Here is a 56,878-nt window from a genome sequence, read left to right as displayed (position 1 = left end):
GACCGCCCCCGACGGCACAATCGAGGCAGTGGAGCAGCCGGGAGAACATTTTGTTCTGGGCGTTCAATGGCATCCCGAACGTACATTTGGTCAAAGTTCGGGTTCACAGGATATTTTTCGCCAGTTTATTGCGGCAGCCCGCAGCTGGAAGCCCCGGCCGATACAGGAATCCGTTGTTTTATGACGGCTGTACTGATCGAAAAGGCTGTTCTTGATGCCGGCCTTCAACCTCTTCCGGAAGAGGCCCTTGAGCGCTTTCAAGAGTATCTGGCGCTTCTCCTGAAGTGGAATGAACGCCTCAACCTGACTTCGGTGCGCCAACCCGAAGAAATTCTGACCCGGCATTTCATCGAGTGCATTTTTGCGGCCCAAAAGCTCCCAGCCGATATCCCTACTCTACTTGACTTTGGTTCAGGCGGGGGATTTCCGGGCCTTCCCATTGCGCTTTGCCGTCCCGAAATTTTTGTGACCCTCGGAGAATCGCAATCGAAAAAGGCGTCATTCCTACGGGAAGTCGTTCGAACACTAAAATTAGGGAATGCCGACGTCTACCAGGGCAGGCTTGAGCAGCTTGACTGGCAATTCCAGGCAGTCACCCTCCGGGCGGTCGACAAAATGCAAAATGCCTGCCGCGCCGCGGTCAAGGCTGTATCTTTAGGTGGCTATCTGGTTCTTCTTACAACAGCCACTTCCAGCCCTGCCTTGATCGCTGACATGAGTCAGCTCGACTGGCAGCCTTCTCTCTCAATTCCAAATTCCGACCAACGCTGCCTCCTGATTGGTCAAAAACCCTGATCATGTTCCACGTGGAACACCGCATTCATATCCCCAAAAAGCACATAATGTTCCACGTGGAACATCAGAGTTTTCCACGGATGTCCTCAATTAACTTCGCGCAATGGATTCCGTTTGCTGCCGTGTATCTCGCAGCTATCCGACAACTTAGAGGTGCCCTCCGGATCCCTCCAAAAAGTCTTCCACAATTTATGTCCAGTTCTGCACAGGCCTTTCCATTTGAATTCCGCAGCCATGATCTTTAGTCTCTTCCTATCCTCATGAGTAAGATTCTGGCCGTCGTAAATCAAAAGGGTGGAGTGGGAAAAACTACTACCACCATCAATCTCACCGCTGCACTTGCCCTCGAAGGGTTAAAGACTCTTCTGATCGATTGCGATCCGCAGGCCAACTCGACCGGGGGCTATGGATTTCCTCGCGACGACGAGCGGAAATCTACCTATGACATTCTCCTCGGCGAAGCCACCGTGGCCGAAACCATCCTGTCTACGGAAATCGAGACCCTGAAGCTGATTCCCTCGAGCAAAAACCTTATCGGCGCCAATGTAGAGCTCATCCAAAATGAAAATCGCGCACAACGGCTCAAGGAAGCTCTCGCCTCCGAACGCGAAAATTATGACTTCATTGTTCTCGACTGTCCGCCCGCGCTCGATCTTCTCACTCTCAACGCTCTCGTAGCTTCCGACACGCTGCTCGTACCCATGCAGGCCGAATATTTCGCCCTGGAGGGCATCAGTGAGCTGATGCATACCCTCGACAGGGTTCGGGAATCCTTCAATCCGAAGCTTGAGATTGAAGGCGTACTGCTGACCATGTATGACGACCGCACGAATCTTGCCCAGCAGGTGACGGAAAACCTGCGTGAGTATTTCAAAGACAAGCTGCTGAAAACGGCCATTCCCAGAAATGTTCGCCTTGCCGAGGCACCCAGCTATGGCAAGCCGGTCATTCTCTACGACCCACGCTCCCGCGGAGCCGAGGCTTACACAGAGCTTGCGGAAGAACTGCTGCAGCGCAACAAGATAGAGAGCCCTAAAGCCAGGGAACGAAAAGCCGCAGCCTCCAAGCGCAGCAAAAAAGAAATCAAATTCTGGCCCTACGCCTAAAACTGGAAAGGATACGTTATGACGACAGCCACTGAAGCTCCAAAACGTCGGGCCCTGGGTAAAGGTCTGGAATCGCTGCTGCCGCGGGTGCAGGCGACTGCCGCTCCTGTGGCTGAGCCTGCACCAAAACAGGCAGAAAAAGAAGTGACCGGAAGGCCGCATGAGATCCCGGTCGGGGAAATTGACCGCAATCCCTACCAGACACGCAGCCGTGTCGATGAACAACAACTGGCTGAATTGGCCAACTCCATTGCCGCGACTGGAGTCGTGCAGCCGATCATCGTACGGCCGCTGGCGAGTGGCCGCTTCCAGTTGATCGCCGGCGAGCGCCGCTGGCTTGCCTCGCAAAAGGCCGGCAAAGATACGGTTCCGGCGATCATTCGCCAGGTTTCCGACGTCCAGGCGATGGAAATGACCATCGTCGAAAATCTGCAGCGCGCCGACCTGAACCCGATGGAGCAGGCGCGCGCTTTTGACCGCCTGGGGAAGGAATTCAAGCTTACGCAGGAACAGATGGCACAACGCACTGGCAAAGACCGCGCTTCAGTTTCGAATTTTCTGCGCTTGTTGCGGCTGCCCAGGGAAGTGCAGGAGAAGGTCGAAGGCGGAGCATTGAGCTTCGGTCACGCACGCGCCCTTCTGCCGCTCGAAAACCCGGAAACTATTCTTAAGGCAGCGCAAAAAGTGGGCGCACTCTCCATGTCCGTCCGACAGACTGAGAGCTACGTGCAGGGATTGATGAACCCGGAGAAAAAGCTCGGCAGCGAAGATAAGGCGAAGGAAAAGCCGGTCGATCCAAACGTTCGTGAAGCGCAGGATCGGCTGCAGCGCTCCCTTGGTCTTAAAGTCCGCATTGAGGATAAGAAGGGCCGAGGCCGGGTCATCATTGAGTATTCGCGGCTCGAGGACTTCGATACGCTGCTCGAAATGCTTGGTAGCTAACATCCGGCCAGTAATTTATTCCGGATCGATCTCAACGTAGTCCAGGCCTGCCTTATCACCATGATCGGGCAGGCCTTCGATTTGGATCGTATCGCCGGCCTGTAGCGCAACGTCCGACGTCGTATGCCGCGTGCTGGTATGGCCATTCATCTTTGGCGAAGGTAGCGAGTCGTCGGCTGTCCACGCATCCATTTGTTTGCCATTAATGAGCAGGCGAAAGCCTGCTGCGCCGTTGTTGGTGTCGAAGTACTGCGCGGATATCTGATAGCGTCCGGGCTTCCCGCTGAATGCGAAGCTTGCTGAGCACGGCTCTGCTAGCTCACAAATTACGGCTTTGCCACCGGAAGCAGTCTCCCATGGCGTAACATCGACAGGCGCGTAGCCTTTGAGCTGCATCGACTCGGCTTCCACGCGGTTGGGATGATGCCCCGCGCGGCCTTTGTCGTCAGGGATACCGGAAGTCTTGAGAAACCATTCACTGATGGCATCGCGCCATACAATCGCGTGTCCTGCCTGGTAGGTAAGGCGATTCAGCACGTCTTCGTATCGCTCATCATCCATCCGGCCTTTGAGCGTCTGCCATTGTGGTATGAGATTCGCCGCAGCCTCCGCGCCCTCGTAGTGCGAATCGTAGATATGCTGAATGACGGTTTTGCCTGAGTGCAGCCGGTAGGTATAGGGAACGTGATGCATGAAGAGCAGCAGGGCATCCGGGCAGGTTGCCAGCGATTCGTACATGGCGGCAACCGGTTCGTGATATTGGCCGATGTAGCCGGTTCCGGTGGCTACAGTGCGATCCATGCCGATACCATCGTGATCCGCGCGATGCCACTGGCCCCAGCCGTTGCGCTCTGATGATTCGATGCCGGGACCGTAGTGCACGCCGATAATGTCGGTCATGGTGCCTGCGCCAAGCGGCCCGGTGTAGCTCTCATAAATGTGCCACGACGCCAACTGCATCGCGGTGATAGTTTTCACAACTTCGGGATCATTGCCGAAGGTCAGGCGCGTCCATTCTTCGGCGATGATTTTCGGTGTGAGATCAGGATTCCAAGCGAGGCGGGCGAAGCCGTAGAGATTCGCCATGGCCAGCGGATGCGCGAGCCAGTTCGCATCGAGCCCGACATTGGCCACACCGACCATGCCTCCGAGCGGACGATGAAAGCTCTTGCCTGCGATGAGTTCTTTGACGGGCGTACCTTCTGGTTTCGCGTGCAGGTCGGAGCCTTCAGCGTACATGTGAAAGTCGAGAACCTCCTTCCACATGGGAACGAGGAAGCAAAGATGCCGTTGCTGTCCGGTGTATTCCTGCGTGACCTGCACCTCCATCGCTTCGTTCGTACGTCCGAGACCACCGATCAGCGGGGATACCGGCTCGCGCGCCTGGAAGTCGATAGGTCCATGCTTAATCTGCAGCACCACATTGTCTTCAAACTCGCCATCGAGCGGATGGAAGATATCGTAGGCGGCGCGAGCGCGGTCGGCCTTTGGATCACGCCAATCGAGATGATGGTTGTATACGAAAGCGCGATAGAGAACGACTCCTCCATGCGGCTTCAGTGCGCGAGCAAGCGTGTTGGCGGCATCGGCAGGAGTGCGACCATAGTTCGAGGGACCAAGCTGGCCTTCAGAATCCGCTTTGACGGTGAATCCGGCGAAGTCAGGAATGAGCCGATAGACTTCATCCGTCTTGCTCTTCCACCAGGCTTCGACGCGCGGATCGAGTGGATCAAATGTGTCGAGATGTCCAATGGTCTGCGGGCTGGCGATGTTTACCGAAAGCGCCATGCGCACGCCCCATGGACGGAAAGCATCGGCAATGCGGGCAAGCTCTTCAAGCGATGCTGTGCTCAGCGTATCGGCAGCGGCGTTGACGTTGTTCACATTGCAGCCGTTGATGCCGACTGAGGCGAGAAGACGTGCGTATTCACTCACGCGCGTGAGATCGCTGCGGACATGGCCGTTGTCGAAAAAAATCGAACGCCCAGCATAGCCGCGCTCAATGCTGCCGTCCGGGTTGTCCCACTGATCGACCCAGCGAATAGGAGCCGCAGGCGTTTCTTTGTCATCGAGATTGGCGAGACTTTGTTGCTGCGCGATGCGACGCAGGAGAGCGAAAGCGCCGTAAAGAATGCCGCGCTCATTGGCTCCGGCAATGACGATATACGTGTGGCCGCGATGGTGCAGCGTTTTCAGATAGAAAGCGTCATCCGCGATTTCCGTCGCCGGAAGATCTGGAAAGCGTCGGTGTACTTCTGTAACTGTACCAATTACAAATGCGCTGGCGTCGATCTCTTTTTGCGTCCGGACGCGCAGCTCACGTCTCAGCATGCCGGAGACGCCTTGCAAAAGCTCCCTGGCTGCGCTCTTCGCGAGAACGCTGTCGTTGAGAGAGATGACAGTTCCGGGCAAAGCTGCGTACAGCCGGGAATCTTGAACAGGGGCGTAGTGAAGCCACGCGGCTTCACCGGTTTCGGCATGCGCGCCATACGTGCATACAAAAACAAGCAGGATCAAACAGAAAAGATATCGCAGCCGCAAGCCATGCACTCCGATGAAGTAAAACGATTTTCCAGAAGCATACTCGCTAATGTCCTCAGTTGTCTCTCTGGACGCTTTGTATGCCGGTATATTCGGTGGGCGCGTAGCCGGTGATCGACTTGAAATCGCGAATAAGGTGCGCCTGATCAAAGTATCCGAGTTCTACGGCAAGCTGCGCCCAGTCGATCTGCATGCCCGAATGGATTTGCTCCAGCAACTCATGCAATCGATAGCGGCGTATCACCCATTTGGGGCTGACTCCGACGTATTGGCTGAAGAGCCGCTGCAGGGAACGGAGGCTCATGTCGCAGCGCGCAGAGAGATCATCGACCGTAAGCAGATCGCGCTCGCGAAGAATGCGTTCCACCATCTGCCGGGCGAGGGTGGCCTTGTCATCCGGAGCTGGCAGGCGTTGCAGCAGAAAAGCATTCGCTTCGGCGGTCATCGAGTCTTCGTCTTCGGTGGAGAAGATGAATTTTTCCAGAACGGTTGCGGCTGCACCGAAGACTTCGCTGACCGGAATAGAGATCTTCGCAAGCGAAGCTACAGGACGCTGGAAGAATGGGAAGAATCCGCCGGGTGTGAACTTGATGCCGAAGGCGTGAGCGTGGCCCTCAAGCATGCGCGAAAACTTGCTGGTGGAAACACCCCAGACCTTCGATTCCGGCTTCTCGAAAACGATGTGCACATTCGGATGAGGCAGCGTTTCTACCAGTCGAGGCGGGAGGCCACGTAGGTCCCAATAAACCATCCAGTAATGATCGACCCAGGGTGCAAGTTCGGCTGGTGCGCTGCGACGCGCGTGGCGAAAGGTTCCCGCCGCAGCGGGCGGATGCCGAAGTACGCCGCGCGGCTGACCGAGTGCCGGATCGAATGACTCTTCCACTTTCGCAGCAGATTCTTGTCGCGTTTTTACAATCATCGATAAGCCACTTTGCGTACAGTGGTGGACGAGGCTAAAAACCGCATGACCGAACGTTTTATTGAAAAAACTATCGACATTGATGCACCCGCAGAGGCTCTCTGGAAGATTCTCACGGACAACGAATTCATTCCGCAATATATGTTCGGCTGCAAGGCGGAGACCGACTGGAAACCGGAGTCACCGTTGCTCTGGCGCGGCGCCGCGGACGGCAAAGTCTACGTAAAGGGCAAAATTGTCACCTTTAACGCGCCTTATCTGCTCGAATACACCGTAATTGACCCCAATAATCCCGCTCTTTCGGATGTTCCGGAGAACTACCTGACGATGACGTTTCAGGTGAAAGATCGCGGAACCGATGCATCCACGCTGGAGGTGCGCCAAGGGGATTTCACTGCGGTCGCGAATGGAGAGCAGCGCTACAAAGACACGGTCGGCGGTGATGATTATCTGCTGGTAGCCATGAAGAAAATCGCCGAGGCTCAGGTTTAAAGGCGAGTCGAAGGCAAATTCTGGATAAATAGCTATCCTTCAGACGGGCAGTAATACAGCTAAATTCATTAACGAGAGGAATTTAGCTGAAATCCATGTGGCCCCCAATCGCTATGACTGGCTACTCAACCGGCGACCTTATCCTGTGAAGGCTGCTTCATAAAATCCAAGGCGCGGCTCAGGTAACTCTTCATCTCTTTGCGGTTCACGACGGCATCGAGAAAGCCGTGTTCCAGTAGAAATTCTGAGCGCTGGAAACCCTCGGGCAGTTTCTGGCGGATCGTCTGCTCGATGACTCGAGGGCCGGCGAAGCCGATAAGCGCATTTGGCTCGGCGATGTTCAGGTCGCCCAGCATGGCGAAGCTTGCGGTTACGCCGCCGGTGGTCGGATCGGTGAGGATGGAGATAAATGGAATTTTTTCATCGTCGAGACGCCCGAGAGCGGCGGAAATTTTTGCCAGCTGCATGAGACTTACAATGCCCTCCATCATGCGCGCTCCGCCTGAGGCGGCGACGATAATCAACGGCTTGCGAGATTCATAGGCGCGGTCAACGGCGCGTGCGATGGTCTCTCCCACTACGGCGCCCATGCTTCCGCCGATGAAGGCGTATTCCATGACCGAGAGCACGATTTCATGGTCACCGAGTTTTCCGACGGCGTTCAGAATGGCATCGTTCAGTCCGGTGTCTTTCTGGGCCTTCTTGAGACGGGATTTATAAGACTTGAGATCGCTAAATTTGAGCGGATCGGTGGATTTCAGCTCGGTATCGACGATTTCATAGCCCGGCTCCAGCAGCAGATCGATACGCGTCCGCGCGCTGATACGGAAGTGATGACCACACTTAGGGCAGACGTGGAGATTCGCTTCGAGATCGGCCTTGAAGATCACCTGATCGCAGCTGTCGCACTTGATCCAGAGACCTTCAGTGCGGACCGTCTTCTCTCCCTCGTTCTCGATTTTGTATTCCTGCCGCTTAAACCAGGACATGCCTTTCCTTTCTAATACTCAATGCCGCGCTGCGCCAGAATTCCCTTCTGGTAGGCGTGCTTTACTTCGCGCATCTCGGTCACAGTGTCGGCAATTTCAACCAGCGAAGGGTGCGCGTTGCGTCCAGTAAGGATGACATGCACCATCTCCGGGCGCTCATGGAGTGCTGCTACCACCTTTGCCGGGTCAAGCATGCCATAACTGATTGCGTAGTTGATTTCATCGAGCACCACCATATCCCATTCGCCGGAGAGGATAGCCTGACGCGCCTCTTCCCATGCCTCTTCGACCATGCGGATATCTTCGGGATCGGTCTCAGCGCCGCCGATCTTCACGAAGCCTTTGCCCATCTGTTTCATGACAAAGTTGCCGTTGAAAGCCTCAACTGCGTCCAATTCGCCATAATGCCACGAACCCTTGAGGAACTGCAGCATCAGCACCTTCATGCCATTGCCGACGGCACGCAGGGCGGTGCCCATGGCGGCCGTGGTTTTACCCTTTCCGGGGCCGGTGTTGATAAGGATCAATCCTCGACGCGATTCGGGGCGTGATTCGGTCATAAACCTCAGTGGCCCGTGTGATACGGATGCCCAGATAGGATTGTAAATGCCCGATAGACCTGCTCGCTGAGCACGACACGCGCGAGTTCATGCGGCAGCGTCATCGGCCCGAGCGAGAGCAGCAGGTTGGCGCGTTTTCTGGAGTTTTCCGACCAGCCATCCGCCGGTCCGATAGCGAAAATAATGATCTGTTGGCCCTGATCCCGCTGCTTGCCCAGCCACTGTGCAAATTGCTCCGAGGTGAATTGCTTTCCCCGACTGTCGAGCAGGACGAGGATGGGTTGGGTCCGTCCGCGCTGACGATCCAATGCCTCAAAGAGCGCGTTCTCCGTGCGATACACATCCTGCCGCACCGGAGCATAGCCGCCAATGCGTTCAAGATAAAGCCTTAGAGCAGGATCGTGTGTTTCGCTGCGAGTACGGGTGGCAATCGAGAGGAGGGAAATATCCATAGATGACAGATTGCAGTCACCCACTATACAGGAAGCCGGATTTTCGTATGGTTTTTCATACAAACGCCACGGCAAAATAGATCGTGTGAGCGTTGAAATGAACAAAAACTTTGAAAAATTCGTAAACTTTAGACGAATGAATTCCGCAATTAGTTTACTAATTTGTCATTACTATTCGGATTGATGTCTATTTGGTTAACGAATTGCACTCGTCGGGTTCATGTTTAAAGTTTCGTGGCAGTCCAGATTGCTCTGCAGTTTCTTGGTTTTGCTCGGTGCTTTGATTTTCTCGGCCGGCGCCTACGCACAAACAGGTTCCATCATCGGGACGGTCCTTGATCCGAGCGGCGCTACCGTGCCGAAAGCGAACGTCACCGCTACCTCGAATTCCACCGGTATCGTGCAGACCACAGTGACCAGCTCGGCTGGCGTTTTCACGTTTGCAGCTCTTTCTCCAGCACATTACTCTGTGGTGGTGAGCGCGCCTGGCTTTCAGGATACGACTCTTGATGACGTGGTTGTTACCGTCGCTCAGACCGTGCCTCTCCGCGTGAGCCTTGCCGTGGGTGGAGCAAGCACGACAGTGAATGTGGGAGCCGAGAGCTTAACGCCGGTCGAAACTGACAGCTTCCAGCTTTCCACCATTATTGATTCGAAGAAGATCAATGATCTGCCGCTGATTCTTCGCGACCCGTACCAGCTTGTGCTTTTATCGCCCGGGGCGGTTACCGCTTCGAATAATATGGGCGGGTTTTCAGTCAATGGCCAGCGTGACCGCAACAATAACTTCATGCTCGACGGCGCGGACAACAACGACACTTCGGTTCCGGGGGGCCAGGGAGGCGTATCATCCGCCAATCCGGATTCGGCACAGGAATTCCGTATCATTTCCAATAATTTTGACGCTGAGTTCGGCCGCAACACGGGGGCGATCATCGATGTGGTCACACGCGGGGGAAGCAATCAGTTCCACGGAGATGTTTACGAGTTTGGCAGGTACAACGCGCTCGGCGCACGTGACTTCTTCAACACCAAGGACAATGGTCCGCAGGATCCTTATGTGCGTAACGATTTCGGCGCATCGGTCGGCGGTCCAATTTGGAAAGATCACACCTTCTTCTTTCTGAACGGTGAGGCGCAGCGCTTCCGTACAACGCTCACCAATAACCAGATCGTGCCAACCGCTGCTTATAAGAGCGGCGTTTACACCTATATCGATCCCACCGATGGCAGCCAGACCCCGGTGAACCTGACCACGCCGGGTAACCCCAACAATTTTTCACAACTTGGCCAGGACCCGCTCATCTCGCACGTTCTGAGCGTCCTTCCGCTCGGACAGGTAGACAACGGCGACGGCATCAGCTCGACCTACTTTTACCCTTCGCCGGATAGCCTGAACAGCTACACTTTCATAGGCCGTTTCGATCACGCGCTTACCAGCCGCCACCAGTTGACCGTCCGCTATCAATACGGTCACTCGAACGAATCCAATCCCTTCCATGACGAAGTCATTCCGGGCTACGGCGCGGTCGCCGTCATTGCCACTACGCATAACGGAGTCATTTCGCTAGCATCGACCCTCTCGCCCAGCAGCACCAATCTTTTCCGCGCTGGCTACAACCAGAACAACGCCGGCTTTTTCTGCGGGCATGCCGGCTTCGATGCAGTGACGGGGACAGATTCCTTTGGCAATGGCCGCGATCTTTTCCTTCCTTACTTCCTCTCCAGCACGGGCAATTCATTTGGCTGCGCGGAACTGGGCGACAGCAATGGGCAGGCGCGTCTCAGCTCTACGCTCATGTTCGCCGATACCTACTCCATCGTTAAGGGCGCACACAGCCTCAAATTCGGTGGCGAATACCGCAGCATCAAGGATTCTGACTACGACAATTTCAGCTCACGCGACCAACTCTCTTTCAATGTCTTCAGTGACTTTGATGCTCCGGCATACGCCTGGAACGGGGATCCCAATTCTCCCAGCCTGAACGGCTTTGAAGATTCAGTATGGGGTGCGCAGGGAGCCATTGCCAACGAGACCCAGAACCAATTCTTTACCCGCGAGGGGGTGCGCAGTCCCAATGACCTGACACGCTTCCGTCAACACGAGTGGGCCGTCTTCGGGCAGGATACCTGGAAGGTTACGCCGAACTTCACAGCTATTCTTGGGATGCGCTATGAGTTCAACGGCGTTCCCTATGAAAACGATGGCAACTTCTCAAACTTCTACGGGGATGCTTCGGCGCCGTTGCCTGCCTCCGGATACTTCACCTTTACGTCGGTGGGGCCCGGCACCGGCCGCATGCTTTATGCCAACAATTGGGGAATGGTCGAGCCGCGCATCGGCTTCGCTTACGATCCAGTCGGCAACGGTAAGACTGTTATCCGCGGCGGGTACGGCATCTTTCACGACCGCATCTTCGACAACCTCTTTGGAAATGCCAAGTCGAATCCACCCTTCCAAGTCGACTATAACGCCTTTCCCTTCACCTCCACGCCGCCTGCAACTCCAGTTGCGTCGACGCAGCCTTACCCCGGCACCCTCACCCCATCGGTCAACATCACAAACGGAGACTTCAACGAACCGGTCGTAATTGACCCACACCTGAAGATGCCCGGCAACCAGGCATGGAACCTTGGTGTGCAGCACCAGTTCGGCGATGGGCTTGGCCTGGAGGTCAATTACGTCGCGAGCCACAGCACCCACGTGCTGCGAGAGGTTGATGGCGCGCCGCCCCAACCTGCTCTCGTTGCCAGCGTGATCTCAGCCTGCGAAGCCAACGGCAACAGCGCAAATGATTGCGAGAACGCAGCCCAGCGTACGGCTCTTTACGAGGGAAGCGCCATCACCGATCCTGCGGTCAACAATACGGCGTTCTTTCACGAGTTCTACCAGACGGCTATATCTAGCGCTAACTACAATGCATTGCAATCCAAGGTGACCTATCAGTCCGGCGGTCTGTCCCTGTTAGGCAGCTATACTTACGCGCATTCGCTCGACAATGGAAGCGATCCGCTGGCTCCCGGAGCGGGGAACAGCGGATTCCCACGCAATTCCTTTGATCTGCTGCCGGAATACGGAAATTCAGACTTCGATGTGCGTCATCGCGGAACTGCTGCAATCACCTATGCCCTTCCGATTGGCCAGGGCGCGAAGTACCTCTCTAACGGCATCCTCGGAAGCATCTTTGAAGGCATCCAGCTTTCCGGAATCCAGCAGGTGCAAACCGGGTTGCCCTTCGACCTCCGCGGCACCGTCGATAACCTCCACACCAGCGTGAACAACCGCCCTGAGCTGATCGGCAGCCCCTATCCATCGCAGCGCGGAACCATTACTGCTAATGGCAAAATCACCGGCCCATCCATGGCTGCATTTTCGAACGCTCCGTTTGATGAAAATGTCTCCATTCACCGGAACAAATTCATCGGGCCGGGCTTCGTGAATACGGATGTGGTCTTCCAAAAAACCCAAACCATCTTCGAGCAGGTGAAGCTAGTCTTCCGGGCAGAGAGCTACAACGTGCTCAATCACCCCAATCTGTCTTCGCCTACTGCATCCTCTCTGACGCTCGGTTCGCCGACCTTCGGTATTTCGCAGAGCCAGATTCAACAGAATGATGCTACGACTGGTGCTCGCCAGATTCAGGGCGCATTGAAGGTGGTCTTCTAACAGACGCTAAGAGGACAAATAAGATGAGGCGCCCGTGCGGCGCCTCATCTTATTTTTTGGGAGTAGTTTTTTTCGACGGCGCTTTTGCCGGGGATTTTTTCGCGGCAGCTTTTTTAGCTTTCGCGGGGACTGACTTCGCTGCTTTCTTCGGCGTCGCCTTCGCTGCAGATTTCTTCGCCACGCTCTTCTTACGGCTGGCGACGACCTTTTCAGTCAGCGCGGCCTTGAGTGCCTCCAGATCGACGGCCTGCGCAGACTTCCAGAGTCGCTCCAAATCGTAGAAAGCGCGCTTCTCATCGAGGAAGATGTGGACTACGAAGTCAACGTAGTCGATCAGGATCCATTCACCCTGTTTTCGGCCTTCAACCGAGTTTGGATAAGTACCGAACTCGCGCTTCAGGCGAAGCTCAATCTCATCACCAATAGCGACTGCCTGGCGGTCATTTGCGGCGCTGGTGATAAGGAAAAAGTCGGTGAAGCCTGAATCAGCGGGATCCAGTTCCAGGACGCGGGTGTTTTCGCCCTTTTTGTCTTCGCAGGCTGCTGCGGCAGCCAGCACCATTTTGCGGGTTTCGGTGGATGCCATTCTTTTTGGGATGCTCTCTTTCGGTGCAACGCTTCATCGTAGCGTGGACGGCACTCTGAGCGCCAGAGGCATCGAGTTTCTATCCACGATAAAGATGGTGCTGCTGAATATACTCCGCTACCGATGGCGGCAGCTCCTGCGCCGGTGTACCTGGCTTCGCGAGTGCCTCTCGCAGCTCGGTAGCGGAGATATCTTCATGCAGATCCGGCAGAAAATAAAGGGTGGCATGCTTTCCCGCGTCGTTTGTGAGCTTCACGGTATCGAGGCCGGGAGTGTGCATCGGGTCGCCGACAATGCGCGCTGATGGCGACAGAGATTGTTCTGCATCGGCCAGATCGAAGCCGGGGCGCCCGGCAACAATAAATTCGCAAGCGAACAAAAGCTCAAATGCGCGGTACCAGTGGCGCAGGGATAGAAACGAATCGGCTCCGATAAGACAGAAGATCCGGTCTTCGACGTTCAACGTGTCCTTCAACCGAAGAATGGTATCGATAGTGTAGTTTGGCTGACCATCTGCGCGCGGCGCGTCGATATCGGAAGCGGCATAACGTGGATCGCCAGCAACGGCCAGTTTTACCATCGCCATACGGTCGGCGAAGGCGGCGATAGAGGAATCCTGCTTCAGCGGCTGGCTGCCGACGGGCGCGAAGAGAACGCGATCGAGAGACAGGCGATCAGCCGCCGCACGGGCGATCGTCAGGTGTCCGAGATGAGGCGGATCAAAGGTTCCGCCGAAGAAAGCAATTCGCATATCAAAAATGCTCTTCCGATGATCGTAAACTGTTCCTGCGCAGACCTCACGATGACATTGACTGACATGCACATGGCTTATATTGGCCTGGGATCGAACCTTCCCTCTTTAGCGGGCTCGCCCGCGGAGACGATTGAGGCCGCATTCCACGCTCTCAGCAAGGTTGGCGAAGTCGTCGCGCGCTCCTCGCTCTACGAAACAGTCCCGGTTGGATTGGTCGATCAGCCTTCGTTCGCAAATGCCGTGGCTGCGCTTCGCACGGCTGCTGCGCCGGAGTTAATTCTGGAACAGCTTCTTGTGATTGAACGCAGCTTTGGACGCGACCGCAATCGCAGTACTCCGAAAGGGCCGCGCACACTCGATCTCGACCTGCTGCTGGTAGATGACCTGATTGTGAACACTTCTTCGCTTACGCTGCCGCATCCCGCTCTCACGGAGAGGAGATTTGTTCTTGCGCCTCTGACTGAAATCGCGCCAGAGCACGTGCATCCGATCCTTCGCCGAACCATGAAGGAATTGCTCGGCTCCCTCCCTGATATCGGTGCGAACAGCATCAACGCGGTTCATATTTTGACGCGTCCGTAGAATGAATGAAGATGAAGAGACAAGTAACCAGCTTTGGCTTGCTGATGGTCGCATCCTTGTTGTATGGCTTCATTCTTTTGCCTGTCTGCCGGGCCCAGCAGTTGCAACCATTCTCCGGCATTGTGCTCAATGACGATGGTAGCCCCATTGCGCATGCTGAGATTGATGGCACGGATGGCTCTGTACTCGCCGTAAGTGGGGACGATGGAAGGTTCCACTTTTCGAATTCATCTCAGGCTGCTATTACGGTGCGGGCGAACGCTCCGGGATATGGAACCATTACGGTTACACTTTTGCCTCTCGCTGACGCACACATCACTTTACTGCAGCACCATGAAGAAGTGGTCGTCACGGCGTATCGCTCCCCGTTGGACACACTAGACAGCCCGGTCAGCACTCGCGTGATGGGAACGCGACAGCTACAGGAGGCGGCTACACCAGCGCTCGACGGCCGTCTTCGGCAGGTGCCGGGAGTAGAACTTTTTCGCCGTTCAAGCTCGCTCGTGGCGAACCCTACGTCGCAGGGCATATCGCTGCGCGGACTGGGTTCGACTGCGGCGAGCCGCACGCTGGTTGTCTCCGACGATGTGCCGCTGAATGATCCTTACGGTGGTTGGATCCATTGGGAAGAGATGCCGGCGCTCGCGGTGCAATCGGTGGAAGTGGTGCGCGGCGGAGCCTCCGATCTCTATGGGTCGAGTGCCATTGGTGGCGTCATTGACGTGATGCCGGTGAAGCCGGAACGAGATGTTTTTGCACTGACAACCGGCTATGGCGGTGAAAGCACAACCGAGAATGGCGTGCTGGCTTCTCTGAAGCGCGGTCCCTGGGGCGGCTTGTTTGCGGGCGGCATCGTCGGCACAGACGGATACATCCTTACAGCTCCCGATCTGCGCGGCCCCATTGACCAGGCGAACAACGTGCATTCGCAGAATGGGCTAATCGATCTGGAGCGTACAATTCGTAACAGTAACCGTATCTTTTTGCGCGGGAGTGGATTCAACGAGGCTCGCGACAACGGCACGCCACTGCAAAAGAACGCGACACGACTTTGGCGATACTCGGCGGGCACGGACTGGTCACAACTTACGTTTCGCTTCTACGGCAGCACGGAGCATTACCGCCAGACATTTTCGTCGATCAACTCCACTCGCACTGCGGAAACTCTGACTCGTTACGCAGAAGACCCTGCAGATGAGCTTGGAGCAGCAGCGCACTGGCGACAGCCAATCGGCGCAAAAACAGTCGTGCTTGCCGGCGCGGATACGCACGATGTCCGCGCGTCGGATGATGAAGTGCTCTTCGCTGGCGCCGGCGGCATCCAGAACACAGCAGCCCGTCAGAGGCAGACGGGTATTTACGGCGAAGCGCTTTCAACTCCCGGCAAGTGGACACTGAGCGCCTCGGGGCGTGTCGATCATTTTTCAAATTTCGATGCAGCGCAGTGGACACAGAATACTGTCAAGACATATCCATCGTTCAGTGAGACGGTCTTCGATCCGCGTCTCGGACTTTCGCGGCGCATCACCAGCAACTTCGCGCTGCATGCCTCCGGATTTCGCGCTTATCGCGCACCTACTCAGAACGAGCTTTACCGCACGGGTCAGGTAGGCCAGCAGGTCACGCTGCCCAATGCGAACCTGCGCTCAGAACGCGCTACGGGATGGGAAACGGGTTTCCAGGCAAACCTGCCGCAATGGCAATCGATGTTGCGCGTGAGTTATTTCTGGACACGGGTGAATCGCCCGATCACGGCGCTTACGCTGAGCAGCACGCCGACATCCACGCTGCTGCAGCGCGAAAATCTCGGGCAGATTGAAAGCCGCGGCGTCTCAGTCGATTACGAGTCGCATCCGGTACGCTGGGCCACGCTAACCGGCGGCTATCAATTTGCGAACGCGACAGTTACCAGTTACACACAGCAGCCTCAGCTTGTCGGCAATTGGATTCCACAGGTCGCGCGCAACATGGCGACTACCCAGGTGCGTGTCAGCGATCGTCGGATCGGAGTATTAAGTCTCCAGGCACGTATCAGTGGACGCCAATTTGACGATGACGCGAACAATTATCTGCTCCACAGCTATTTCCGCCTCGACGCATACGGCTCGCGTGAGTTTGGACGGCATGTTGAGCTGTTTGCGGCTGGGGAGAATCTTTTCGACCGGTCGATTGAAGTGGGAAAAACCCCACTGACGACCCTCGGTACACCACGTCTCGCGCGTTTTGGCCTCCGGCTGCGGTTCGGTGAATAAACGACACTTACTACTCGTGGCGCAATGCGTTTATCGGATCGATGGATGCCGCTCTGTATCCCGGGATGAGGCATGCGATGAACGTTGCAGCGAACAGCAATGCTGGAACCATGAGAAATGTAAGCGGGTCGATAGCAGGCACGTCATAGAGAAAGCCGGATAACAGCCGCATGCACGCCAAAGCTGCGGCGAGGCCGACCAACAAACCAATTCCGAGCAGGCGGAGCCCCTCCTGCAAAACCAGGCGCATTGCTCCCACGCGAGAGGAACCGAGCGCCATCCGGATGCCGATCTCTCCTGTTCTCTGCCTGACTGAGTACGCAAGCAGGCCATACACACCGACAATAGCGAGCACCATAGCGATCCCTGAGAATACGGCCAACAAGGTTGTCTGGAAGCGGCGTCTGGCTGCGGCCGCTGTTTCCAAGGCACCCATGGCATGAACGTTTGCAATGGCCAGATTCGGATCGAGACTTCGCACGACTGAACGAACTTCAGAGACAACGACATCCTGCGGCAAGAATGAGCGCACTGCAATGAAGGCGCTCATGCCCATGAGATTGTCTCCAAAGTCTCTCTGCCAGAATGGCGTGTACATTTGCGGCGGTACGGCGGCCTCAAGACTTCTGCTCCGAACATCCCCCACGACACCAATGATCGTCGTCCACGGGTCTTGAGACGACATGCGAAGCTTATGCCCGACTGCATTGCTGCCAACGAGATATTTCTTCGCAAAGGCCTCGTTGACCAGCGCTACCGGTGAGTGTCCGGGCCCATCGTCATCATTAAAACCTCTGCCCTCGAGCAAAGGGATCTGCATCGCGGAAAGATAATCCGGTGTGACCCTCCACGTCTCCACGAGCTGATTTTTCTGGTTTGCATAACCGAGAACGTCAAAGAAGGTCAGGCTCTCTGAGTTGCTTAGCGGCAGATAGTCCACTACGCCCGCAGCTTGAACTCCGTGAACCAGTTTTACCTTGTCAAGAAGCTGCTCGAAAAAATCCCACCTCTTCTGCGCACTTTCATACTGCGGGTTCAGCTGCACATTCACGGTGACGGTAGAGGCGGCGAAGCCAGTTTGAAGGGAAAGAATTTTGACATAGCTCCGAAGCAGCAGACCGGCTCCTGTAAGCAGGACAACTACGAGTGCAACCTGTGCAATCGCCAGGCCGTTTCTCACTCTCCTGCGATCTCCCATGATGCCGCGCATACCGCCGCTCTTTAGAAATTCCGCGAGATTGATACGCGTTGCAGCAAGAGAGGGCAGAATGCCGAAGAGAACGCTGGTCAGCACAGTCACAAAAATAACGAAGACCATGACACGGATATCCAGCGTTGCGTCGAGCATGCGCGGAATATCTCCGGGATCAAGTTTTAGAAGTACATGAAGAAAACAGTAGGCCAACCCGATACCCACAAAACCGGCTGCCACGCTCAGCATCAGAGATTCCGTCAACATTTGACGTAACAGCCGGCCGCGCCGCGCGCCTAACGTTGCTCGCACGCCCAGTTCGTGAGTTCTGGTGGCAGCCCTTGCCAGCAAAAGGTTGGCAGCATTGCCGCATGCGATCAGCAGCACAACTCCGACGGCTCCCATCAGCAACCACATCAACGGCCTCACCGGGCCCACGGCGCTATCTCGAAACGGTTTGATATATGCGCCCCACCCACGCATCTCCGGAGTATGAAGCAGATTCAGTCGAGCCATGATCGTGCTCATCTCGGTCTGCGCTTCTCGCAACGTCACGTCCGGCTTCAAGCGTGCAATGGCATAACCGTTGGAGGCTTCTCGATCCGCCCGCTGCTGAGGTGTTAAAGCGGAAGGCATCCAGAGCTGCGTCGTGTCGATGCGGCCATTGCCATAAGCGAGATCGCTTTTGTGCGGATAGCCAAAATCTCGCGGCATGACGCCAACGATCTGATAGGAAGTTCCATCGAGCCGCAGCGTAGATCCCAAAATGTCGCTTCTTCCGCCAAGCATGTTCTGCCAGAGTGTATGACTGATGACAACGACACGATTGTTCCCCGGCTGCTCGTCACTTGTGCTGATAACGCGGCCAAGCTCAGGAGTGGATTGCAGAGTCGCAAAGAAATCGGCGTCGACTGTCGCGGCGCTCACTCTTTCCAGCCGATCACCCGCAGCGAGGTTGTAGGTTCCTTGTCCAAACAACGTCATCTCGGAGAAAGAATGACTCTGCTTCTTCAAATCCGAATAATCCGCATAGCTGGGTCCGAAAACCTCAGCAGGGAGACCAAGCTGAGGATTCGGTGTGAAGAGGTAGACCAGTTTGCCCGCATCGCCATAAGGCAGCGACCGGATGAGCACGGCATTCACAACGCTGAAGATCGCCGTACATGCACCGATTCCCAGAGCGAGAGTGAGGATGGTGACAAGAGTGAAAGAGCGATGCTTGATGAGCGTCCTCAGACCGTAGCGAACGTCCTGCACAAGGTCGTCGAGCAAAGCTACGCCACGGGCTTCATAGCTGGCTTCTGTGGCTCCCGCTACGCTGCCGAATTCGGCTCTTGCTGCCGCCTTCGCCTCCTCGGGCGACATGCCGCGGGAGATGTTTGCTTCTACCTGATGCTCGAGATGAAACTGCAACTCTTCGCTCAAATCCACATTGCTCGAATCTTTTTTCAGCAAGGAACGCAGACGGCGAAGCAGGCTTTGAACAATGCGCATCGAAAACCTCACACAGCTTTCAAAACACCCTGGACCGCCGATGAGAGTCGATCCCATGATTGCTCTTCTGCTTCGAGGCGTTTCCGCCCGGCTTTAGTCAACGAGTAGTATTTGGCGCGACGGTTGTTCTCCGATTCGCCCCATTCAGCCTGAATCCATGCCTGATGCTCAAGGCGGTGTAGCGCAGGATAGAGCGCGCTCTGGTTCACGCGCAGAACATCGTTCGAGAGCTGATGAATACGCTGCGCAATGGCCCAGCCGTGCATTGGCTCAAGGCTCAGAGTTTTGAGAATCAACAGGTCCAGCGTGCCCTGGAGCAGGTCGTTTGATTTCGTCATGCTCTCCCCTCAATGATTGACAAGAGCATAGAATGATTGCTTCTCTTACGCAAGAGTGCTGCTGTTCAATACCTTGAAAACCCTCTGTTGCCGTGTCTTTTACAGCGCCTCTGCGCGGGGTGTATTGTGTTGGCTGCGCAGATTCGGCCCTTCTACGTCTTTTGAAATGTGGCCGTCCGCAAAGGAGTTTCGCTATGGCAACGATTGCCCTTGATCCCCGCCTCGACCGCAAAACATCAGATTTCATCTCTCAGTCGCATCGCATGCTCGTCGATGGCAAGTTCGTACAGGCCGCTTCCGGCAAAACCCTCCCCGTCTACAACCCGGCCACGGGCGAGGTTATGGCGCACGTGCCTGAGGCTGAAGCGGAAGATGTTGACCGCGCCGTAAAAGCCGCTCGCCGCGCCTTCGATGAAGGCCCGTGGTCTAAGATGAGCCCATCGCAGCGTGGCCGGCTCCTGCTGAAACTGGCCGACCTGATGGAGCAGCATCTGGAGGAGTTTGCCGAGATCGAATCGATGGACAACGGCAAGCCTCTCGCCGTGGCGCGCGTCGCCGATGTTCCTCTGGCGATCGATCTCTTCCGCTACATGGCCGGGTGGTCAACCAAGATCATGGGCCACACGTTTCCCATTTCCTTTCCTGGCGATTACCTGAGCTACACGCTGCGCGAGCCGATTGGCGTCGTCGGGCAGATTATTCCGTGGAATTTCCCTCTGTTGATGGCTGCGTGGAAGCTCGGTCCCGCGCTCGCTGCCGGATGTACGGTCGTGTTGAAGCTGGCCGAGCAGACACCGCTCAGCGGATTGAAGCTGGCCGAGTTGATCCACGAAGCGGGTTTTCCTGATGGCGTTGTCAATGTGCTGACGGGATACGGTGAGGGTGCGGGCGCACCGCTGGCTGCGCATGACCTGGTCGACAAGATCGCCTTCACTGGATCGACAGAGGTGGGCAGGCTGATTGTGCATGCCGCTGCCGGAAATTTGAAGAAGGTCACTCTGGAGCTGGGTGGCAAGTCACCGGCGATTATCTTCCCGGATGCTGATCTTGATCGCGCTATTGCTGGGACAGCTTCGGCCATCTTCTTTAATCACGGACAGTGCTGCTGCGCCGGTTCGCGGCTTCTCGCGCACGAGAGCATCTTCGACAAGGTCGTTGAAGGCGTCTCCGATATCGCATCAAAGATCCGCGTCGGCAACGGGCTCGATCCTCAGACTGAAATGGGGCCTCTGGTCTCAGAAGAGCAGTTCCAGAAGGTCAACGGCTATATCGACTCCGGCCTGAGTGAAGGCGCCAAGGCGACAGCCGGCGGCAAAAAAGCTGCGGGCAAGGGCTACTTTGTGCAGCCGACGGTGCTGACAAAGACGAATCCGGATATGAAGGTCATCCGCGAAGAAATATTCGGCCCAGTCGTCTGCGCCATTCCTTATAACGATTCCGATCTCGATCGCATCGCCAAGGAAGCAAATGACACGCCGTACGGTCTTGCCGCGAGCATCTGGACCCGCGATATTTCGACGGCAAACAAAATGGCCAAGCGTATTCGCTCCGGCACGGTGTGGATCAACTGCCACAACGTCTTCGACGCGGCGCTGCCTTTCGGTGGCTATAAGCAATCCGGCTGGGGCCGCGAGATGGGCTCCGAAGTGCTGAACAATTACACCGAAGTGAAGGCTGTCACGACGGCACTGTGAGCGTGCCTGCGGCTGGTCCTTGTCAGACGAACATACCTACCAGTAAAAAGGAGCGGATAAAATCCCGCTCCTTTTTACTGCAAATCTTACGAAACCATTCCTTCAGCAGCCGTCATTCTGAGGGCGACATCCGCGCGATGAGTCCAGAAAATACTCCGTTTCAAGCAATATTTCAGGCAGAAAGCCTGAAAGACATTTTGCCTGCAAGCACTATCTGGATTCTTCACTTCGTTCAGAATGACAACCTTTGCGCGCTTCGTGCCGTGGGGGTTGCTTTTTAGTAAATACTCAATGTGAATATCGCTGCTCACCTACCGGCAACGCAACCGTCAGCTTATTCTGCGGGGGAGGCAACGGGCACGTCGCATACGGGGTATAGGCGCACGGGGGATTCTGCAGGCGATTGAAGTCGAGCACGATGTGGCCCGGCTTATCGAGTCCGTTGTCGGGGAAGTCCGCGTAGAGGAAGCGTGCCGCTCCATATGTCATGGTTCTGCTGGTTGTGTCACGCAGGATAAAGAAGAGCTGCTTGTCTCCCGGCTCTTCGATAACTGGCTCTAACTGGATGGTCTTGCCATCGATGGTGAACTCCGCGAGTCCGGGCGCGGGCAGCTTAATTGTCGTGCCGATGATCGTTGGGATAGGCACGTCGTGCGGCGGCGTAAATGGAATCCACTTTGCCTCAATGCGGTAATGCGGATTGGGGGCGTACCAGTGCAGACCTTGAAAGTGGATGCGGGTGGGCGCCTGCGTGTCTTTGATGCGCATGGCGTAGCGATCGCCGCGATGGATGATGAGCAGTGTCAGCGTTCCGGCCTGCAGCACTGTTGGCTTTTCGCCGTCTGTATCGATCTTGAGCGCATGCGCGGGAGCGCCGTTGACTTTCAGGCTCGATGCGGGCGCGGAGAGGTAGACGTCATTACCTTTCAGTTCAAGAACACCCAGATGATCGGCTACCGCGGCGTTGAGACGAATACGGTTGTCGGCTGCGGAGCCGAAGGTATTTGCGCCGGGCTGCAGCCATTCCAGGCCGACGAGCGTGAGCCAGCCATCAGGCGCGGAAAGATGCTGCGCTCGCTGTTCTCGCCATTGCAGAAGGCCGTCTTTCCAATGTGTATCCACAGTTGCGGCTGCGGCGAGCAGTGTGACGAGAGACACGACGGACGAAAAAACGATGGAACGATGGATTTTCATCTCTGATTCCTCAGTAGGAAGGGAAAAAACAGACTAGAAAAACGGGAAAGAACGCAGAACTAGCGACAACAGAGACAGCGTGAGCCAAAGGATGGGAGAAACAAGATCACTTGCATGCAGCCTAGCCTGTTCACATTTGGCGGTCAATGGATCTGCATTCATGAGACATAAATATATGACATCAAATGATGCTAATATTGATGCCGGAGGTAGAGATGAGAACAACACTTGCGTTGGACGACGAGCTGGTGCATCTTGCCCAGGAATATACGGGTGTGGCGGAAAAAACCGCGCTGGTTCGTGAAGCGCTCAAGGCGCTCATTGAGCGGGAAAGCGCCCGCAGGCTAGCAGAGCTAGGCGGCACGGCTCCGACGATGAAGCCTGTTCCGCGGCGCAGACCACCCCAGGGATGATTCTCGCCGATACTTCGATCTGGGTGGACCATTTTCGGTCCGGTGATGATGAGCTTCGCACACATCTCATGCAGAACGACATCGCCATCCATCCCTTTGTGATCGGAGAACTGGCGCTTGGCTCTCTGCCTGATCGGGTCCGGACTCTGGGCTACCTGCAGAGACTACCCTGTCTGAAAGTCGCCCAGATGGAAGAGATCATGCATATGGTGGAGGCGCGAGCCTTATACCGTAGAGTTATCGGCTTAACTGACGCGCATCTGATCGGGTCCATCTTTATCCATCCACCTGCGAAGTTATGGACGCGGGACAAGCGCCTGCGGATAGTAGCAGAGGAGCTTGGGATTCATGCCAACCTTCTATAGTCCGAGCAGGCGATCAAGAAAGTGATTCTGTGTCTTTAGATTTTCAACTACATTCCACCAGCGGCAATGCACGCCGCGCCACCATGACCTTGCCGCATACGGCGGTGGAGACGCCGGTCTTCATGCCGGTCGGGACGGTGGCTTCCGTAAAGGCTGTGCCACAGCATCTGCTCGAAGAGCTGGGTGCGCAGATTATTCTTGGCAACACGTATCACCTGTATCTGCGCCCAGGGCATGAGCTGATCCGCCGCATGGGCGGGCTGCACCGCTTTATGAGCTGGCATCGTGCCATCCTGACTGACTCGGGCGGCTTTCAGGTCTTCAGTCTCAATGAGCTGCGCAAAGTCACCGAAGACGGCGTCGAGTTCCGCTCGCATCTCGATGGGGGAAAGCATTTCTTTTCTCCAGAGCACTCGATGGATGTACAGATCGCGCTCGGCTCCGATATTGCGATGGCTTTCGACGAGTGCACGGAGTACCCCGCAGATTACGCGCGCGCACGCAAGTCGCTCGATCTGACGCTGCGCTGGGCTGAACGCAGTAAGACACACTTCGACGCGCATAAGCATGAGCGGCCTTGGAATCAGGTTCCGTCCCACCCTTCGCCTGCGGCTCAGGATGGGGCACCCGCGTCGAACATGCCGCCCGAGGCTATGCCCAGTTTATTCGGCATTGTGCAGGGCGGCATGTATAAAGACCTGCGCCGCGAGGCAGCGGAGCGGCTGGTCGAGATGGACTTCCCCGGTTACGCGATTGGCGGCCTGAGCGTCGGCGAGCCGCGTGAGCTGACGCGGGAGGTCATCGCTGAAACATTGCCATATCTGCCCAAGGACAAGCCGCGCTACGTGATGGGTGTCGGCTATCCCGATGAAATTGTGGAATACGCGAAGATGGGCGTCGACATGATGGATTGCGTGCTGCCGACGCGCGCCGCGCGTCATGGCCTTATCTTTACCTCTGAGGGACGACTCAATATCAAGAACCGGCGATTTGCCGAAGATCACGGACCGCTTGATCCGGAGTGCGGCTGCATGGTCTGCCAGCGTTATAGCCGGGCTTATCTGCGGCACCTGATGGCATCGCAGGAGCCACTGGCAGCGGTGCTGAACACCCTGCATAATCTGGCGTTTTATCTGAACACGATGCAGCGGCTGCGGGACCGGCTGGATACCCCCCTACCCCCTGAGTAAATCCTTCTTTTTGTTATTTTTCAATAAGATAGCAGGGGATTATTCCCCGCTATCTTATTGATTCTTATAATCTTATTTTGCTTATAGTATTTTCAACGACTTACGGGGTAATCGGCCTGAGTGGTTACTTTCGCTGAAGACAAATTCTCTTCCTATATCCAGAATAGCAATTTTCTTCATAATTTCGGCAGTCTAGTGGCCGCGATCAACCTATTTGGAATCAGCAATATAGAGCTGGGTGACGGCAGCGGGGGCTTGACAAGATTTTCGTGTCCGTAGCCGAAGGGTGTCTTCGGCGAAAGATTTCGGATTTTACGCCTAGTGGGGTCGGCGATGACGACCAATCAGGGCAAAGTACAAGCACCAGGACGCCTCCGCCAGCGAATTTTTAGAATTGGCGCTACATACCAAACTGTCGCAGATGATGATCCAGATGTTTGTACATCCACATAGACCATTCGTCTGGCGTGAGCTTTCCAAAGAAAGCATGCGGATGTGTGGTGCAGCCTGCGGGACCGGCGGTTGAAAAGCGGTCGATCAGCCGGCTCAGGCGTTCGCGTTCCGCTCCCAGCTCGCGGTCGTCGTTCACGACGAGCTCTTTGACCGTAGGCGAATTCCGGCGCATCGGCGCTTCCTCACGAAATGCCTTCGGCTTGATGATTGGCCCGAGAATCCTGCTGATCAGCACCCGCGGTGGACGGATGTTGCCGAGCGCCATCTCCAGCCCTGCCGAACAATGAGCCATCGCCTGTGCTGGGTTCATCGAGCCCCACTGTCGTCTACTATCCGGCTGCAGCTGGCCGACCCGCTGCTTCACTTCTTCCACAGTCGCTGCTTCGAAAAGATTCTTCATACGAAAAGACGGCCACCTCAAACAAAGCATGGTGGCCGTCTGCATCTGCCACGTGAAACTATATATTCTAATATAGGAATATATGTCAAGACTCTGGCTCAGTGACCGGTCCACGGAGGCACTTTCGCAGCCGCCTTCGTGGACCAGTTTTCATTCCTGAATTGCGTAGTAACGAGTCACTGCAACAGGTTAAAGATTGCTGTTGCGATCTCATCGACGTGGGTTTCGAGGGCGAAGTGGCCGGTATCGAGCAGCGTAACAGTAGCTTTGGGGATATCGCGGCGGTAAGCTTCTGCGCCTGCCGGCAGGAAGAAGGGATCGTTCTTTCCCCAGATAGCAAGCAGAGGGGGCTGCGAGTCGCGAAAATATTTCTGGAATGTGGGGTAGAGAGCGACGTTGCTGGCATAGTTGAGGAAGATGTCGAGCTGGATTTCCTTGATGCCGGGGCGATCGAGCAGGGCTGCGTCGAGCGTGTAAGACTCGGGCACGACCTGCTCTGGATTGGCGACACCGTGGGTGTATTGCCAGCGCGTTGCGTCGAGGGTGAGGAACTGCTCTAAGGCAGCACGGTTTTCTGCCGTGGGCGCCTCCCAGTATTTCTGGATCGGGTTCCAGGCATCGCTCAAGCCTTCCTCATAGGCGTTGCCGTTTTGCGAGATGATGCCGGTGATGCGCTCGGGATGAGCAATTGCCAGGCGGAAACCGACGGGTGCGCCGTAATCGAAGACATAGATGGCATATTTCGTGAGCTTGAGCGCGTCGACGAACGCGCCGATGGTCTTAGCGAGCGAATCAAAAGTGTAGGTGTAATTGCGTGCCTCGGGCACGACAGTGAAGCCGAAGCCGGGTAGATCGGGCGCGATGACACGATAGCGCGAGGCCAGCCGGGGAATGAGCTCGCGATACATGTGCGAAGAGGATGGGAAACCGTGCAGCAGCAGAACGACCGGCGCATCCGCGCGACCGGCTTCGCGGTAGAAGACGTCCACGCCGTCGGCATGAACGGTGTGGAAGGAAGTGCGGGCGACGGGATAAGGCTGAGATGAAACTTCTGGCATGGCAGGCTCCTGGTGACTGGTGGATTTGTAACCCCTTATAAGCTAAAATATAGGTTACACGATTATGAGACTGTTGTAACCTTCATTCGGATACATAAAAAGTTACACCTTTCTCGAGGAGCTTCTATGGGTAGCGTGAAATCAGCGGGTCAGCTTCCGTCCAGCACCTTTCCGGACCAGGAGTTCGTGGGCGATGATCCGGTGATGGACATGCTCAACACAGTTGCCAGGCCAGTGGACGAGCTGGTGGATTTCTGGCAGAGCGACGGCGATGTGGTTCGCTGGATGGCGCGTGCGGGATGGATAGATGGAGATGCGGCGCGACACCTGCGGCCCGGCAAACTGCTGGAGGCGGCGCGCCAGCTTCGCGAGACGGGGCGAAGGCTGGTGATGCAGCGGAAGAACGGCAAACGGCTCGATCTTACGGAACTGAACGATTTTCTTAGTCAGGGGAGAAGCTACTGCGAGCTGACGCAGCCAAAAATCGGACACCCTGTTGTCGTGCGTCGGTATGAGAGCAAGACGGCGGAGCAATGGCTTGCTCCGCTCGCCGAGGCGGCGGCCGAGTTTCTCGCAACGGCAGATTTCGATCTGGTGCGCGGCTGCGAGGGCGATGGGTGCGTACTGTGGTTTTATGACCGCACGAAATCGCATCGGCGGCGATGGTGCAGCATGCGCGTGTGCGGAAACCGCCACAAGGTGGCTTCGTACCGATCGAGGAATAGCGATCTCTGAGTCTCGATTATGTCTTCATGAAGTGCATCGATGCAGAGTTCATGCAGTAGCGCAGACCGGTCGGATCCGGCCCATCATTGAAAACATGTCCAAGGTGGCCTTCGCAGCGCACGCATTTGACTTCGGTGCGTTCGACTAATAAGGAATTATCCGCGACTTCAACTATGTTTTCCTTCGCAATTGGCGCCCAGAAGCTTGGCCAGCCAGTCCCGGAGTCGAATTTTGTCTGCGAGCTGAAGAGCGCGGTGTCACAGCAGACACAGCGAAAGATGCCATGGCCGTGCTCATTCCAGGTGACGCCTGTGTATGGCATCTCTGTATCCGCCCTGCGCGCGATATCGAAAGAGTTGTTGCCCAATTGCTGACGCCACTCGGCGTCTGTTTTCACAATCTTTGCGACTGTCTGCCTGCCGAGGCTTTTTCCATCATTGCTGAAGTTGGCGATTATGACCTCGCCTGGAGTGCCATGTACTGCCGTTTCGGCCTCTATGGCAGGAGATTTTCGCAGCCCAAGGACGGCGAAAGATGCTGCAACTGTCGCGCAGCCGGCAAGGAAGACTCGTCGGGTCATCTTCTTTGCCCGGTCATCGCGGCTTACATCTGAATCAAACATTGTCGACTCCTGCTGCTTTATCCGACGAGGATTGATGCGGAAGGTTACAGGTGACTTGATCCGCGAAGGCCCTTCCTCAACTGCGTTTGTGGCTTATCAAAAGACTCTTGACAAGTCTTTATTTGGTTAGTTATTACTTACGGTAAGTGGATGCTTACCTTCAATCCGGATGCGAGGCGCTGGGCGACGGGACACGGTTTGCCATCTTTCGCGCTTTGATTGAACGGCCGCAGTCGGTGGGCGAGTTGGCCGGGCACTTTCCGGTGAGCCGCCCGGCAGTTTCACAGCACCTGCGTATCTTGAAGCAGGCCGGGCTAGTGAGGGACCGCAAGGAAGGGACGCGTCGCATTTACGCTGCCGATGCGGAGGGAGTGGCTCGTCTTCGGCTGGAGCTCGATCTTTTATGGGGTGATGCTCTGGCTGCTTTCAAAGCGGCCGCGGAGCGATGGGAGGAACCGCATGTCATCTGAAGCTGTTTTGGCCCCGGTATTGAAAACTGTCGTCGTTGGCGCGCCGCAGGCGAAGGCCTTCAAAATCTTTACGGAGTTTTTCGGCGGATGGTGGCCTTCGACCCATCACATCGGCAAGCAGCCTTACGAGACGGCGATTCTGGAAGGCAAGCTAGGCGGTCGCTGGTATGAACGCGCAACGGACGGTACGGAGTGCGAATGGGGCAAGGTACTGGCGTGGGAGCCACCGGCGAAGGTGGTGCTGTCGTGGCATCTGCAGCCGGACTGGCAGTATGACCCTGATCCGGCAAAGGCGAGCGAGGTTGAGGTGCGGTTTATCCCGGAGTCGGAGGCATCGACGCGGGTGGAGCTGGAGCATCGCTGCCTGGAGCGGCATGGTGCGGGCGCGGCCAAGATGCGCGAGGGTGTCGATGGCGGCTGGCCTGAGATAGTGGAGCGGTTCTCGAATTTTGTAGCGGAGCACCGCGAGAACATTCGATGAAGACGGTAGACCGAATTTTCGGATGGCTGTTGCTGCTCGGTGGATTTGGTCATGGACTGGGGAGTTTGCAGGCATATGGCCACAAGCCGGAGCTTTTGCTGTGGGCGGAATGCACGACACTTGCCGGATGGCTGCTGGCAGCACTGAACCTGCTGCGCGTGGGACGTCCTGCTGACCGCACCCTGGCCTGGGTGAGCTTTGCCGGGTGCCTGGGATGGGCGATTATGGCGGTGGCGTTTGGGAGGCTGATCGAAAACATGCTGGATTTTCGCGCGCTGATCAATCTGATTCTGGCTTTGGGACTGGCTGGTTTCAGCCTGCGAACGGCGATCAGCCGGGTACCCGCATAGAGCATTTCTGTGCGGCTACCTGCTAGCATGGATGAGATAAAGACCGAGGTTTTCGCAGTTATCTCATCTTATGAGTGCATCAGAAAAATCCATTCGAATTCAGCTTCCCGACGGCTCCGTAAAAGAACTTCCCGCAGGATCGACCCCGTTTGATGTGGCCAACGGCATTTCGCCGCGCCTCGCTGCAGCCGCCGTTGTGGCGCGCATCAAGCCGTTGCACGCTGCAGCTACTGCCGCGAACGACGATGAAACGCACAGCGAAGCAGCCATGTATGGATCGGAAGACCCGCAGGCCGAGCGCCTGGTGGATCTCAGCACGCCTCTGAATGAGGACGTGTCGCTGCAGCTTTTGACTGAAAAAGATCCAGACGCGCTCAAGGTTGTTCGCCACTCTGCCGCGCATGTGATGGCAACGGCGGTGCTTGAGCTGTTTCCTGAAACAAAGCTTGGTCACGGCCCGGCTACCGATTCCGGATTCTTCTATGACTTTTATCGTCCGACGCCGTTTACGCCCGAAGACCTGAAGCTGATTGAAGGCCGCATGGCTGAGGTGGTTGCGCGCGATCAGAAGTTTGTTCGCGAGTGGGAGCCGCGCGAAGAAGGGCTTGCGCGCTTTAAGGCTGAGAACGACTTCATGAAGATGCACTTCATCGAGCGCTTCACCAAGCCGGGCGAAGAGATTTCGCTATACCGCAATGGCGCGTTTGTGGACTTCTGCCGTGGCCCGCATGTGCCATCAACCGGCCGTGTGAAGGCGGTGAAGCTGACGAATCTTGCAGGAGCTTATTGGCTTGGCGACGAGAAAAATCCGCAGCTGCAACGCATTTACGGCACGGCATTTTTCTCAAAGAAAGAGCTGGATGAGCACTTCGCACGACTGGAAGAAGCGGCCAAGCGCGATCATCGCGTGCTGGGCAAGCAGCTCGACCTGTTTTCGATTCAAGAGCTTGCTGGAGCGGGCCTGATCTTCTGGCATCCGAAGGGTGCGATGATCCGCAAGATCATGGAAGACTGGATGCGCGAAGAATGTATCCGTCGCGGTTACGATATGGTCTACACGCCACACGTGATGCGCGTGAACCTGTGGCAGACCAGCGGACACGAAGGATTTTACTCGCAGAATTTCTTCACCAAGATGGAGTTGGACGACGCCGACTATCGGTTGAAGCCGATGAACTGTCCCGGCCACATCCTCATCTACAAGAACTCGCCCAAGAGCTATCGCGATCTGCCGGTTCGTTATGCGGAGCTGGGGAATGTCTACCGTTATGAGCGCTCGGGCACGATGCACGGTCTGTTGCGCGTGCGTGGTTTTACGCAGGATGATGCGCACATCTTCTGCACTCCGGAACAGATCGAAGAAGAAGTGGCTGCCTGCATCGATTTTGCCCAGGCTGTGCTCAAGACATTCGGATTCAATGATTTCAAGGTCGAGCTTTCCACCTGGGATCCGAAGGATCGCCAGAGTTATGCCGGGTCGGATGAAAAATGGGAGCTTGCGATTTCATCGCTCGAAAATGTGCTGAAGCGGAAGGGTATTCCGTACAAGACTATTCCGGGCGAAGCGGCGTTTTACGGGCCGAAGATCGATATCAAGCTGGTCGATGTGCTGGGCAGGTTATGGCAGCTTTCGACGGTGCAATTCGACTTCAATCTGCCGGCACGTTTTGAGCTTGAATATGTCGGCGAAGATGGCGAGCGGCATCAGCCTGTGATGGTGCATCGCGCGCTCTTCGGTTCCGTCGAGCGTTTCTTCGGAGTTCTGATCGAGCACTATGCCGGTGCGTTTCCGTTGTGGCTGGCTCCGGTGCAGGTCGGGCTCGTGCCTATCAGTGAGCGCCATCTGGAATATGCACAAAAAGTGCAGCAACAGTTACAAAAGGCCGGACTACGCGTAGAGCTGGACAGTCGCAACGAAAAAATGAACGCGAAGATTCGGGACTTCACGATGCAAAAGGTTCCTTACGTCCTCATCATGGGAGATAAGGAAGCCGAGGCGAATGCGGTGAGCGTGCGCACGCGCGGTAAGGGCGATCAGGGTTCTACTCCGCTCGATACGTTTATTGCCAATAGCGTGAAGCTGATTGAAGACAAAGCCGTCGAGTTATAGGCGTGGCTTAACGTAATTTTCTCCTTGGGGCGAAGTAGAGCAGCTTCGCGCTTCGCCCAGGATCACACTACTGTTGGCTGGAAAGGGTGACTATGCGTTACTCGTACACAGCGATTCCGGAGAGCTTGATTCCCCGCGCCGTACAGCCGCTCTTTCAACATTTGCTCGACACGTATGTAAGCGAGACCAACAAAGTTGTGTCTACCTGGCGCATCTTTTCTGATGCCGATCTCGATTACAGGCCACATCCGAAATCCAGCAGTGTGCGAGATATCTTCAAGCATCAATTGCTCTCCGAGCGCCGCTTCTTTGGAGAATTTCTTGCTACGCCTGAGCCAGCACCGGAAACCGTACTGCCGCCAGCTCTTGACGTTGAAAGCGCGACAGCGCGGTTTGTTGAACTGGCGGTTGCGCGGCTCGCCTTCTTCGCGAAACAGGAAGGTGAATGGTGGATGGAGACGGTTCCCTTCTTCGATGTACAACGCCAGCGTATCTGGATTTTCTGGCGCCGCGTTCTTCACACTGCACATCACCGCACTCAACTCACTGTTTATTTGCGGATGCTCGATAAAGAAGTGCCTTCCACGTACGGTCCCACGGCAGATGTGAGCTGGCAGGGCGCTGACCCTACGAATTCAGTAGAAGCTGCAGGCAGGCGCTGACTCTTTAGCCAAAAAATATGGCGGACAAGGAACAACTTGTCCGCCTATACCTAAGTAACCCGCGACTCAGTGAGGATGCTCTTCGTGAGGCTGCTCCGGGTGCTGAGCTGGCGCTGGATGATTTTCCGGTCGAGCTTCCGGAGCAGGACGGCTCTCTGGCCGAGGTGCTGGCTGAGTATGTTGCTGCTGCGGTGCCGGACGCGCTGCAGGCGCTGGATGGTTCTCTGGTTGGGGCCGCGCCTGCGGCTCATGCTGTTGCGGTTGTGGCTGCGGGCGCGATTCTGGACGAGGCGCTGCCGGAGCAGGGTGAGTTTCCGGATGCGCTGTTGGCTGCACATGTTGCTGCGGCGCCGGTTGCGGGCGAGTTTCCGGATGCTGTGGAGGAGCATGGGTTTCCGGACGAGCCGTTTGCATCTGTTCCGGATGCTGAGGCGTCGGGGCAGGATGATTTTCCGGATGTGGCTGATTGCTCGGGCGATTTGGCTCTGCCTGACGAGCGAATCCGGGGTTAGCCACGCCACGTACGGGCGGCTGTGCCGCAGGAGCATGGTAAGGCGTAGCTAAAGGGCGGGCAAGAGCTACGTTCTCCGGACGCCCATGGTTCGTATTGAAGAACTGCGCACGGTCCTGACTTGCCTGACGGGCGTGCTGTGTCTGGGCGGTAAGCGGAGGCAAGTGGCGCTCATGAGATGCCTGCAATTCTGCCGGTGTGGGGCGTACCGTGAGGCCGCCTCGGCCGCCGTTATAGGCAACTCGTGAATTGTTGTAGTTATTGATAGTCACATTGTTGATCGTCACGTTGTGGACATAGACATTTTTAACTACTGTGGTATTTACGTTCGTGATCGACCGGTTGTAGTAGAAGTTGTCGTGGTTCCAATAGCCGCCGTAGTAGCCGCTGCCCACATAACCGTGGCCGTAGTTGATGCCGCCGTAATAGCCGATGTGCGGACCCCAATAGCCATGATTCCAACCATAGTGGTTATTGCCCCAGCCCCAGTAGCCCGGCGTCCAAAGTGCACCGACATAGGGTGCGATGACCCACACACCGGGCACCCAGTAATATCCGGCTGGCTGGTAGTTCCAATAGCCTGGCGTCCAGATGTAGTTTGATCCGGGGCAAGCCGGCTGGTCATAAACCGGAAGCGGCGGAGGCGGCTGTGGGGCATAAACCGGCTGCTGCACGGCGGTCTGGTCGTAGTACGCACTCTGATCGGAGCTGACATCCGATGCGGGAACGGTGTTGTCCTCGGGATAGCTGGTTGCTTCCTGATCTGGTGGCGGAGGCGGAACATTGTCGCTTGCACCGGAGGCTGGAGCAGACGCAGGAGCTGCGGCGGTGGTTGCACGCGGCGCGGTGGTGGTACTCTCATTCGCCGGCGCCGACTGATCGGCCGGGGCCATATTCGCGCTCGCCGGATCGGCATTTGGATCCTGGCCCTGGCTCTGATCAGCTGGGGCAGGTGTTGCGTTATCTGCTTGCTTGTTACATCCGACAACTGTCGAAAAAAGAACTGCGGCAACCAGGGCCGCTCCACATACATCTAGCTTGCGCATCGAAATCTTTCTCCAATGCGCTTAGATGCACTTTTGCTGAAAAAGTCGTGGTGTGGGTCGCGTGAAAGAGCTTCTGCCAATCATCCGGCACAAGACTGCCGTATACAAAAGAGGCGGCCGGAGTGATTGAATCATCTCCGGCCGCTCTCTTTAGATCAGACGATCAATAACGGTAATGATCGGGCTTGTACGGGCCTTCCTGCGAAACACCCAGATACTCAGCCTGCTTGGGAGTGAGTGTCGTGAGCTTTACGCCAATCTTTTCCAGGTGCAGGCGAGCCACTTCCTCGTCGAGCTTCTTCGGCAGCGTATATACGTCAATGTTGTAGACGTCCTTATTCTTCCAAAGATCAATCTGCGCCAGAGTCTGATTGGCAAAGCTGTTGCTCATCACAAAGCTCGGGTGTCCGGTAGCACAGCCCAGATTCACCAGGCGGCCTTCCGCCAACACAAAGATGCTGTTTCCTTTAGGAAAGGTGTACTGGTCTACCTGCGGCTTGATGTTGATCTTCTTAACGCCAGCTTCTTCGTTGAGGCGATCCATCTGGATCTCATTGTCGAAGTGGCCGATGTTGCAGACGATCGCCTGATCCTTCATCGCCTTCATGTGTTCGAGGGTAATGACATCGAGATTGCCGGTGCAGGTGACGTAGATGTCGCCGCGTCCAAGGGTGTCCTCGATGGGAGCGACTTCAAAACCTTCCATCGCAGCCTGCAGCGCGTTGATCGGATCGATCTCGGTGACGATGACGCGGGCGCCCATACCTCGCAGCGAGTGCGCCGAGCCTTTGCCTACATCGCCATACCCGCAGATCACGGCGACCTTGCCCGCAACCATGACGTCAGTGGCGCGCTTGATGCCGTCGGCCAGCGACTCACGGCAGCCGTAGAGGTTGTCGAACTTTGACTTCGTTACCGAGTCGTTCACGTTGATGGCAGGAATCAGCAGCTTGCCCTGTTCCTTCATCTTGTAGAGACGATGCACACCCGTGGTCGTCTCTTCAGAGACGCCGCGCCATTCCTTCACAACGTTATGCCAGTGCTGCGGATTCTCTGCATGAACGCGCTTCAGGAGGTCCTTGATAACCTGCTCTTCGTGATTTGAAGATGGCGTGTTGACCCAGTTATCGCCTTCTTCCAGCTCATACCCTTTATGGATGAGCAGCGTGACGTCGCCGCCGTCATCGACAACAAGTTGCGGGCCTGTGCCGTCGGGGTGCGAGAGCGCCTTGTAGGTGCAGTCCCAATACTCTTCGAGTGACTCGCCCTTCCAGGCGAAGACAGGAATGCCGGCGGCGGCGATGGCGGCAGCAGCATGATCCTGCGTGGAGAAAATGTTGCAGCTTGCCCAGCGCACGTCGGCACCGAGATCGGTCAAGGTCTCAATGAGCACAGCAGTCTGGATCGTCATGTGCAGCGAGCCGGTAACGCGAACTCCAGCCAAAGGCTTTTCCGCAGCGTACTTGCGCCGGATCGACATCAGGCCGGGCATCTCGTGCTCGGCTATCGAAATTTCTTTACGTCCCCAGTCAGCCAGGGACATATCCGCGACTTTATAGTCAGCAGCACGTTCCAATGTTGCAGTTGCCATTTTGGATTACCTCGTTTTCCGGATAGCGGATCTCTACGACACATCCTAGTTTATCGAAAATCGCAGTTTAACCCGATAAATTCACTGGTATTGGCTGATTCCGGGGCAGCCTTCCGATAAAAAAGGGCTGAAATCGGCGTTCACGATCCCGTAACCTATACAGATTCGGCTTTAACAAGCCCGGGTTTTGAACTGTGCGTGCAATTTGAGCCGTCCGATACTGCTTTATGACGCGCCATTTTCTCGCCCTTCCACGTAGTCGTTTGTCCTCTGCAAAAAGAGGTCGGTCAAGGTGGTGGATCTCGGATGAAAGCGCTGAATCACCGAGAGACATGGACTCCAGCCATGCAGCGTGTGCTGGCTGCGGATGGGAAGAATCCTTGCTATCTCTGGATCATAGGCGCGAAATAAGTCTTCCTGTGCACATGACTGCGGAAAGCCACATTACTTTCCGATACAGAAGGTGGAGAAGATCAGGTTCAGAACGTCGTCAGGAGTGGTCTCGCCGGTCAGGGCGTCGAGTTGGCGAAGGGCTGCGTAGAGATCGAGCAGCAGCATCTCGTGGGGGATTTTATTATTCACCGCTGCTTTCGCGGCTGTAAGACCTTCGAGCGCGGTAGAGACTGCCTGCTGCTGACGCAGGTTGGTCAGCATGCCGTCTTCGCTTGCAGCACTTGAGCCTCGGATGAGCTGCAGGATGGCGCTCCGCAGATTTTCGATACCTTCACCAGTGAGAGCCGATGTCGGTACAGTAGCTGCTGTGCTTTCTGGAGTAACGACGTTGGAAGCCAGGTCGGATTTATTGCGAACGACGATGGCACGACGGTCCGACACGGAGGCGATCAGGCTGGCATCCTCTGCACTCATCTGAGCGGAGCCGTCGAGGACTACGAGCACCAGATCGGCATCGGCCAGAGCTTCGCGCGATTTCTGAATTCCGATGGACTCGACGGTGTCGTCGGAATCGCGCAGGCCAGCGGTATCCACAAACTTGATGGGGATGCCGCCAATTGCAACTGTTTCAGTTACTAAATCGCGCGTGGTTCCGGCGATGGGCGTCACGATGGCGCGTTCGCGTTCTACCAGACGATTAAAAAGCGACGACTTGCCGACATTCGGGCGACCCACGATGGCGAGCGCCAGACCGGAATGGATGATTCTGCCCTGCTCGAATGACTGCGCCAGCTCTGCCAGCGGTTTTTCTATCGCGGTGATTCGGGCGATGATCTGCGCGTCGGGGGTTATGTCGATATCGTCCTCAGCGAAATCGATACCCGCCTCCAGCACAGCGATCAATTCCATCAGGGTTTGCTTGACCGGCTGGATGCGGCGTGAGAGCGCTCCGCCTAGTTGCTGCGCTGCGACACGCGCCTGATAGAGCGTTTGCGATTCGATCAGGTCACGCACCGCTTCGGCCTGCGTGAGATCGATGCGCCCGGAAAGAAAAGCGCGCTCGGTAAATTCACCGGGATTGGCGAGTCTCGCGCCGCGAGCGAGTGATTGCCTTACGAGCAGATCGAGAATGACGGGCGAGCCGTGCGCGGCGATCTCGACGATGTCCTCGCTTGTGTAGGAATTGGGCGCGGCGAAGTAAGTGACGACGGCTTCGTCGAGTTTCTGTTGTGTCTCGGGATCGAGAACCTCGGCAAATTTCGCTCGCGCGTGTTCGAGACCGCTGCGCAGATTCAGTTGGGGTAGAGCGATTTCCTGCGCGCGAGGACCAGAGAGGCGCACGATGCCGATGCCTCCACGCCCGGGCGGCGTGGATATGGCGACAATGGTTTCGTTTTGAAGAGCGGGTTTTGCTTCAGAGTGCACGAGCTATCTGCGGGACCGCTCCCTGGCGTGCTCATATCCTTTGGGATACGCAACAACAAATCGCCGCAATCCTTCGCCGCTTGAAGATGTTTCGAGATCGCCGTAGCCGCGGAATGCAAGATGCAGCATACGGCGCTCGCGCGAGCTCATGGGCGCAAAGCTGTAGGGCTGGCCGGTACGGCGGACTTTTTCTGCGGCTGTCTCTGCGGCGAGCTTGAGCTCGCGGGCCCGCAGAGCTTTGAAATTATGCGCGTCGAATGAGACTTTATCGTGCTCTTCGGGATCGAGCCGGATGATCTTCGCGGCTACGTGTTCGAGCGACCGCAGCAGCTCTCCGCCGCGCTGAGTCAGCATCCCGGCATCGGGGCCAGCCAGTTCGACATAAATCTCGCGTGCTTCCAGCCCATCCGGATCGGCAGCACCTGCGCCCGCAGTGATGCGGTACTTCAAGCGGAGGTCGCCGAGAGTGGTGAGTGTTTTGAGGAATGCGGCAATCTTCTGAGCTGCGGCAGAATAGTCATCAATTGGCATCGACCTAGTATCTCACCGGTTACTGTGATCGTGGCAAACGCCTCACCCTGAGTTAACGAAAAAAGGTGCCTGATCTCTCAGACACCTTCGTAACGTATCGTGCGATTTTCCAGTTCTATTTTCGAAGAGCCGGAGCTTTGCCTGCCTTCTTGGCCGCGCGGCGTGCTGCGATCTCGCGTACTTCCCGGCCCATCTTGGTGCGGTTCATGGCCATCTGCTGCACGATGCCAAGAATGTTGCTGCCGGCCCAGTACAGTGCCAGTCCGGAGCCAATGTTCCAGGTCATGAAGCCGAAGACCGCAGGCATGGTGAAGGCCATCATGCGCTGCTGCGCGGGATCGACGCCGGGCGATGGGGTGAGCCATTGCACCAGGAACATCGAGACGATGAAGAAGATCGGCAGAATGTGCAGCGGGTCCGGAGCTGAGAGATCAGGCAGCCAGAGCCAGTGCGCCTGGCGCAGCTCGATCACGTTGCCGAGCATGCGGTAAAAGGCGAAGAGCAGCGGCCATTGGATCAGCATTGGAATACAGCCGCCGAACATGTTCACGCCTTCGCGCTTCTGCAGCTCGAAAACTTCTTTATTCATTTCCTGGCGACGCGGATCGGTGGTCTTGTACTTCGCGTACTTGGCCTTCACGGCATCCATCTGCGGCTGAATACGCTGCATTTTCAGCGATGACTTCATCATCTGGAAGCGCGTCGGCAGCATGGCCACGTTCAGGATGACAGTGAGAATCAGGATCGCCCATCCCCACTCGCCGGTAACGTGGTCGTGCAGGAACTTCAGGATCACGAAGAGCGGCTTGGAAATGACGCCCCACATGCCGAAGCTGACGGTCTTTTCAAGGGTGGGGCCGCCGTTTGCCGGGATCGCTCCAAGGACTTCGAGTGCTTTGGGGCCGGCAAAAAGCTGCACGCTGTAAGGCTGCGCAGTCCCCATGGCCGCGCCCAGCACAGGAGCCTGCTCGATGTGGCTTGGATCAGGCTTCTTGCGGTTCTGCGGAATGGGCAGCGTGTTGTGCAGGCTTACCAGGTCAAGATTCTTCGGCGAGTCGGGAAGGAAGACCGCCGTAAAGTAGAGGTCGCTGACACCCGCCCAGTTGAAAGGGCCGTGGAGCGTCTCGCCGCCGACTACTTTCTTCAGGGCAATTTGATCGGACTTGCCATCCTGAGCCGTATCGAGTGTAGTGCCGGTAGCGAATTGCGGCAGAGTCGTCTGATCGCCAAAGCCCGAAGGCCATGAGAGCAGAGCCGCTACGGGCGCGCCGTTCTGCGTAACCGAAACCTCGGCGTGAATCACATAGCTTGAATCGAATTTAAAGGTCTTGTGGACAGCGAGTCCGCCAGAGGAATAATCGAAGCTGAGCGTTCCGGGAGCCGCGATATTTCCTGTCGATGAAGGAACGAACATCGCCTGTTGCAGGCGGTCGCGCATACCTTCGTCATAGGTAAATAGGGACAGTGGATAGCCGAACTTCGCGGCAGCGGCCTGGTTGACCAGATCGAGAGGCTTGCCGTCATCATCCTTATACTTCTTCAGTATCCACGATTTGACCTGCGCTCCACGGTTGGAAAAAGTAATGCGGTAGAGTTCGTTTTCGACGACGGTCGTCGATTCCGCAGCGGCCTGGGTGGCGCTTGCCGCATTGTCTGCCGAAACAGGAGATGCGGAAGTGGGCGGGAGCGCCGATGAAGCCGGTGTTGCCGCTTGCTGCTGTGTCTGGGGGGCGGGCGGCGTCGCTGGCTTCTTCGGCTTAAAATACTGCAGCCCGAGAAACAACACGAGGAAAATTGCGGTGAAGACCAGCATGGTCTTTGAGTCACCACCGACGCCGCCCTGCTGATTGGGATTTTTTATTTCTGCCAAGAGTGCTTCCTATAATCTCGAATCGTGTGAAGTGTGCGCTTCTTTTATGGTAACTGGCGCATGGGAACTGTGCTTGAAAGAGCGCTTTGCCAGAACTGGATCGAAACCGCCGTGGCTTCCCGGATGGCAGCGTGCGATGCGACGGAGCGCCATCCATCCTCCACGCATCCAGCCGTGCTCATGGAGCGCGATGGCGGCGTATTCGGAGCAGGTGGGCTGGAAGCGGCATGCGCCTCCGGTCATTCCGGCACCCGCATGCAGCACCGGCGAGAGAACTAATTTGTAGAAAGAATGCACGACGGCTGTAAGAGATACGCGGGAAGCTGGGGCGCGGTTCATGCGCGCGGCTCCGACGTTGTCTTCTTGAGAGCGATTTCGACTGTCTGAAATACGCGCCCCACCTCAACCTCAAGGCGGGAAAATTCCATAGCGATCACGCTCTTGCGAGGATGAAGGATGACATCGACATCGGACTGAAGATGCGCGAGATTTTTGCGTACCGCTTCGCGCATGCGACGCTTGATGCGATTGCGCTCGACCGCCTTGCCCAGTACTCGGCCAGCGGTGAGACCCACCCTTGGCCCTGAAGCCGCGGAAGGCTCCGCGACGCGGGGCATGAAAAAATATGTCATTGATGCAGAAAAACACTTCCGGCTCGCCTGGTACACGCGTTGATAGTCGGCATGTTTGCTCAGGCGCGCGCCACGCAATGTGCATGGCGTTCGGAGGGAAGCTTCTTCCTGCATAGTTGTTTTCTGATTTCGACCTGGCGGGAGGGCCAGGCGAAAGAAAGGCTGGAGACTAGTCGCGGTAGCCTGCGCTGACAGAGACGCGCTTGCGGCCCTTGGCGCGGCGGCGCGAAAGAACGGCTGCTCCGCTCTTAGTCTTCATGCGGCTGCGAAACCCGTGGGTCTTCGCGCGGCGACGGCGATTCGGTTGAAATGTGCGCTTCGGCATGGAACTGCGCTCCTGAAAATCTTCAATGAAATAGGGTGCCGTCAACCGAGCGGAAAAAGACTCGGTGCAGCAATTTCTGAGTATACCTCATCCCCGCCAGAACCGCAAAACATGCGGTCCGGACCCGCTTTTTCACAACCCCTGGTGCAAAAAAAAATAGATGTACGATTTGTGCCGAAAGTAAGGTTTAAAGCCTGTTTAAATGTGCTAGTATCGGCAGCGTTCATAGAGATTTTTCTGCACGTCTTGCTGCTTAAAATGATCGGATCGTGAGGGCGAACGCTGCTCTCATCAAAGAAGCTCCTGGCACACCAGAGCGCCCTAATGTCCCGGGCTTGTAGACCTGGGAAGGGATGCTGTTTTTTATTCTGGCCCTGGTGGAGTTACTGGATCACTGGCAGCAGACGCCGCGCGAAGGAAATACGATGTCTTTTGTTCCCACGGCCCCCACGACCCTCAACCCCTGGGTGCGCATTCTTGGAGCACTCGAAAAGAAGATCAGCCGACAGGCGTTCGACAACTGGTTGAAGCCCACCCGGTTCAGCCATATCAACGGCAAGAAGCTCTTCGTCCGGATTCCCACGCCGAACTTCCAGCATGTAGGCGAGCGCTACGGCGACCTGATCCAGGAAGCCATCGACAACCTGCAACTGGAGTTCGATGAAGTCAACTTCATCACGGCGGAAGAAGACCCGACGCTTGTCCGCGTTCGCGAAGACGGCGGATTTGCGCCTGTCCCTACCCATGCGGCCACCGCCCCGCAGAATGGGTCACGCGATGGAGCATCCCGCGGAGTGGCACGGCCCGGCAATCCGCAGCAGGGCCGCTTCGACTGGTCCTCTGCCGCGCAGCTCAATCCGCGCTATACGTTTGACGCTTTCGTCATCGGCGCGGGCAACCAGTTCGCGCGTGCCGCGGCTGAAGCGGTCGCGGAAAAGCCTTCGAAGGCCTACAATCCGCTCTTTCTTTATGGCGGCGTGGGGATGGGCAAGACCCACCTGATGCATGCGATCGGCCATGAAGTAAAGCGGCGCGAACCCCAGGCTTCGATCTGCTACGTATCGAGTGAGAAGTTCACGAACGAGATGATCAACTCGCTGCGCTACGACAGGATGACGAGCTTCCGCGACAAGTTCCGCACCGTGGACCTGCTGTTGATCGACGATATCCAGTTCCTGGCGCAAAAGGAGCGCACTCAGGAGGAGTTCTTCCATACCTTCAACGCGCTGCACGAGAACATGAAGCAGATCGTCATCGCCTCGGACCGTCCGCCGAAGGAATTGGCTGAGATTGAGGACCGTTTGCGCTCGCGCTTCGAGTGGGGATTGATTGCCGACATTCAGCCGCCCGATCTTGAGACGAAGGTGGCAATCCTTCAGAAGAAAGCGGAAAACGATCACGTTACGCTTCCGGTCGATGTGGCCCTTTTTGTGGCGTCGAATGTACGGACGAACGTGCGTGAGCTGGAAGGCGCGCTCACACGCCTCTTTGCCTGGTGCAGCATGAGCGGTTTTGAAATTACCTTGCCGGCAGCGCAGCAGTGCCTCAAGCAGTTCATTGACACGCAGGTACGCAAGATTACGATTGAAGCGATTCAGCGTGCCGTGGCCGAGCAGTTTGGCATGCGCGTGGCCGAGCTGAAGCAGAAGAACAACTCGCGTGCGGTGGTGGTTCCGCGTCAGATTGCCATGTACCTGGCCAAGACAATGACCGAAGCTTCGCTGCCGGAGATCGGCCGCCAGTTCGGAGGCAAGCATCACACGACGGTCATGCATTCGATCGGCAAGATCGACGAGCAGCGCCGAGCAGATAAGGATCTGAACCGCATGATCAACAAGTTGCAGGAGACGCTCAACAGCTAGGCCATATCAGGAGATCCTTCCGACGGGATCCTCTCGCGTTTGGGCTCCTGATTGTTTTCTTGAAACTCACTTTGTTTTGCGCTAATGTTCCGGCGCCACACAAAACGCAGGTAGATTGTCTGTTCCGTGCGCCTGCGCCTCAGAAAATGAAGGGAGTTTTTGCATGTTCGCCATTATCTGGTGGATTATCGTAGGCCTCATTGCCGGTTGGATTACCGGCAAACTGATGAAGGGCAGCGGCTATGGGACGATTATGGATATTATCGTCGGCATCGTCGGCGCCGTTATTGGCGGCTTCATCATGCGCGCACTGGGCTTTACCGGCCAAGGCGGAATGATCTATACCATCATCATCGCCGTCGTCGGGGCCGTCATTCTGACCTTCCTGCTACGACTTATTACCGGTAAGAAAGCCTGACAAGCCATGAGCCGGGCGCATGGAACAGACTCCATGCGTCCTGACTTGCGCTTGGGACGATGTAGTCGAGTCACTAGAGTTTCCGTTTTTCATCGCTCTTCCCCCTCGGTTTAACGTGCGCTTCGGTGTCTTGATTGACAGGAAAACGCGCAAAATTGCTAAAATCTCTCCCTTTTAGGTGGGCCAGAGCAGCAAAATCGCTTTTTTCCTGCATCTATGCGGCATGCACTTGCTATCCTCTCCGGTAATGGGCCTTCGCCGTCTTTTTACCCTCGCTGCAATTTTTCTCGCCGTTCTCCCCGCCTTCGCGCGTCACCAGGATACGGGCTTTCTGAACCGCAGCGTGAAGTTGCAGGGTATCTCGTACAGGTATCAGGTCTATGTGCCGGAGGGATGGAACGAGCACCAGAAGTGGCCCGTGATTCTCTTCCTGCATGGGTCCGGCGAACGCGGCAACGACGGTATGGACCAGACCCAGATCGGGCTGCCGGCGTCCATCCGCTCTCATCCGGAGCGCTGGCCGTTTGTGGTGGTCATGCCGCAAGTTCCTTTTCAGCATCATCACTGGACTGATCCGGACATGATGCAGATGGCGGTTGCCTCTCTCGACGCCAGCGTTAAGGAGTTCCACGGGGATCCGCAGCGGCTTTACCTTACGGGATTGTCACTCGGCGGCTACGGTACGTGGGAGATCGCAAAAGACTGGCCGCATAAATTCGCAGCCGTCGTTCCCGTCTGCGGCGGCATCTTCTGGTCGTATGCGCCGGAGCGCTGGCACCAGGCGGGTCTTCCGGAGCAGTACGCGCGCGCGATTGGACGCACGCCGGTCTGGATGTTCCATGGGGCGGCTGACCATGTGGTGATTCCCAAAGAGGCCGAGGTCATGTACGAGGCGATCAAGGCCAATCATGGAAATGTGAGGCTCTGGGAGTACGCCAGCGTGCACCACAATGCGTGGGATAAAGCCTATGCCGATGCTGACCTGCCGAAGTGGCTGCTCTCACATTCCTTGAATCAGATTGCCAACCTTCCGCCGATGGCGGAACAGATCATGGTGCCCGTGCACCCGGCTCCCGCCAAGCTTAATCCAGCTATCTACGACGCCTACCTGGGCCAATATCAGGATCAGGGCGTGGTGCAGACGACGATCTATCGCGATGGCGATTCGCTCTTTTCGAGGGGCCGCGCGGGCGAGAGCAATGAGCTGCTGCCAGAAAATGCGACGACCTTCTTTTACGTTTCAGGCAGCCCTACGCGGATTATTTTCCAGAAGGACCCTGACGGAAAAGTGCGGGGCCTGATCTACCGCGACGACCGGCATGAGGAGTTCTGGGAGCTGGCTCAGCACTCACACAGCGATACCGCACAGCGTTAATTCGTAAAAAATCTGGTCAGTCCGACCGGAATGTTGCACAGCGGGCACGGCAAATTGCCGATGCCCGCTATTGTTTTGTTGGGACCGCGTTCTACCTGTGGAAATTTCGGATAACCGATTCGCGGTGGAAAGCTTCGCTGCGTGGAACGTGCTTCTTTATTGAGCCTGGACGCAGTTTCCACTTTCGGAAAGAGGTTTCCACATCCGATTTTCCGACCGGGCTGTGAAGAATGCGGAGAACGGGACGCGTTTGAAGAGGTTTCCACCGCGTCTTCCAAGGTTTCCAGTTTCATCTGCACCAGTTTTCTAAAACGGGTACATTCGCCGGAAGGCGCTGGTAAAGGCTTTGGACCATGTTTCCACTTTTCCGCAGCGATCTACTACGGCTGCTATTTATAGATACTTATTTCTTTTAGTAAGAGTAGTAGTGGGCGCCAGCAACATAGGGGCTTTCGCGCGGTGGCCAAACAGGGTTTCCATCCGGATTTCGGAATTTCCCACTATTTCGGCTCGATTTCCGCAGGCACAACTTTGGGTTTTCTCACTAGAATGAATTCCATCAGGGTTTCGCGCTTCTTTGTTGCGCGCGCGGTAGTGTAAAGTGTGGCCAATTCCCTAAAGGGGGCTGAGTATGCCGGGGACAGGTGTGGAGCAGGAAAAGCAGACAGCGCAAGGGACAATGGAAATCAACGTCAGCCGCCAGGAATTGCTGCGGGAACTGACCGCAACGCAGAGCGTGGTCGAGCGCAAGACAACGATTCCCATCCTCTCGAATTTCCTGATCGAGGCAGCGGACGACAAGCTCACGATTACCGGCACGGATCTTGACCAGAGCATGAAGACCTCATGCCCGGCAAAGGTCAAGAAGCCTGGCTCGTGCACGATTCCGGCGCGAAAGCTGTACGACTACATCAAGCTGCTTGGCGATGGCGAGATTTCGATCAAGCTGCTCGAAAACCACTGGGTGCAGATCCGGGCGGGACGCTCGAACACCAAGATGGTAGGTATGGCGCGGGCGAACTTTCCCCAGGTGCCTGAGTTCCCGGAGAGCAGCGTCACGAAAATTCCGACTTCGTCGCTCAAGAACCTTATCTCGAAGACCATCTTTGCGATCTCGAATGAAGAGTCGCGCTATACCCTGAATGGCGCGCTGCTGGTGCTGAAGGCGGAGAGCCTGACGATGGTGGCAACGGACGGGCATCGTCTGGCTCACATTGAAAAAGGCAGCGAGAGCCTGGGGAACATCAGCGGCGAGAAGAAGACGCTGATCCCGCGCAAGGCGCTGGCAGAGTTGCAGTCGCTGCTTTCGGCGACCGATGAGGAATATCTGGATTTTGCGGATGATGACCAGACACTTTTCTTCCGCATCGGACACCGGACGCTGACAAGCCGCAAGCTGACCGGCCAGTTCCCTAACTACGAAGCGGTGATGCCGCGCGACAACAATAAATTCGTAGTGGTGCGCAGTGAAGACCTGAATGCTTCGATTCAGCGCGTGGCGCAGTTTGCCGATGAGCGATCGGGCGCGATCAAGATTCGCGTCGAACAGAATGAGCTGAAGATTTCGTCGTCTTCGACGGACTCCGGAGAATCGGAAGATGTGATCGAAACCCCTTACAACTTCGATCCCATCATGGTTGGTTTCAACTCAGCTTATCTGCTCGATTTCCTGAAGGCGACGGGCAATTCCGGCGAGGTGCGGCTGGAGTTCAAGGATGCGCAGTCAGCAGGCCAGATGCGCCCCGAAGACGTCAGCGACGATTACAAGTACCGCTATATCATCATGCCGATGCGCATCTGATGTTGGCTTGTTTTGTTAATTCGCAGGACAAAGCATTATTTTGCGTTCGCGCAAGGTGATGCTTTGTCGTAAGAGCAGCCACCCCTGTCTTATCCAGCCAACGACACTTCGCACCTGACTACAGATTTCGGTCAATGAGACATACTTGCCCGTCGCCCTCGACGGCCAGATTCCGCTGACGAGTGGTCGGCGGCGATCCTAGTCCATGAGAGCATCAGCGATCAAAATCAAAAGAAAACCAAGCACCGCCGCCGTGCTTCGGATGTTGTTGAACACGGTCCAGCGATGCAGTGCCTCCAGATAGTTCGCGGGTGGAGGTTCGGTAAGCCATTTCCTGACTAGCTGGTTGATGGGTACATTTCCGAAACGCGTGACCAGCACGGTGGTCACATTCATGATGCTGGCGGCCACGGCGCAGGCGCGTGCGGCTGGCATGGCGCGGATCGTCGAGGCCCACCACAGCGGAGCCAGGATGCCAACGAGCATGATGCTCTGCATGACGATTGCATTGTGGCGCATGAGCGCGACACGGTAGGTAAAGTGCACCTCGCGCGGAACCTCATTCCATGCCGGGATAATCGCAAAGAACGCGTAAGTGAATACTCCAGCCAGAAACCCGGTTGACATCAGAGATAGCAGTTTTGCGGCTCGATACATAGACGCTCCTTCGGGGGAATCGCTTGTATTTGAGATTTAATTCATATACAGAACGATTCATAAAATGAATTATTAAGAAAGATGATTATACTGAGACAGGAGATATATGCCAGCCGAAAAACAAAAGCTCCGGGAGAATCCGATAGTCACGCGGCGAGCGCTCGGACTACTGTTATCACAGCTCGGGACACATGCAGCGCTTTCCTTTGGCCGCAAGATCGCAGGATTCGGCATTTCCCCGCCGCATTTGGGTATGCTGCGCTGGATCCACGCGAACGAAGGGAAAAATCAGCGCGAACTAGCTTCTCACCTCGGGATGGTGCCCAGTCGCCTGGTCATATTGCTCGACGAACTCGAAGCTAAAGGTCTGGTTGCGCGCGCGCGTAGCTTAGAAGATCGTCGAAGCCAGCATCTGCAATTGACACGAAAAGGAATTCAGCTTCTGGAAAAGGTCGAGCGGATTGCTACGGCACATGACGAGGAGCTGGGCTCGTCTTTGACGGCGGCAGAGCGAGAGACACTGATCGAGTTATGCGCGAAACTTGCTGCTCACCGTGGCCTGACTCCGGATGGACACCCCGGCTACGGAAAGCGGCTCGCCGCAAGCCGGTCAACGTGAAAACCGGGCAATCAGTCCAGGCCGGAATAAGTTGCATGAAGCAATCCGATATTTGTCTTTTCCCTTGGGACCTAAAGAGGGTTTTCTCGCAGGGCATACGATGACAAACAAGAATGGTGAGAAGCCGGTTACCCGCATCATCGCTCTCGAAGAAGCCTTCCTGCATCCCAAGCTTCGGGAACTATACCCTGCGTCCTACGTCAAATTGCTCGACATGCTCGAAGGACGTCTTACGGATGTTGGTCCCGAGAGAATCCGCCGCATGGACGCGGCAGGCATCGACTTGCAAGTGCTGTCGCATGTCCAGCCTGGCGTTCAGACCCTCGAACGCAATACAGCCGTCCGCTTGTCCAAAGAAGTCAATGACTGGCTGGGTGGAATCATTCAGGACTATCCCACCCGTTTCGCCGGTTTTGCGATGCTGCCGACCCAGTCGCCCCTGGATGCTGCCGATGAGTTGGAGCGGACGATAGTTCAGCTTGGATTCAAAGGCGCGCTCATCAATGGTCATACGAACGGACACTATCTGGACGAGGATGTGTTCTCGCCAATCCTCGAGCGGGCCCAGGCGTTGGATGTGCCCATCTATATACATCCAACCGATCCTCCGCAGGAGATCATCGATAGCTATTACAAGGACTGCCCAGCGATGATGCAAGGCTGGGGATGGCAGGTTGAAACCGGAACGCATCTTCTCCGGCTCATCTCCAGCGGCGTGTTTGATCGCTTTCCGAATCTCAAAATAATCGTCGGACATATGGGCGAATTGATTCCCTTTGGCCTCAAGCGCATCAACACTGCTCTCACTATGGGTAATTGGCTTCTTGCCAGCCAGGCGAAGGGTACTGAGTCAGCCAGAATCGCATGTATGCAGAAGAGCGTCTTTTACTACATGCGCGCGAACGTCTTCATCACAACAAGCGGTGCTTTCGATCAGGCAGCTCTGAACTGCGCGATTGCGGAATTGGGCATCGACAATATTTTGTTCTCCGTCGATGATCCATTCGGAGACAATTTCGAGGGTGTAGATTTTCTGAAAAAAGCCAATCTATCGATTGAGGATAGAGAGAAGTTGGCCTATAAAAATGCGGAGCGTATTCTCAAACTCGCATCAGGAATCGATTCGCGCAGGAATTCAAGCTTCTCGTTCTTTTCTTTCAAGGCGAAAGTCAAATCCAGAATAGCGCGCACGCTGATGTCTTTCCTGGTCAGGTAGAATTGCTACCTCATAACGCCGCAAGCAGGCAGCAACTTTTCAGGAAATTGCTTTAGCTCGCTTCGACCTCATTGAGTCGGAACATTATTCCATTCGTAAAGCTCGCATTGGATCGACGGCTGCGGCGCGTCGAGCCGGAATGGCTGCTGCCACGAGTGCTGTGAAAACGAGCACCAGGGTAGCGAAACCCAGCATTGCCGGATTCCACGGCCTTATTCCGAAAAGCTGGCTGGCGAACAGATATCCTGCACCAATCGCGCCGGGAATTCCCAGCGCCACTCCGACGCCCACCTGCCAGAATGCAGTCCGCAGCACCATCTGCACCACATTGCCGCGGTCCGCACCCAGCGCCATGCGCACGCCGATCTCACTTGTTCTTTGCTCCACGCCATAGGCTGTTACTCCATAGAGGCCGACAGCGGCGAGCACCAGGCCGACGGCTCCAAAGAGCCAGGTCAGGCCGGCAACCATCTTCTCCTGGGAAAACCCGCTGTAAATGACGTCGGAATAACTCTGCACGTCATACATGAGCAGGTTCGGATCAACATCCGCAATCGCCTTTTTTATCTGCGCCTGCATATCCGGATGGTTTCCCGGTGCATGGATCACGATGGTGTACAGAGAATGTGACCAGACTTCACGGCTTTCGAGGTTGGCCTGATCGAAGTGCGTGGTCTGGGCTTCGGGGAGGAAATACACGGGCAACGACGAATCCAAAAATCGCATGTCCGCAACCACGCCAACAATTTCATATGTGCCCGCATTTTTCCTGGGAGCGGGCCCGAAGCGCTTCCCTATAGGGTTCTGGTTGCCGAAGAATTTTCGGGCAAACGTCTCGCTCACTACAGCCACAGGCCGTGTATTGGCGTTGTCGTCGTCGGTGACGGGTCGTCCCCTCACGATCCTGTCTCCGAGGGTCTCGAAAAATTCCGGTGTTATTCGGTTCCAGCCTGAATTGAGATCGTCGTTCGGGCCGGGCTCGGGTTGGCCTTCGGTCAGGATGTCCTGTGTCCAGATGCCGGTCAGGGGAGCATGGAGAGCGGAGCCAGCCATGCGGACGCCGGGGATGGCGCGCAGACGGTCTTCGATGTTGCGGAAGAGCGGGACGAGCTGTTCCTGCGTATAGTTCGAAAGCTTGGGATCGATTGAGACCAGATACCGTCCGTTAGGATCGAAGCCGACATCCTGGTGCTGCCGGTTACTGAAGCTCCGGCCGAGCATTGCCGCGGCGCTCAGCAGCACGAGTGAAACAGCCACCTGTACGATCACCATGGTCTTCTGCGCCCACTGGCGATGGTCTCCTACCGAGCGATTTGCTCCGCGCAGCGCCTCGATCGGCTTAGCACGCGACGTCATCCATGCGGGCGCCATGCCGAAAACGATGCCGGTAATCATCGAAATTCCTAGCGCGAAGAGCAGCACCGGTGTCGAGGGCGCAGCATTCAAAGGAAGATCTGTGGCCGGTCCGAAAGCAAGGTGGAGAATAAGTCTTGCGCCCGCATACGCGACGACGATGCCGGCGATAGCGCCAAGCATGCTCAGGGTGAGGCTCTCAGCCAGCGCCTTGCGCACCAGCCGCGCGCGTGATGCGCCGAGAGCGGCGCGGATCGCCGTCTGCGGCCGGTCCTTCAGCCCACGCGCCAGCAATAGATTGGCGATGTTGGCGCATGCCACCAGAAGGACACAGATAGCGCACACCAGCAGCAGCAGCAAGCCGCCTTTGTAGTCTTGACGCATTGGCGAAACGCCCGCGCCGCCTGGTGTGAGATGCAGAGTCTGCTTTTGCCAGAGCGGTTTTTCCTGCGGAGACATGTCCTGCACATGGCTTCCCAGCCACTGGTGCAGCTCTGCCTGAAGCTGCGCTTCGAGAGCCTTCGTATCGGTTCCGGGGCGAACGCGGCCGATCAGGTCAAGCCAGGCCGAGCGGGCATCTTTGAGGCGCGTCGCTCCGCCGGCGATCAGCGGCTCCGTCGTCAGCGGCAGCCAGAAATCGGGCATGTTATCGGCGTCGATCTTCGCTCCGAAGAAACCCGGCGGGGCAACGCCGATCATGGTGAATGGATGGCCGTTGATCTGGTAGGTCGCTCCTACCACAGATGGATCGGCCCCATACTTCTCCTGCCAGGCGCGGAAGCTCATCACCGCGACCGGCGTCGCGCCTTCCTGGTCGTCGGCATCAGTGAAGAGACGCCCACGCCACGCAGAGAGGCCGAAGGTGCGGAAGAAATTGCCGGAGACATACTCGCCGTTGCGCGGCTCAGCGGGTGCCTGCGAACCGGCGCGTCGCACGCCCAGCTCAGCATTGCCTTCGCCGATTTGAAACGCCGCCAGATCCTCGAATGCGGGCGTGTGTTCGCGGAAGAGCTTGTAAGCCTCCCAGGAGAAGAAATTCCAGTCACCCTGCGAGTAGCGGGCTGAGTAGCAGCAATCGTCGGAGTCACCGATGCGCCAGAGCTGCTCAGGCTGCACCACCGGCAGCGACCGCAGCATCACCTGCTGTATCAAGGTGAAGATCGCCGTGGTCGCCCCGATGCCAATGGCAAGGGTGACTACTGCTGTTGCTGTGAAAACGGGTGATCGTCTCAGCTGCCGAACGGAGAGACGCAGATCCCTCCAGATACCGTCCAGCGCGAGTGTCATGTCTGCTCCTGATGTCCGCTCCCGCATCGCCACCGGATTGCCAAAGCGCAGGCGCACGGTCCGCCGCGCTTCTTCCGGACTCATTCCTGCGTGCATCGCGTCCTCTGCTGCCATCTCCATGTGTGCCTGCAGCTCCGCCTCAATGTCGGCATCCACCTGCTCACGGTGCAACATGTTCTTCAACCGCTGCCACATGCCCATTGCTGACCTCACGCGTACCGCAATATTGCCCGCACACCCTTCACCAGCTGCTCGAAACTGTCTTCGGTTTCCTTAAGCTGCTTCCGTCCAACCGCCGTCAGCTGGTAGTACTTCGCCCTTCGGTTGGTTTCCGTGAGAGCCCACTCCGAGCGGATCCAGCCGTTCTGTTCCATGCGGTGCAGTGCGGGATAGAGCGACCCTTCTTCGACATGCAAAAGCTCGTCGCTGGCGCGCTGAATATGCAGCACAATGCCGTAGCCATGCAGCTTACTCCGCTGCGAAAGAGTCTTCAGGATCAGCAGATCTAAGCTCCCTTGAAGGTCATATCTCGCCATCGAGTACCCCTTTACCTCTTGGTATTCGAGAAATGTTAGACCTAGACGTAAAGGTGTGTCAAAGGCGAGATATCTTGTCGACTAATTTTCGGCAATCAGATTTACTTCCATTTGCATGCTCAGTTCCTGCGAGAGCTGAGGTCAGGATTTTCAGCCGCTGGTGCGTCTCTGAGGCACGGCTCTTGCCGCTGGCTCTTTCTTGACTGCGGCAGGCGCGAAAGGCTTCTTTCGAGAGCGGGATTTTTGTTGTTGAGAGGATGACGCTGTATTTTTCTCTCTCACGTGGTGATGACCATCGAGCAGTGATTCGTTCTGGAAGCGCTCATTAAGAAATTGCAGAAAGACGCGCACCTTCGGCGAAGAGCTGAGGCGGGAGGGATAGAGCGCGTGAAGCTCGACAGGGTCCGGCTCCCACTCGGGCAACAATCTCGTCAGTCGGCCTTCTTCGACATCCGCACGCACAGCAATCTGAGAAAGGAGGGCCACGCCCGCTCCGGCAACAGCGAGCTGGCGATTGATCGACGGATCAGGAACGGAGACGCGTGATTCTACACGTACCTCTTTTTGTTCTGAGCCGCGGCGCAGATGCCACATGGCGGAGCTGCTGGATTCTCCAAAGGTGCCGCAGGTCGCAGTAATGCAGCTTTCGAGGCGTAGATCGGATGGCGATGAGGGCAGACTGCGGCCCTTCAAATAGCCAGGACTCGCATAGGCACCGAGTCGAACGCGCATCAACGGTTTTACGAGAAAGGCGGAGTCTTCGAGAGGCGCGGCGCGAATGGCGACATCGAACTGCTTCTCATGCACCGGAGTTTCTCCACCGATCAGTTGCAGCTGTACGCGCAGTTCGGGATAAGCGACAAGAAAATCTCCCAGAGCGGGGCCAAGGATAAATCGCGCGAAGGCAACGGGCGCGGCGATGCGCAAGGTGCCTCGCGGTTTTGTCTGCGATACCGCGACGATCAGGTCCGCCTGCTCAGCTTCTTCGAGCACGCGCTGGCAGCGGTCGAGATAGAGCTCGCCAACTTCGGTGAGGGCGACGTTTCGTGTGGTTCTTTCGATAAGGCGGACACCTAATCTGCTTTCGAGTCCGCTGATCGCCCGGCTGACGCTCGACTTGGGCACGCCGAGATTTTTTGCCGCCAGGGTAAAGCTCTGGGCGCGCGAGACGCTCACGAAGAATTGAAGCTCGTTCAGATCGGTCATCATTCTGGTGTTCCTGTACAGCAACAGTGTGTTTCTTTACGGCCTATTGTTTCATAGGATGTCGGGTTGTAGTGTTGCTTCATCGGTAACAAGATTGGAGATTCGGGATATGTATCTGGTAACGGGCGCAACAGGAAATGTAGGACGAGAAGTAACCGGTCAGTTGCTGCAAGCGGGAGAAAAGGTGCGGGTGTTTACGCGCGATGCCAGCAAGGTGGCGCACTGGGGCGATCGGGTGGAGATCGCTGTCGGCGACTTCACGGACCAGGAGAGCTTTCGCCGAGCCGCGGCTGGAGTAAAGGGCGTGTTCCTGATGAACGGGATATTAGACAACGGGGTATTTCGAAAGCTCGTAGCAGCAGCAAAGGATGAGGGCGTAGAGAGAATCACATTTCTGTCGTCCGCTGCAGCCAATCATCCTGAACTGCTGATGGGGAAGCTGCACAAGGACAAGGAAGATGCCATCCGCGAATCGGGGGTTCGGGGAAGCTTTCTGCGGCCGAATGGATTTATGTCTAATACGTATCAATGGGGCAAAAACGTGAAAGCTGATGGAGTGGTTTACAACCCCATGGGAAGTGGCAGGTTCGCTCCGATTGCGCCCGAAGATATTGCCGCGGTGGCAGTCAAGACGCTGACTGACGGAGAGAGTGCGGGAGAAATCCTCGAGCTTACAGGCGGTGAATTGATAGACGTGCCGGAAGAGGTGAGCATTCTGTCGAGGATTCTTGGTAAGGAGCTTCGATGCGTGGAAATTACGACTGAGGCGGCTGCGCAAGGGCTTGTCCAATCGGGAATACCGGAACACGTAGCGAAAGCAGTTGCCAAGACTTTTGAAACCGTACGCGAGGGACAGGCGGCAGTGGTGAAGGACACTTTCGAAAAGCTGATGGGACGAAGGCCGATGACGTTTGAAGAATGGGCGAAGAAGCATGCTTCACGGTTTGCGTGAGGTCGTGTCCGACCGGTGTTTCGTGGTGGCGGCCTAATGGAAAGAAACACCCAGGTTAGCTTCGCGAACCTGGGGCACCCGGTTTAATGGATGGATTGATTAGCTGAGGCTTAGATAAAAGGCCCGGGATAAATTCCGGGCCTTTTTATTTTGGTTAGAAGTGCGGATGTTCACCGCCGCCACCGTGGGGCTCACTGGGGTGAGACTCGGCGGGGTGAGGCTGGGGCTCCGGTCTGGCCTCAGATTGCGGGTGCTGCTGTGGCGGTGCCGGTGCTGGTTTGGTTTCTGGTCGAGCTTGAGGAGCTGGATGGCTCTCCGGTCGAGGCTGAGGTTGTGTATGTTGCTGCTGCGGCGCAGGAGCCGGGTGGTTCTCGGGCTTTGATTGCGGTCGGGCCTGCGGCTGCGGAGCCGGATGGTTTTCCGGTCGAGCCTGGGGCTGAGGATGATGCTGCTGCGTGGTGGGTTCTGTATGAGCCTGAGGTTTAGGAGCTGGGTGAGTTTCAGGACGTGCTGTGTTCTCGGGCCTTTCCTGCGTTGGATGGCTGGTGGTAGCAGGACGAGCTGTATTTGTTGGATGGTTTTCCGGTGCTGGTCTTGTTTCCGGTCGTGCGGTTGTAGCAGGATGGTTTTCTGGAGCCGGGTGCGCGGTGTTTGCGGGACGATTATTTACTGCAGCTCCGTGTGCGGGTACGGCATCGCGGTGAAAGTCATTTGCCGAAGCCGCTGGTCTGGCCAGAGCCGCCGTCTGCGGAACACCGCGGTTGGTTTTATAAAAATTCCCGCGATCCTCCTGCGCTACGCGCTGATGAGTTTCCTGCGCGCCGATGGGTCCCATACGGCGTTCATGCAGAGCTGTCTGCTCCTGCGCGCTGGGACGCGCGGTTATACCGCCATGGCCGCCGTTGTAGCTGACGCGATTGACAGTGACGTTGTTGACGACTGTGCGGTTGACGTAGACATTTCGCACGACGGTGGTGTTCACATGGCTGACGGCGCTGTTGTAGTAGAAGTTATTGCCGCGCCAGTATCCGCCTTCATATCCGTGGCCGTAGTATCCGTAACCGTAATTCACGCCGCCATAGAATCCCAGATGTGGTCCCCAGTAGCCAGCGTTCCACATATAGCCGCCGCTCCCCCAACCCCAATAGCCAGGTGTCCATAAGAGGCCATAAGACGGAGCCATGACCCATGTTCCCGGAACCCAGTAGTAGTCATATCCACTCCAGGCCCAGTAGCCGGGTGTCCAGATGTAATTCGGGCCGGGGCAAAGAGGCTGATCATAGACGGGCAGCGCGGGTGGCGCGATGTTGACCGCTATACCAACGCTGACTTGTGCGAAGGTTGTCTTAGGGATGCCGAGCAACAACGCTGCGAGAAGAGAAAAAAGAAAAACATGTTTGACTTTCATTTTCTACCTTGCGATCTTCCTTCGTTTCCCTGGCCGTTATCCGCAGGTTTCGAGGATATGATTGCCTTTTTACTTGCTCTTGTTGTGGGTCCCCCCACCCACAATGTTGTGACACAAAGTGTCGGAGGATGTTGCGGGCGGTACGGTTGCTTAAAGGAAACGGATATTTTCCAGTTTCTGCAGAAACAATGCAGGGACAGGAAGTTAGAACGATTGTCGACAGGAATTGCTTCGTGCGGGATCGCTCGATAAGACAACAATAAATTTTTATTTTTGGAGTTCTGCGTGCTGTGGCACGACAGACGGCAGACCCGCAGCTTCGACGCTGGCCTTCACCATGGCGTCGAATCCCATGCAGGAATTCAGCATCAGGTGATAAAGCCTGTAGTCGGCCCACTCGCGGTTATAGAAGCGGCGCACATAGGCAGCGCGCCTTTTGTCTGTGGCAAGTATTTCCTGTTCGGCTTCTTTCGTGTGATCGGGAAAGTTCTTTGTGAACCATTCAAGTTTGCGCTTCATGGAAGCGTGCACAAAGATATGAAAGACCCCTGGCGTGGTGAGAAGCGCGCTGGTGGCTCCGCGGCCTACGATGACGCAGTTGCCAGCCTGGACCTGCTGGTGGAAGTAGTCGCGAACGAATTCAACCATGCGTTCGGAATCAAAAAATTCGGGATCTGCTGTGGTCGGCATTCGTTCGATGGAGCCATGCCAGAATGCTTTACCAAAGCGGTAATACCAGGGATCCAGACGCTCGTCACAACTCTCAGCAAGCTTTTTGGTTACGCCTGCCTTGACCGCAATCTCATCGATAAGACATTGATCAATCAGCTTCCAGCCAAGATATTTCGCCAGGTGATGGGCAAATTCAGCGCCCCGACTTCCATATTCTCGTTCGACGGTTATGACCCGGATCATGTTGAGCCCCGCTCTGCGTGTCGTATCGTAGCACCGGTCGGGTGGGTCGTCCAGATTTCAGTCGCGCATTTCGACGACTGTGGCGCCGGCGCCTCCTTCTGCCTGACTGGGCTCGCTGATGGCGGCCACGTGCGGATGCCGTTCAAGCATGGCGCGCAATGCCCGCCGCAGGATTCCCATTCCCGTGCCATGTACGATGCGGACTCTTGGCAATCCGGCGAGATAAGCACGGTCGAGAAATTTTTCAACTTCATCGGTAGCTTCGTCGACTGTTCTGCCAATCAAATTAATCTCTGAACGCATGTCGGCGTCGGGATTGGTAACCGAGACCGTGACCCCTCGGCTTCGCGCAGTCGCAATCGGGTTGGACCGCATGGAAAGTACTTCGGCGATCTCATCGCGGGCCACGCGCATCTTCATGGGGCCGACGGCGATTTCATAAGTATTGGCGTCGATCTCACGCTGCACTACGCCTGTGCGTCCGAGGGTCCGTAGCTTCACCGTGTCTCCGATGGAGATGTTTCGCACGACGTGCGGTTTTGCGTTCTGGTCGTCTCTGTCTGCTCCGGTTTTGTCGGCGACGACAGCGGAGTTGAAGCTCTCCTGAAACTCGCGGCGCAGTCGGGCGATGCGTTGCTCGGCGTGCTTCGAGAGCTTCAACTGCGCTGCGCGGTCGTCGATGGCGCGGACGGTTTCGCGCGCCTGGTACTCGAAGTCTTTGAGCAGCGACTGCAGCTTTTGCTCGAGCTCGCGGACTTTCGTGCGCCACTCCTTCATGCCTTCCGTGGCGAGACGGTGGCGCTCGCGTGCGACTTCCTGTTCAAACTGTTGCACGCGGATGCGTTCCTTGCCGAGCGCCTCTAATTGTTGATGCAGGCTGTCGAGGAAGCTGGCGATGTCCTGCGTCTGCGTATTGAGTTGTGAGCGGGCGGCGGCAACGATCTCAGGATTGAGGCCGATACGCTGGGCAATGTTGATGCCGGCGGATGCTCCGGGTACGCCGAGGCGAAGTTCGTAGGTGGGCGCCAGCGTCTGCTCATTGAAGCCGACGGCGGCGTTGCGCACCCCGGCGTTATTCGCGGCATAGACTTTCAGCG

General features: G+C 56.4%; 53 protein-coding genes (2 of these 53 only partly in view). 25 read left to right on the top strand and 28 right to left on the bottom strand.

The genetic code is table 11. The annotated features are described in order from the left end of the window. The 4 genes from GSQ86_RS22330 to GSQ86_RS22315 all read left to right on the top strand — a co-directional run. Window positions 1-184, top strand: the final stretch of a protein-coding gene (locus GSQ86_RS22330; protein WP_158752345.1) for a gamma-glutamyl-gamma-aminobutyrate hydrolase family protein. The gene continues 551 nt to the left of window position 1, outside the view; only the last 184 of its 735 coding nucleotides appear in the window; its start codon lies beyond the left edge, outside the window; the stop codon is at window positions 182-184. After that, entirely contained in the window at window positions 181-795 is a 615-nt protein-coding gene (gene rsmG, locus GSQ86_RS22325) for a 16S rRNA (guanine(527)-N(7))-methyltransferase RsmG (RefSeq protein ID WP_158752344.1), read from the top strand. Before GSQ86_RS22330 ends, rsmG begins: the two co-directional genes overlap by 4 nt. Window positions 796-1,055: 260 nt before the next feature. Continuing rightward, window positions 1,056-1,901, top strand: coding sequence for a ParA family protein (locus GSQ86_RS22320; RefSeq protein ID WP_158752343.1), 846 nt, complete (start codon window positions 1,056-1,058; stop codon window positions 1,899-1,901). Window positions 1,902-1,919: 18 nt separating this feature from the next. Then, complete coding sequence (locus tag GSQ86_RS22315; RefSeq protein ID WP_158752342.1) at window positions 1,920-2,843, top strand: ParB/RepB/Spo0J family partition protein; 924 nt, start codon at window positions 1,920-1,922, stop codon at window positions 2,841-2,843. A gap of 15 nt (window positions 2,844-2,858) precedes the next feature. Here GSQ86_RS22315 and GSQ86_RS22310 read toward each other — a convergent pair whose 3' ends face one another. Together GSQ86_RS22310 and GSQ86_RS22305 are read right to left on the bottom strand one after the other, a co-directional pair. Next, a complete protein-coding gene (locus GSQ86_RS22310; protein ID WP_158752341.1) occupies window positions 2,859-5,360 on the bottom strand; it encodes an alpha-glucuronidase family glycosyl hydrolase in 2,502 nt (833 codons plus the stop codon). Between the two features lie 79 nt (window positions 5,361-5,439). Further along, a complete protein-coding gene (locus tag GSQ86_RS22305; protein ID WP_158752340.1) occupies window positions 5,440-6,306 on the bottom strand; it encodes an AraC family transcriptional regulator in 867 nt (288 codons plus the stop codon). A gap of 45 nt (window positions 6,307-6,351) precedes the next feature. Between GSQ86_RS22305 and GSQ86_RS22300 the strand changes: the two genes are divergently transcribed. Continuing rightward, complete coding sequence (locus GSQ86_RS22300) at window positions 6,352-6,798, top strand: SRPBCC domain-containing protein (protein WP_158752339.1); 447 nt, start codon at window positions 6,352-6,354, stop codon at window positions 6,796-6,798. Window positions 6,799-6,923: 125 nt separating this feature from the next. Here the strand turns inward: GSQ86_RS22300 and accD are convergent, their stop codons facing one another. Genes accD through GSQ86_RS22285 form a run of 3 tightly spaced genes read right to left on the bottom strand, consistent with a single transcriptional unit; the run spans window position 6,924 to window position 8,799 of the window. Continuing rightward, a complete protein-coding gene (gene accD, locus GSQ86_RS22295; RefSeq protein ID WP_158752338.1) occupies window positions 6,924-7,787 on the bottom strand; it encodes an acetyl-CoA carboxylase, carboxyltransferase subunit beta in 864 nt (287 codons plus the stop codon). 11 nt (window positions 7,788-7,798) lie between these two features. Next, window positions 7,799-8,347 (bottom strand): cob(I)yrinic acid a,c-diamide adenosyltransferase, encoded by a 549-nt coding sequence (gene cobO, locus GSQ86_RS22290; protein WP_158752337.1) that lies wholly within the window; start codon window positions 8,345-8,347, stop codon window positions 7,799-7,801. 5 nt (window positions 8,348-8,352) lie between these two features. Further along, window positions 8,353-8,799 carry a 23S rRNA (pseudouridine(1915)-N(3))-methyltransferase RlmH gene (locus GSQ86_RS22285; RefSeq protein WP_158752336.1) on the bottom strand — a complete coding sequence of 149 codons (447 nt, stop codon included), beginning with the start codon at window positions 8,797-8,799 and terminating at the stop codon, window positions 8,353-8,355. Between the two features lie 268 nt (window positions 8,800-9,067). On the opposite strand from GSQ86_RS22285, the gene GSQ86_RS22280 reads away from it, so the two are divergent. Next, on the top strand, window positions 9,068-12,466 hold the full coding sequence (locus tag GSQ86_RS22280; protein WP_158752335.1) for a TonB-dependent receptor: 3,399 nt from the start codon (window positions 9,068-9,070) through the stop codon (window positions 12,464-12,466). A 49-nt stretch (window positions 12,467-12,515) separates the two neighbouring features. On the opposite strand, the gene rsfS is transcribed toward GSQ86_RS22280, so the two are convergent. Beyond that, window positions 12,516-13,052: a ribosome silencing factor gene (gene rsfS / locus GSQ86_RS22275; RefSeq protein ID WP_158752334.1), complete on the bottom strand. Its 537-nt coding sequence runs from the start codon at window positions 13,050-13,052 to the stop codon at window positions 12,516-12,518. Window positions 13,053-13,131: 79 nt separating this feature from the next. Next, window positions 13,132-13,803: a nicotinate (nicotinamide) nucleotide adenylyltransferase gene (gene nadD, locus GSQ86_RS22270; protein WP_158752333.1), complete on the bottom strand. Its 672-nt coding sequence runs from the start codon at window positions 13,801-13,803 to the stop codon at window positions 13,132-13,134. 51 nt (window positions 13,804-13,854) lie between these two features. Between nadD and folK the strand changes: the two genes are divergently transcribed. Both folK and GSQ86_RS22260 read left to right on the top strand, forming a co-directional pair. Then, entirely contained in the window at window positions 13,855-14,388 is a 534-nt protein-coding gene (gene folK, locus GSQ86_RS22265) for a 2-amino-4-hydroxy-6-hydroxymethyldihydropteridine diphosphokinase (RefSeq protein WP_254062556.1), read from the top strand. A gap of 11 nt (window positions 14,389-14,399) precedes the next feature. Beyond that, the gene (locus GSQ86_RS22260; protein WP_158752332.1) at window positions 14,400-16,640 is read left to right on the top strand and encodes a TonB-dependent receptor; all 2,241 of its coding nucleotides are present in this window, start codon (window positions 14,400-14,402) and stop codon (window positions 16,638-16,640) included. Between the two features lie 10 nt (window positions 16,641-16,650). Here the strand turns inward: GSQ86_RS22260 and GSQ86_RS22255 are convergent, their stop codons facing one another. Both GSQ86_RS22255 and GSQ86_RS22250 read right to left on the bottom strand, forming a co-directional pair. After that, window positions 16,651-19,326, bottom strand: a complete 2,676-nt coding sequence (locus tag GSQ86_RS22255) for an ABC transporter permease (RefSeq protein WP_158752331.1) — start codon at window positions 19,324-19,326, stop codon at window positions 16,651-16,653. A gap of 8 nt (window positions 19,327-19,334) precedes the next feature. After that, window positions 19,335-19,664 (bottom strand): PadR family transcriptional regulator, encoded by a 330-nt coding sequence (locus GSQ86_RS22250; protein WP_158752330.1) that lies wholly within the window; start codon window positions 19,662-19,664, stop codon window positions 19,335-19,337. 194 nt (window positions 19,665-19,858) lie between these two features. On the opposite strand from GSQ86_RS22250, the gene GSQ86_RS22245 reads away from it, so the two are divergent. Continuing rightward, window positions 19,859-21,358 carry an aldehyde dehydrogenase family protein gene (locus tag GSQ86_RS22245; protein ID WP_158752329.1) on the top strand — a complete coding sequence of 500 codons (1,500 nt, stop codon included), beginning with the start codon at window positions 19,859-19,861 and terminating at the stop codon, window positions 21,356-21,358. 288 nt (window positions 21,359-21,646) lie between these two features. Here GSQ86_RS22245 and GSQ86_RS22240 read toward each other — a convergent pair whose 3' ends face one another. Continuing rightward, window positions 21,647-22,552: a DUF1684 domain-containing protein gene (locus tag GSQ86_RS22240; RefSeq protein WP_158752328.1), complete on the bottom strand. Its 906-nt coding sequence runs from the start codon at window positions 22,550-22,552 to the stop codon at window positions 21,647-21,649. A 215-nt stretch (window positions 22,553-22,767) separates the two neighbouring features. Between GSQ86_RS22240 and GSQ86_RS22235 the strand changes: the two genes are divergently transcribed. The 3 genes from GSQ86_RS22235 to GSQ86_RS22225 are packed head-to-tail and all read left to right on the top strand — an operon-like array spanning window position 22,768 to window position 24,520. Continuing rightward, a complete protein-coding gene (locus GSQ86_RS22235; RefSeq protein ID WP_158752327.1) occupies window positions 22,768-22,965 on the top strand; it encodes a type II toxin-antitoxin system VapB family antitoxin in 198 nt (65 codons plus the stop codon). Next, window positions 22,962-23,330 carry a type II toxin-antitoxin system VapC family toxin gene (locus GSQ86_RS22230; protein WP_158752326.1) on the top strand — a complete coding sequence of 123 codons (369 nt, stop codon included), beginning with the start codon at window positions 22,962-22,964 and terminating at the stop codon, window positions 23,328-23,330. Before GSQ86_RS22235 ends, GSQ86_RS22230 begins: the two co-directional genes overlap by 4 nt. 29 nt (window positions 23,331-23,359) lie before the next feature. Next, on the top strand, window positions 23,360-24,520 hold the full coding sequence (locus GSQ86_RS22225; RefSeq protein ID WP_216841256.1) for a tRNA guanosine transglycosylase: 1,161 nt from the start codon (window positions 23,360-23,362) through the stop codon (window positions 24,518-24,520). 400 nt (window positions 24,521-24,920) lie between these two features. Here the strand turns inward: GSQ86_RS22225 and GSQ86_RS22220 are convergent, their stop codons facing one another. Next, on the bottom strand, window positions 24,921-25,373 hold the full coding sequence (locus GSQ86_RS22220) for a DUF1569 domain-containing protein (RefSeq protein ID WP_158752324.1): 453 nt from the start codon (window positions 25,371-25,373) through the stop codon (window positions 24,921-24,923). A 176-nt stretch (window positions 25,374-25,549) separates the two neighbouring features. Further along, window positions 25,550-26,431, bottom strand: coding sequence for an alpha/beta fold hydrolase (locus GSQ86_RS22215; protein WP_158752323.1), 882 nt, complete (start codon window positions 26,429-26,431; stop codon window positions 25,550-25,552). A 126-nt stretch (window positions 26,432-26,557) separates the two neighbouring features. Here GSQ86_RS22215 and GSQ86_RS22210 point away from each other — a divergent pair, with 126 nt between their 5' ends. Continuing rightward, window positions 26,558-27,166 (top strand): ABATE domain-containing protein, encoded by a 609-nt coding sequence (locus GSQ86_RS22210; RefSeq protein WP_158752322.1) that lies wholly within the window; start codon window positions 26,558-26,560, stop codon window positions 27,164-27,166. Between the two features lie 7 nt (window positions 27,167-27,173). Here GSQ86_RS22210 and msrB read toward each other — a convergent pair whose 3' ends face one another. Beyond that, window positions 27,174-27,779: a peptide-methionine (R)-S-oxide reductase MsrB gene (gene msrB / locus GSQ86_RS22205; protein ID WP_158752321.1), complete on the bottom strand. Its 606-nt coding sequence runs from the start codon at window positions 27,777-27,779 to the stop codon at window positions 27,174-27,176. A gap of 146 nt (window positions 27,780-27,925) precedes the next feature. On the opposite strand from msrB, the gene GSQ86_RS22200 reads away from it, so the two are divergent. The 5 genes from GSQ86_RS22200 (at window position 27,926) to GSQ86_RS22180 (ending at window position 31,852) form a co-directional block, all read left to right on the top strand. After that, window positions 27,926-28,249 (top strand): helix-turn-helix transcriptional regulator, encoded by a 324-nt coding sequence (locus GSQ86_RS22200; RefSeq protein WP_158752320.1) that lies wholly within the window; start codon window positions 27,926-27,928, stop codon window positions 28,247-28,249. After that, window positions 28,239-28,730, top strand: coding sequence for an SRPBCC family protein (locus GSQ86_RS22195; RefSeq protein ID WP_158752319.1), 492 nt, complete (start codon window positions 28,239-28,241; stop codon window positions 28,728-28,730). The genes GSQ86_RS22200 and GSQ86_RS22195 overlap by 11 nt, the downstream gene beginning before the upstream one ends. Further along, complete coding sequence (locus GSQ86_RS22190) at window positions 28,727-29,080, top strand: hypothetical protein (RefSeq protein WP_158752318.1); 354 nt, start codon at window positions 28,727-28,729, stop codon at window positions 29,078-29,080. The genes GSQ86_RS22195 and GSQ86_RS22190 overlap by 4 nt, the downstream gene beginning before the upstream one ends. A 70-nt stretch (window positions 29,081-29,150) precedes the next feature. Beyond that, window positions 29,151-31,190, top strand: coding sequence for a threonine--tRNA ligase (gene thrS / locus GSQ86_RS22185; protein WP_158752317.1), 2,040 nt, complete (start codon window positions 29,151-29,153; stop codon window positions 31,188-31,190). Between the two features lie 92 nt (window positions 31,191-31,282). Continuing rightward, window positions 31,283-31,852, top strand: a complete 570-nt coding sequence (locus GSQ86_RS22180; RefSeq protein WP_158752316.1) for a DinB family protein — start codon at window positions 31,283-31,285, stop codon at window positions 31,850-31,852. Window positions 31,853-31,918: 66 nt separating this feature from the next. Here GSQ86_RS22180 and GSQ86_RS22175 read toward each other — a convergent pair whose 3' ends face one another. The 8 genes from GSQ86_RS22175 to rpmH all read right to left on the bottom strand — a co-directional run bounded on the left by GSQ86_RS22175 (window position 31,919) and on the right by rpmH (window position 40,176). Then, the gene (locus tag GSQ86_RS22175) at window positions 31,919-33,409 is read right to left on the bottom strand and encodes a YXWGXW repeat-containing protein (protein WP_254062555.1); all 1,491 of its coding nucleotides are present in this window, start codon (window positions 33,407-33,409) and stop codon (window positions 31,919-31,921) included. A gap of 163 nt (window positions 33,410-33,572) precedes the next feature. Continuing rightward, window positions 33,573-35,000: an adenosylhomocysteinase gene (ahcY, locus tag GSQ86_RS22170; RefSeq protein WP_158752315.1), complete on the bottom strand. Its 1,428-nt coding sequence runs from the start codon at window positions 34,998-35,000 to the stop codon at window positions 33,573-33,575. 444 nt (window positions 35,001-35,444) lie between these two features. After that, a complete protein-coding gene (mnmE, locus tag GSQ86_RS22165; protein WP_158752314.1) occupies window positions 35,445-36,818 on the bottom strand; it encodes a tRNA uridine-5-carboxymethylaminomethyl(34) synthesis GTPase MnmE in 1,374 nt (457 codons plus the stop codon). A gap of 3 nt (window positions 36,819-36,821) precedes the next feature. Beyond that, window positions 36,822-37,349 carry a R3H domain-containing nucleic acid-binding protein gene (locus GSQ86_RS22160; protein ID WP_158752313.1) on the bottom strand — a complete coding sequence of 176 codons (528 nt, stop codon included), beginning with the start codon at window positions 37,347-37,349 and terminating at the stop codon, window positions 36,822-36,824. 115 nt (window positions 37,350-37,464) lie between these two features. Further along, window positions 37,465-39,219 carry a membrane protein insertase YidC gene (yidC, locus tag GSQ86_RS22155; protein ID WP_158752312.1) on the bottom strand — a complete coding sequence of 585 codons (1,755 nt, stop codon included), beginning with the start codon at window positions 39,217-39,219 and terminating at the stop codon, window positions 37,465-37,467. A 9-nt stretch (window positions 39,220-39,228) separates the two neighbouring features. Beyond that, window positions 39,229-39,558: a membrane protein insertion efficiency factor YidD gene (gene yidD, locus GSQ86_RS22150; protein ID WP_158752311.1), complete on the bottom strand. Its 330-nt coding sequence runs from the start codon at window positions 39,556-39,558 to the stop codon at window positions 39,229-39,231. Next, window positions 39,555-39,965, bottom strand: coding sequence for a ribonuclease P protein component (gene rnpA, locus GSQ86_RS22145; RefSeq protein ID WP_158752310.1), 411 nt, complete (start codon window positions 39,963-39,965; stop codon window positions 39,555-39,557). The genes yidD and rnpA overlap by 4 nt, the downstream gene beginning before the upstream one ends. 55 nt (window positions 39,966-40,020) lie before the next feature. After that, window positions 40,021-40,176 carry a 50S ribosomal protein L34 gene (gene rpmH / locus GSQ86_RS22140; RefSeq protein ID WP_158752309.1) on the bottom strand — a complete coding sequence of 52 codons (156 nt, stop codon included), beginning with the start codon at window positions 40,174-40,176 and terminating at the stop codon, window positions 40,021-40,023. 425 nt (window positions 40,177-40,601) lie between these two features. Between rpmH and dnaA the strand changes: the two genes are divergently transcribed. The 4 genes from dnaA to dnaN all read left to right on the top strand — a co-directional run bounded on the left by dnaA (window position 40,602) and on the right by dnaN (window position 45,632). Continuing rightward, entirely contained in the window at window positions 40,602-42,038 is a 1,437-nt protein-coding gene (gene dnaA, locus GSQ86_RS22135) for a chromosomal replication initiator protein DnaA (RefSeq protein ID WP_158752493.1), read from the top strand. Window positions 42,039-42,201: 163 nt separating this feature from the next. Beyond that, window positions 42,202-42,456, top strand: a complete 255-nt coding sequence (locus GSQ86_RS22130) for a GlsB/YeaQ/YmgE family stress response membrane protein (protein ID WP_158752308.1) — start codon at window positions 42,202-42,204, stop codon at window positions 42,454-42,456. A gap of 223 nt (window positions 42,457-42,679) precedes the next feature. Beyond that, window positions 42,680-43,831 carry a prolyl oligopeptidase family serine peptidase gene (locus tag GSQ86_RS22125; protein ID WP_158752307.1) on the top strand — a complete coding sequence of 384 codons (1,152 nt, stop codon included), beginning with the start codon at window positions 42,680-42,682 and terminating at the stop codon, window positions 43,829-43,831. Between the two features lie 631 nt (window positions 43,832-44,462). Further along, window positions 44,463-45,632, top strand: a complete 1,170-nt coding sequence (gene dnaN / locus GSQ86_RS22120) for a DNA polymerase III subunit beta (protein WP_254062554.1) — start codon at window positions 44,463-44,465, stop codon at window positions 45,630-45,632. 198 nt (window positions 45,633-45,830) lie between these two features. Here dnaN and GSQ86_RS22115 read toward each other — a convergent pair whose 3' ends face one another. Continuing rightward, on the bottom strand, window positions 45,831-46,289 hold the full coding sequence (locus GSQ86_RS22115) for a DUF1772 domain-containing protein (protein WP_158752306.1): 459 nt from the start codon (window positions 46,287-46,289) through the stop codon (window positions 45,831-45,833). Between the two features lie 106 nt (window positions 46,290-46,395). Between GSQ86_RS22115 and GSQ86_RS22110 the strand changes: the two genes are divergently transcribed. Beyond that, a complete protein-coding gene (locus tag GSQ86_RS22110; RefSeq protein ID WP_158752305.1) occupies window positions 46,396-46,908 on the top strand; it encodes a MarR family winged helix-turn-helix transcriptional regulator in 513 nt (170 codons plus the stop codon). Window positions 46,909-47,008: 100 nt separating this feature from the next. Further along, a complete protein-coding gene (locus GSQ86_RS22105) occupies window positions 47,009-48,124 on the top strand; it encodes an amidohydrolase family protein (protein ID WP_158752304.1) in 1,116 nt (371 codons plus the stop codon). 84 nt (window positions 48,125-48,208) lie between these two features. Here the strand turns inward: GSQ86_RS22105 and GSQ86_RS22100 are convergent, their stop codons facing one another. The 3 genes from GSQ86_RS22100 to GSQ86_RS22090 all read right to left on the bottom strand — a co-directional run bounded on the left by GSQ86_RS22100 (window position 48,209) and on the right by GSQ86_RS22090 (window position 52,509). Next, window positions 48,209-50,965, bottom strand: a complete 2,757-nt coding sequence (locus tag GSQ86_RS22100) for an ABC transporter permease (protein WP_254062553.1) — start codon at window positions 50,963-50,965, stop codon at window positions 48,209-48,211. 8 nt (window positions 50,966-50,973) lie between these two features. Further along, complete coding sequence (locus GSQ86_RS22095) at window positions 50,974-51,300, bottom strand: PadR family transcriptional regulator (RefSeq protein WP_158752303.1); 327 nt, start codon at window positions 51,298-51,300, stop codon at window positions 50,974-50,976. A gap of 150 nt (window positions 51,301-51,450) precedes the next feature. Further along, window positions 51,451-52,509 (bottom strand): LysR family transcriptional regulator, encoded by a 1,059-nt coding sequence (locus GSQ86_RS22090; RefSeq protein WP_158752302.1) that lies wholly within the window; start codon window positions 52,507-52,509, stop codon window positions 51,451-51,453. Between the two features lie 106 nt (window positions 52,510-52,615). On the opposite strand from GSQ86_RS22090, the gene GSQ86_RS22085 reads away from it, so the two are divergent. Beyond that, window positions 52,616-53,458: an NAD(P)H-binding protein gene (locus tag GSQ86_RS22085; protein WP_158752301.1), complete on the top strand. Its 843-nt coding sequence runs from the start codon at window positions 52,616-52,618 to the stop codon at window positions 53,456-53,458. Window positions 53,459-53,612: 154 nt separating this feature from the next. Here GSQ86_RS22085 and GSQ86_RS23220 read toward each other — a convergent pair whose 3' ends face one another. From GSQ86_RS23220 to GSQ86_RS22070, 3 genes are all read right to left on the bottom strand, one after another. Further along, window positions 53,613-54,866: a YXWGXW repeat-containing protein gene (locus tag GSQ86_RS23220; protein WP_216841255.1), complete on the bottom strand. Its 1,254-nt coding sequence runs from the start codon at window positions 54,864-54,866 to the stop codon at window positions 53,613-53,615. A gap of 267 nt (window positions 54,867-55,133) precedes the next feature. Then, on the bottom strand, window positions 55,134-55,781 hold the full coding sequence (locus GSQ86_RS22075) for an AAA family ATPase (protein ID WP_158752300.1): 648 nt from the start codon (window positions 55,779-55,781) through the stop codon (window positions 55,134-55,136). Between the two features lie 57 nt (window positions 55,782-55,838). Next, on the bottom strand, window positions 55,839-56,878 hold the end of the coding sequence (locus GSQ86_RS22070) for an endonuclease MutS2 (RefSeq protein WP_371720690.1). 1,426 nt of this gene lie beyond the right edge of the window; the window shows 1,040 of its 2,466 coding nt (coding positions 1,427-2,466); the start codon falls outside the window, past its right edge; its stop codon occupies window positions 55,839-55,841.

This window comes from Acidobacterium sp. S8, from assembly GCF_009765985.1.
GTDB lineage: Bacteria > Acidobacteriota > Terriglobia > Terriglobales > Acidobacteriaceae > Alloacidobacterium.
The sequence above is the reverse complement of the archived record's forward strand: the minus strand, read 5'-3'. Positions and strand labels throughout refer to the sequence as shown.

Coding starts and splice junctions, on each gene's coding strand:
- rsmG (WP_158752344.1), top strand. CDS start 181: ATGACGGCTGTACTGATCGAAAAGGCTGTTCTTGATGCCGGCCTTCAA.
- GSQ86_RS22320 (WP_158752343.1), top strand. CDS start 1,056: ATGAGTAAGATTCTGGCCGTCGTAAATCAAAAGGGTGGAGTGGGAAAA.
- GSQ86_RS22315 (WP_158752342.1), top strand. CDS start 1,920: ATGACGACAGCCACTGAAGCTCCAAAACGTCGGGCCCTGGGTAAAGGT.
- GSQ86_RS22305 (WP_158752340.1), bottom strand. CDS start 6,306: ATGATTGTAAAAACGCGACAAGAATCTGCTGCGAAAGTGGAAGAGTCA.
- GSQ86_RS22300 (WP_158752339.1), top strand. CDS start 6,352: ATGACCGAACGTTTTATTGAAAAAACTATCGACATTGATGCACCCGCA.
- accD (WP_158752338.1), bottom strand. CDS start 7,787: ATGTCCTGGTTTAAGCGGCAGGAATACAAAATCGAGAACGAGGGAGAG.
- cobO (WP_158752337.1), bottom strand. CDS start 8,347: ATGACCGAATCACGCCCCGAATCGCGTCGAGGATTGATCCTTATCAAC.
- GSQ86_RS22285 (WP_158752336.1), bottom strand. CDS start 8,799: ATGGATATTTCCCTCCTCTCGATTGCCACCCGTACTCGCAGCGAAACA.
- rsfS (WP_158752334.1), bottom strand. CDS start 13,052: ATGGCATCCACCGAAACCCGCAAAATGGTGCTGGCTGCCGCAGCAGCC.
- nadD (WP_158752333.1), bottom strand. CDS start 13,803: ATGCGAATTGCTTTCTTCGGCGGAACCTTTGATCCGCCTCATCTCGGA.
- folK (WP_254062556.1), top strand. CDS start 13,855: ATGACATTGACTGACATGCACATGGCTTATATTGGCCTGGGATCGAAC.
- GSQ86_RS22260 (WP_158752332.1), top strand. CDS start 14,400: ATGAAGAGACAAGTAACCAGCTTTGGCTTGCTGATGGTCGCATCCTTG.
- GSQ86_RS22255 (WP_158752331.1), bottom strand. CDS start 19,326: ATGCGCATTGTTCAAAGCCTGCTTCGCCGTCTGCGTTCCTTGCTGAAA.
- GSQ86_RS22250 (WP_158752330.1), bottom strand. CDS start 19,664: ATGACGAAATCAAACGACCTGCTCCAGGGCACGCTGGACCTGTTGATT.
- GSQ86_RS22245 (WP_158752329.1), top strand. CDS start 19,859: ATGGCAACGATTGCCCTTGATCCCCGCCTCGACCGCAAAACATCAGAT.
- GSQ86_RS22240 (WP_158752328.1), bottom strand. CDS start 22,552: ATGAAAATCCATCGTTCCATCGTTTTTTCGTCCGTCGTGTCTCTCGTC.
- GSQ86_RS22235 (WP_158752327.1), top strand. CDS start 22,768: ATGAGAACAACACTTGCGTTGGACGACGAGCTGGTGCATCTTGCCCAG.
- GSQ86_RS22230 (WP_158752326.1), top strand. CDS start 22,962: ATGATTCTCGCCGATACTTCGATCTGGGTGGACCATTTTCGGTCCGGT.
- GSQ86_RS22220 (WP_158752324.1), bottom strand. CDS start 25,373: ATGAAGAATCTTTTCGAAGCAGCGACTGTGGAAGAAGTGAAGCAGCGG.
- GSQ86_RS22215 (WP_158752323.1), bottom strand. CDS start 26,431: ATGCCAGAAGTTTCATCTCAGCCTTATCCCGTCGCCCGCACTTCCTTC.
- GSQ86_RS22210 (WP_158752322.1), top strand. CDS start 26,558: ATGGGTAGCGTGAAATCAGCGGGTCAGCTTCCGTCCAGCACCTTTCCG.
- msrB (WP_158752321.1), bottom strand. CDS start 27,779: ATGTTTGATTCAGATGTAAGCCGCGATGACCGGGCAAAGAAGATGACC.
- GSQ86_RS22195 (WP_158752319.1), top strand. CDS start 28,239: ATGTCATCTGAAGCTGTTTTGGCCCCGGTATTGAAAACTGTCGTCGTT.
- GSQ86_RS22190 (WP_158752318.1), top strand. CDS start 28,727: ATGAAGACGGTAGACCGAATTTTCGGATGGCTGTTGCTGCTCGGTGGA.
- thrS (WP_158752317.1), top strand. CDS start 29,151: ATGAGTGCATCAGAAAAATCCATTCGAATTCAGCTTCCCGACGGCTCC.
- GSQ86_RS22180 (WP_158752316.1), top strand. CDS start 31,283: ATGCGTTACTCGTACACAGCGATTCCGGAGAGCTTGATTCCCCGCGCC.
- GSQ86_RS22175 (WP_254062555.1), bottom strand. CDS start 33,409: ATGCGCAAGCTAGATGTATGTGGAGCGGCCCTGGTTGCCGCAGTTCTT.
- ahcY (WP_158752315.1), bottom strand. CDS start 35,000: ATGGCAACTGCAACATTGGAACGTGCTGCTGACTATAAAGTCGCGGAT.
- GSQ86_RS22160 (WP_158752313.1), bottom strand. CDS start 37,349: ATGCCAATTGATGACTATTCTGCCGCAGCTCAGAAGATTGCCGCATTC.
- yidD (WP_158752311.1), bottom strand. CDS start 39,558: ATGAACCGCGCCCCAGCTTCCCGCGTATCTCTTACAGCCGTCGTGCAT.
- rnpA (WP_158752310.1), bottom strand. CDS start 39,965: ATGCAGGAAGAAGCTTCCCTCCGAACGCCATGCACATTGCGTGGCGCG.
- rpmH (WP_158752309.1), bottom strand. CDS start 40,176: ATGCCGAAGCGCACATTTCAACCGAATCGCCGTCGCCGCGCGAAGACC.
- dnaA (WP_158752493.1), top strand. CDS start 40,602: ATGTCTTTTGTTCCCACGGCCCCCACGACCCTCAACCCCTGGGTGCGC.
- GSQ86_RS22130 (WP_158752308.1), top strand. CDS start 42,202: ATGTTCGCCATTATCTGGTGGATTATCGTAGGCCTCATTGCCGGTTGG.
- GSQ86_RS22125 (WP_158752307.1), top strand. CDS start 42,680: ATGCACTTGCTATCCTCTCCGGTAATGGGCCTTCGCCGTCTTTTTACC.
- dnaN (WP_254062554.1), top strand. CDS start 44,463: ATGCCGGGGACAGGTGTGGAGCAGGAAAAGCAGACAGCGCAAGGGACA.
- GSQ86_RS22115 (WP_158752306.1), bottom strand. CDS start 46,289: ATGTATCGAGCCGCAAAACTGCTATCTCTGATGTCAACCGGGTTTCTG.
- GSQ86_RS22110 (WP_158752305.1), top strand. CDS start 46,396: ATGCCAGCCGAAAAACAAAAGCTCCGGGAGAATCCGATAGTCACGCGG.
- GSQ86_RS22105 (WP_158752304.1), top strand. CDS start 47,009: ATGACAAACAAGAATGGTGAGAAGCCGGTTACCCGCATCATCGCTCTC.
- GSQ86_RS22100 (WP_254062553.1), bottom strand. CDS start 50,965: ATGGGCATGTGGCAGCGGTTGAAGAACATGTTGCACCGTGAGCAGGTG.
- GSQ86_RS22095 (WP_158752303.1), bottom strand. CDS start 51,300: ATGGCGAGATATGACCTTCAAGGGAGCTTAGATCTGCTGATCCTGAAG.
- GSQ86_RS22090 (WP_158752302.1), bottom strand. CDS start 52,509: ATGATGACCGATCTGAACGAGCTTCAATTCTTCGTGAGCGTCTCGCGC.
- GSQ86_RS22085 (WP_158752301.1), top strand. CDS start 52,616: ATGTATCTGGTAACGGGCGCAACAGGAAATGTAGGACGAGAAGTAACC.
- GSQ86_RS23220 (WP_216841255.1), bottom strand. CDS start 54,866: ATGAAAGTCAAACATGTTTTTCTTTTTTCTCTTCTCGCAGCGTTGTTG.
- GSQ86_RS22075 (WP_158752300.1), bottom strand. CDS start 55,781: ATGATCCGGGTCATAACCGTCGAACGAGAATATGGAAGTCGGGGCGCT.